At 36.7% G+C, this 46,784-nt stretch carries 45 protein-coding genes, 1 tRNA gene, 1 rRNA gene, 1 other RNA gene, 1 riboswitch and 1 other annotated feature; of the genes, 35 read left to right on the top strand and 13 right to left on the bottom strand.

The genetic code is table 11. The features are described from left to right. The first annotated feature begins 130 nt into the window (after positions 1–130). From BU038_RS04105 to BU038_RS04055, 10 genes are all read left to right on the top strand, one after another. Positions 131–748, top strand: a complete 618-nt coding sequence (locus BU038_RS04105) for a DUF5067 domain-containing protein (RefSeq protein WP_107604938.1) — start codon at positions 131–133, stop codon at positions 746–748. 123 nt (positions 749–871) lie between these two features. Further along, positions 872–971, top strand: a riboswitch (SAM riboswitch). A 75-nt stretch (positions 972–1,046) separates the two neighbouring features. Continuing rightward, the gene (locus BU038_RS04100; protein WP_107604937.1) at positions 1,047–1,229 is read left to right on the top strand and encodes a hypothetical protein; all 183 of its coding nucleotides are present in this window, start codon (positions 1,047–1,049) and stop codon (positions 1,227–1,229) included. A 16-nt stretch (positions 1,230–1,245) separates the two neighbouring features. Beyond that, positions 1,246–1,716, top strand: a complete 471-nt coding sequence (locus BU038_RS04095; protein WP_107604936.1) for a DUF523 domain-containing protein — start codon at positions 1,246–1,248, stop codon at positions 1,714–1,716. A gap of 70 nt (positions 1,717–1,786) precedes the next feature. Then, positions 1,787–2,021 (top strand) — a binding site (T-box leader). Between the two features lie 73 nt (positions 2,022–2,094). Continuing rightward, the gene (locus BU038_RS04090) at positions 2,095–3,219 is read left to right on the top strand and encodes a 5-methyltetrahydropteroyltriglutamate--homocysteine S-methyltransferase (RefSeq protein WP_107604935.1); all 1,125 of its coding nucleotides are present in this window, start codon (positions 2,095–2,097) and stop codon (positions 3,217–3,219) included. A gap of 216 nt (positions 3,220–3,435) precedes the next feature. Further along, positions 3,436–3,759 carry a PadR family transcriptional regulator gene (locus BU038_RS04085; RefSeq protein WP_107604934.1) on the top strand — a complete coding sequence of 108 codons (324 nt, stop codon included), beginning with the start codon at positions 3,436–3,438 and terminating at the stop codon, positions 3,757–3,759. Then, positions 3,752–4,312 (top strand): HAAS signaling domain-containing protein, encoded by a 561-nt coding sequence (locus BU038_RS04080; RefSeq protein WP_107604933.1) that lies wholly within the window; start codon positions 3,752–3,754, stop codon positions 4,310–4,312. The genes BU038_RS04085 and BU038_RS04080 overlap by 8 nt, the downstream gene beginning before the upstream one ends. Next, on the top strand, positions 4,309–5,112 hold the full coding sequence (locus BU038_RS04075; protein WP_107604932.1) for a DUF4097 family beta strand repeat-containing protein: 804 nt from the start codon (positions 4,309–4,311) through the stop codon (positions 5,110–5,112). The genes BU038_RS04080 and BU038_RS04075 overlap by 4 nt, the downstream gene beginning before the upstream one ends. A 170-nt stretch (positions 5,113–5,282) precedes the next feature. Then, on the top strand, positions 5,283–5,831 hold the full coding sequence (locus tag BU038_RS04065) for a hypothetical protein (RefSeq protein ID WP_107604930.1): 549 nt from the start codon (positions 5,283–5,285) through the stop codon (positions 5,829–5,831). A gap of 184 nt (positions 5,832–6,015) precedes the next feature. Then, positions 6,016–7,002 (top strand): ring-cleaving dioxygenase, encoded by a 987-nt coding sequence (locus BU038_RS04060; RefSeq protein ID WP_107604929.1) that lies wholly within the window; start codon positions 6,016–6,018, stop codon positions 7,000–7,002. 39 nt (positions 7,003–7,041) lie between these two features. Further along, the gene (locus tag BU038_RS04055; RefSeq protein WP_107604940.1) at positions 7,042–7,641 is read left to right on the top strand and encodes an alpha/beta hydrolase; all 600 of its coding nucleotides are present in this window, start codon (positions 7,042–7,044) and stop codon (positions 7,639–7,641) included. A gap of 185 nt (positions 7,642–7,826) precedes the next feature. Here BU038_RS04055 and BU038_RS04050 read toward each other — a convergent pair whose 3' ends face one another. After that, on the bottom strand, positions 7,827–8,444 hold the full coding sequence (locus tag BU038_RS04050; RefSeq protein ID WP_107604928.1) for a LysE/ArgO family amino acid transporter: 618 nt from the start codon (positions 8,442–8,444) through the stop codon (positions 7,827–7,829). 413 nt (positions 8,445–8,857) lie between these two features. On the opposite strand from BU038_RS04050, the gene BU038_RS04045 reads away from it, so the two are divergent. The 5 genes from BU038_RS04045 (at position 8,858) to BU038_RS04030 (ending at position 12,716) form a co-directional block, all read left to right on the top strand. After that, positions 8,858–9,358: an isoprenylcysteine carboxyl methyltransferase family protein gene (locus BU038_RS04045; protein WP_107604927.1), complete on the top strand. Its 501-nt coding sequence runs from the start codon at positions 8,858–8,860 to the stop codon at positions 9,356–9,358. Between the two features lie 158 nt (positions 9,359–9,516). Then, on the top strand, positions 9,517–10,242 hold the full coding sequence (locus BU038_RS04040; protein ID WP_107604926.1) for an alpha/beta hydrolase: 726 nt from the start codon (positions 9,517–9,519) through the stop codon (positions 10,240–10,242). 279 nt (positions 10,243–10,521) lie between these two features. Next, positions 10,522–10,710, top strand: coding sequence for a TetR family transcriptional regulator (locus BU038_RS12640; RefSeq protein WP_241963144.1), 189 nt, complete (start codon positions 10,522–10,524; stop codon positions 10,708–10,710). A gap of 14 nt (positions 10,711–10,724) precedes the next feature. Further along, positions 10,725–11,084, top strand: a complete 360-nt coding sequence (locus BU038_RS12635; protein WP_241963143.1) for a hypothetical protein — start codon at positions 10,725–10,727, stop codon at positions 11,082–11,084. Between the two features lie 300 nt (positions 11,085–11,384). After that, positions 11,385–12,716: a sodium-dependent transporter gene (locus tag BU038_RS04030; RefSeq protein ID WP_107604925.1), complete on the top strand. Its 1,332-nt coding sequence runs from the start codon at positions 11,385–11,387 to the stop codon at positions 12,714–12,716. Positions 12,717–12,825: 109 nt separating this feature from the next. Here the strand turns inward: BU038_RS04030 and BU038_RS04025 are convergent, their stop codons facing one another. Beyond that, entirely contained in the window at positions 12,826–13,710 is an 885-nt protein-coding gene (locus tag BU038_RS04025) for a CPBP family intramembrane glutamic endopeptidase (RefSeq protein ID WP_107604924.1), read from the bottom strand. A gap of 278 nt (positions 13,711–13,988) precedes the next feature. Here BU038_RS04025 and BU038_RS04020 point away from each other — a divergent pair, with 278 nt between their 5' ends. Continuing rightward, positions 13,989–14,894 carry a PLP-dependent cysteine synthase family protein gene (locus tag BU038_RS04020; RefSeq protein ID WP_107604923.1) on the top strand — a complete coding sequence of 302 codons (906 nt, stop codon included), beginning with the start codon at positions 13,989–13,991 and terminating at the stop codon, positions 14,892–14,894. A gap of 15 nt (positions 14,895–14,909) precedes the next feature. Beyond that, on the top strand, positions 14,910–16,058 hold the full coding sequence (locus tag BU038_RS04015) for a trans-sulfuration enzyme family protein (protein WP_107604922.1): 1,149 nt from the start codon (positions 14,910–14,912) through the stop codon (positions 16,056–16,058). A 73-nt stretch (positions 16,059–16,131) separates the two neighbouring features. Here the strand turns inward: BU038_RS04015 and merB are convergent, their stop codons facing one another. Beyond that, complete coding sequence (merB, locus tag BU038_RS04010) at positions 16,132–16,731, bottom strand: organomercurial lyase (protein ID WP_107604921.1); 600 nt, start codon at positions 16,729–16,731, stop codon at positions 16,132–16,134. A gap of 106 nt (positions 16,732–16,837) precedes the next feature. On the opposite strand from merB, the gene BU038_RS04005 reads away from it, so the two are divergent. Next, positions 16,838–17,617, top strand: coding sequence for an arylamine N-acetyltransferase family protein (locus BU038_RS04005; protein WP_107604920.1), 780 nt, complete (start codon positions 16,838–16,840; stop codon positions 17,615–17,617). A 96-nt stretch (positions 17,618–17,713) separates the two neighbouring features. On the opposite strand, the gene BU038_RS04000 is transcribed toward BU038_RS04005, so the two are convergent. Beyond that, the gene (locus BU038_RS04000; protein ID WP_107604919.1) at positions 17,714–20,185 is read right to left on the bottom strand and encodes a 5'-nucleotidase C-terminal domain-containing protein; all 2,472 of its coding nucleotides are present in this window, start codon (positions 20,183–20,185) and stop codon (positions 17,714–17,716) included. 518 nt (positions 20,186–20,703) lie between these two features. Between BU038_RS04000 and BU038_RS03995 the strand changes: the two genes are divergently transcribed. Continuing rightward, on the top strand, positions 20,704–21,711 hold the full coding sequence (locus BU038_RS03995; RefSeq protein ID WP_107604918.1) for a LysM peptidoglycan-binding domain-containing protein: 1,008 nt from the start codon (positions 20,704–20,706) through the stop codon (positions 21,709–21,711). Positions 21,712–21,800: 89 nt separating this feature from the next. Here BU038_RS03995 and BU038_RS03990 read toward each other — a convergent pair whose 3' ends face one another. The 6 genes from BU038_RS03990 to gltC all read right to left on the bottom strand — a co-directional run bounded on the left by BU038_RS03990 (position 21,801) and on the right by gltC (position 26,275). Beyond that, positions 21,801–22,097, bottom strand: a complete 297-nt coding sequence (locus BU038_RS03990; protein WP_107604917.1) for a HesB/YadR/YfhF family protein — start codon at positions 22,095–22,097, stop codon at positions 21,801–21,803. A gap of 357 nt (positions 22,098–22,454) precedes the next feature. Continuing rightward, positions 22,455–22,727, bottom strand: coding sequence for a hypothetical protein (locus BU038_RS03985; RefSeq protein WP_107604916.1), 273 nt, complete (start codon positions 22,725–22,727; stop codon positions 22,455–22,457). Positions 22,728–22,807: 80 nt separating this feature from the next. Further along, positions 22,808–23,590, bottom strand: coding sequence for a YibE/F family protein (locus BU038_RS03980; protein WP_107604915.1), 783 nt, complete (start codon positions 23,588–23,590; stop codon positions 22,808–22,810). Beyond that, complete coding sequence (locus BU038_RS03975) at positions 23,587–24,699, bottom strand: YibE/F family protein (RefSeq protein WP_107604914.1); 1,113 nt, start codon at positions 24,697–24,699, stop codon at positions 23,587–23,589. Before BU038_RS03975 ends, BU038_RS03980 begins: the two co-directional genes overlap by 4 nt. 95 nt (positions 24,700–24,794) lie before the next feature. Continuing rightward, positions 24,795–25,190 (bottom strand): hypothetical protein, encoded by a 396-nt coding sequence (locus BU038_RS03970; protein WP_107604913.1) that lies wholly within the window; start codon positions 25,188–25,190, stop codon positions 24,795–24,797. A gap of 200 nt (positions 25,191–25,390) precedes the next feature. Beyond that, positions 25,391–26,275 carry a glutamate biosynthesis transcriptional regulator GltC gene (gltC, locus tag BU038_RS03965; RefSeq protein WP_107604912.1) on the bottom strand — a complete coding sequence of 295 codons (885 nt, stop codon included), beginning with the start codon at positions 26,273–26,275 and terminating at the stop codon, positions 25,391–25,393. 147 nt (positions 26,276–26,422) lie between these two features. Here gltC and gltB point away from each other — a divergent pair, with 147 nt between their 5' ends. The 8 genes from gltB (at position 26,423) to ffs (ending at position 37,687) form a co-directional block, all read left to right on the top strand. Beyond that, positions 26,423–30,913 (top strand): glutamate synthase large subunit, encoded by a 4,491-nt coding sequence (gltB, locus tag BU038_RS03960; RefSeq protein WP_107604911.1) that lies wholly within the window; start codon positions 26,423–26,425, stop codon positions 30,911–30,913. A gap of 24 nt (positions 30,914–30,937) precedes the next feature. Beyond that, complete coding sequence (locus tag BU038_RS03955) at positions 30,938–32,410, top strand: glutamate synthase subunit beta (protein WP_107604910.1); 1,473 nt, start codon at positions 30,938–30,940, stop codon at positions 32,408–32,410. A gap of 136 nt (positions 32,411–32,546) precedes the next feature. Next, positions 32,547–32,639, top strand: a tRNA-Ser gene (locus BU038_RS03950). Positions 32,640–32,817: 178 nt separating this feature from the next. Further along, positions 32,818–33,207, top strand: a complete 390-nt coding sequence (locus BU038_RS03945; RefSeq protein WP_107604909.1) for a VOC family protein — start codon at positions 32,818–32,820, stop codon at positions 33,205–33,207. 137 nt (positions 33,208–33,344) lie between these two features. Continuing rightward, entirely contained in the window at positions 33,345–34,772 is a 1,428-nt protein-coding gene (gene treP, locus BU038_RS03940; protein WP_107604908.1) for a PTS system trehalose-specific EIIBC component, read from the top strand. 97 nt (positions 34,773–34,869) lie between these two features. After that, positions 34,870–36,516, top strand: coding sequence for an alpha,alpha-phosphotrehalase (treC, locus tag BU038_RS03935; RefSeq protein WP_107604907.1), 1,647 nt, complete (start codon positions 34,870–34,872; stop codon positions 36,514–36,516). Positions 36,517–36,558: 42 nt separating this feature from the next. Then, the gene (gene treR / locus BU038_RS03930) at positions 36,559–37,281 is read left to right on the top strand and encodes a trehalose operon repressor (protein WP_428843587.1); all 723 of its coding nucleotides are present in this window, start codon (positions 36,559–36,561) and stop codon (positions 37,279–37,281) included. A 138-nt stretch (positions 37,282–37,419) separates the two neighbouring features. Then, positions 37,420–37,687, top strand: an RNA gene (ffs, locus tag BU038_RS03925) — signal recognition particle sRNA large type. A gap of 97 nt (positions 37,688–37,784) precedes the next feature. On the opposite strand, the gene BU038_RS03920 is transcribed toward ffs, so the two are convergent. Further along, positions 37,785–38,693, bottom strand: a complete 909-nt coding sequence (locus BU038_RS03920; RefSeq protein ID WP_107604906.1) for a LysR family transcriptional regulator — start codon at positions 38,691–38,693, stop codon at positions 37,785–37,787. A gap of 126 nt (positions 38,694–38,819) precedes the next feature. Here BU038_RS03920 and BU038_RS03915 point away from each other — a divergent pair, with 126 nt between their 5' ends. Continuing rightward, positions 38,820–40,001: an MFS transporter gene (locus BU038_RS03915; RefSeq protein WP_107604905.1), complete on the top strand. Its 1,182-nt coding sequence runs from the start codon at positions 38,820–38,822 to the stop codon at positions 39,999–40,001. A gap of 88 nt (positions 40,002–40,089) precedes the next feature. Here BU038_RS03915 and BU038_RS03910 read toward each other — a convergent pair whose 3' ends face one another. Beyond that, a complete protein-coding gene (locus BU038_RS03910; RefSeq protein ID WP_107604904.1) occupies positions 40,090–40,491 on the bottom strand; it encodes a DUF1433 domain-containing protein in 402 nt (133 codons plus the stop codon). A 109-nt stretch (positions 40,492–40,600) separates the two neighbouring features. On the opposite strand from BU038_RS03910, the gene BU038_RS03905 reads away from it, so the two are divergent. Together BU038_RS03905 and BU038_RS03900 are read left to right on the top strand one after the other, a co-directional pair. Further along, on the top strand, positions 40,601–41,773 hold the full coding sequence (locus BU038_RS03905) for a hypothetical protein (RefSeq protein ID WP_107604903.1): 1,173 nt from the start codon (positions 40,601–40,603) through the stop codon (positions 41,771–41,773). Positions 41,774–41,784: 11 nt separating this feature from the next. Beyond that, the gene (locus BU038_RS03900; protein ID WP_107604902.1) at positions 41,785–42,150 is read left to right on the top strand and encodes a hypothetical protein; all 366 of its coding nucleotides are present in this window, start codon (positions 41,785–41,787) and stop codon (positions 42,148–42,150) included. Positions 42,151–42,191: 41 nt separating this feature from the next. Here the strand turns inward: BU038_RS03900 and BU038_RS03895 are convergent, their stop codons facing one another. Beyond that, entirely contained in the window at positions 42,192–42,383 is a 192-nt protein-coding gene (locus BU038_RS03895) for a hypothetical protein (RefSeq protein WP_023014937.1), read from the bottom strand. A 224-nt stretch (positions 42,384–42,607) separates the two neighbouring features. Between BU038_RS03895 and BU038_RS03890 the strand changes: the two genes are divergently transcribed. From BU038_RS03890 to BU038_RS03870, 5 genes are all read left to right on the top strand, one after another. Continuing rightward, on the top strand, positions 42,608–43,135 hold the full coding sequence (locus BU038_RS03890) for a GNAT family N-acetyltransferase (RefSeq protein ID WP_107604901.1): 528 nt from the start codon (positions 42,608–42,610) through the stop codon (positions 43,133–43,135). A 68-nt stretch (positions 43,136–43,203) separates the two neighbouring features. Continuing rightward, positions 43,204–44,934: a DNA polymerase III subunit gamma/tau gene (dnaX, locus tag BU038_RS03885; protein ID WP_107604900.1), complete on the top strand. Its 1,731-nt coding sequence runs from the start codon at positions 43,204–43,206 to the stop codon at positions 44,932–44,934. 209 nt (positions 44,935–45,143) lie between these two features. Continuing rightward, entirely contained in the window at positions 45,144–45,461 is a 318-nt protein-coding gene (locus BU038_RS03880) for a YbaB/EbfC family nucleoid-associated protein (protein ID WP_002480398.1), read from the top strand. A 6-nt stretch (positions 45,462–45,467) separates the two neighbouring features. Next, entirely contained in the window at positions 45,468–46,064 is a 597-nt protein-coding gene (recR, locus tag BU038_RS03875) for a recombination mediator RecR (protein WP_002480399.1), read from the top strand. Between the two features lie 518 nt (positions 46,065–46,582). Next, positions 46,583–46,784: ribosomal RNA gene (locus BU038_RS03870) — 16S ribosomal RNA — on the top strand; the annotation flags it as partial.

Here is a 46,784-nt window from a genome sequence, read left to right as displayed (position 1 = left end):
GTATAATATCAGGTAAACTTTTTATAAAAAATAGAATGAAAATAGTTTTGTGTGTAAAGTTAACAGTTTTATGGAATTTGTGTATAATGATTTATAATAATGCAATATATTAAACAAATGGGGGGATATCATGAAGAGGCTATTATGTTTATTAAGTGCAGCAACATTATTTTTAGCTGCTTGTGGTGAGAAAAAAGAGGAGACGGAAAAAGAGCATGCATCTAGCTTAGATGCGAAACAAGCAAAAACAAAAGAAAAACCTGAAATCAAAGATAACGCGGTTGAAATCAAAGGGGTAAAAGTGAAAATTTTAGGTACAGAAATTGTGCCTAAGGGGACAACCGAATATCAAGATGATGATGTTTTAGTTGTAAAATATGAAGTGACGAATAACAGTAAAGATGACAATGAAGTTAAACCAACTAGGTCTTATATGAAAGTGTTTGAAGCGTATCAAGATAGTAAAGACTCAGAAAAACGCTTAGATTATGGTCATGTAAGAGGGGAAACTTATGATAGTGAAAGAGATAAAGGTGAAGATAATATAAAAAAAGGAAGTACAATTTCATCTATTGAAACGTACAAGTTAAATGATTTAGAATCACCTGTTTTATTAAAAGCAAAAGATCAGGAGAACTACGAGGATCCAAACATCGGTTCAATCAAAGTTAATATTAAAGACAAGAAATCATCTGATAAGAAATCATCTGAAGACGATATTAAAAGTGAAGATATGACTGACTTATAAGAAATCAAAACACTGGGATAAGCGATATTTCAGTGTTTTGTTATGTCCATTTTGAGTCGCAAATTTTATCAAATAAGTTGAAAAATGATTTATTTAAGGTATGATGAGTAGTGAATAAAATAGTTCTTATTAAGAGTGAGTGGAGGGACTTGGCCCTGTGAAGCTCCAGCAACAACCGCAAGGTGACGTGCTAAATCCAACAAGGTAACTTGAAAGATAAGAAGACGTACGTGAAGCGCTTCTTCTTGCAAGGAGGGCTATTTTATTTATCCAAAATGAGAAAAAGGTGGTAAATAAAATGACAACATTCGCTAAACAACAAATCAGAGAGAAAATGGAAGAACTGGAACAATGGGAATATTATGAACCGATGAATATGGCCAGCAGTATGGGAAGAAAAGCGCAAATTCATGATATTGAGGCAACAATCAGACAGATGGTTCCATTGGAAGTAATTAAAGATTGGTTAGAAGAAAAATAAGAAAGAAGAGAAGTTCATGATCGCAATCAGTGCATGTTTAATTGGAGAGAATGTACGTTACGACGGCAGTCATAAATTGGATAATGCATTACGCCAACTGATTCAAGAAGGAAAGGCAGTGGCGTTATGTCCTGAAGTGTTAGGCGGTTTGGCTACACCGAGACCACCGGCTGAAATTGTCGGTGGGGATGGTTTTGATGTGTGGTCAGGTCGTGCTAAAGTCATTGCGACGACTGGTGAAGATGTCACGGAGGCATTTAAACAAGGTGCATTAAAGACATTGGAATTACTACAAAAACATCAATGTACTGCAATGATTTTAAAGTCGAAAAGTCCTTCTTGTGGAACCTCTGAGATTTATGATGGAACTTTCAGTGGTCATTTGAAGTCAGGTGAAGGTGTCTGTGCAGCGTTGTTAATACGCCACGGAATTACGATTATGAATGAATTGAACTGGAAAGAAAAATTAGATTTCACATCGATTTAATTTTTAATGTGAATTTTATTATTGACAGAATATTCTTTTAACTATAGACTAGGATTAATTCAAATAATATTAATTGATTATGATGAGTAAAGTACATATTGAAGAATTAACAGAGAGCTTTTGGTTGGTGTGAAAAAGCAATTCGACAATATCGAAAATGGACTCTGAATCTGTCAGCTGAATCATTAAGTTGGCACGTGTTAGCAAACGTTACCACTGCTCGAGTATGATAGTACTGTTGAGGAGAAGTATGGACTTCTTGAAACTGGGTGGTACCGCGCAGAATCGAATTCTACGCCCCTGTAAAGCTTTAGTATAGGCTTTATGGGGGCTTTTTTATTATTTGAAACAAGAACATAAACATAGGGGGAAGTTAAGATGAGTGAATTATTGCGTTATGATATTGTAGGAAGTTTCTTAAGACCAGAGGCATTAAAAGAGGCGCGCGCAGCATTCGAAAAAGGAGAAATTGATCAAGCTGCCTTAAGAGAAGTAGAAGACCGTGAGATTAAAACATTGATTGAGAAACAAGTTGAGAATGGTTTGAAATCTATTACAGACGGCGAATTCCGTAGAAGCTGGTGGCATTTAGATTTCTTCTGGGGATTGAATGGTGTAGAAGCGGTCAAAGATGAAGGCGGCTTTGAGTTCGATGCGGTTCAATCTCGTATTGAGACAGCACGTTTATCAGGACCGATTTCAGGAGAAAATCATCCATTTGTGGCAGACTTCAAATTCTTATTAGCTCATACACCAGAAGGTATCGAGGCACGTCAAACTGTACCAGCCCCTGCCAGACTTTTCTCAGAACTGACACGAAAAGAAAATATTGAAGAAACGCGCAAATATTACGAAACAGATGATGCATTAATTGATGCGATTGCGGATGCGTATCAAACGGTGATTGAAGATTTATATGAAGCGGGTCTCAAAACGATTCAATTTGACGATACAACATGGGGACGTTTAGTCGGCGACCAAACTGAAATCAATGGTAAAAACGGTGACCAAGAAGAAAAAGAACGTTTAAAACAGTTATTCAAAGACGTGAATAATCGCGTAATTGAACGTTTACCTAAAGGCTTACGTGTTCAAACTCATATTTGTCGTGGTAACTATCGTTCAACATGGTTCGCCTCAGGCGCTTATGACAGTGTCGCAACACCGTTATTCGACCAAGAAAACGTAGATGCCTATCTTTTAGAATATGACAGTGATCGTTCAGGCGGATTTGAACCGCTTAAACACGTATCAGGAGATAAACAAGTCGTGTTAGGCCTCATCACTTCTAAAGATGGTGAATTAGAAGATATAGACGAAGTCATTAAACGTATTAAAGAAGCATCACAATATATCCCGTTAGACCGTTTAGCTTTAAGTACACAATGTGGCTTCGCATCAACGGAAGAAGGTAATAACTTAACTGAAGCACAACAATGGGCTAAAATTCGTTTAGTTAAAAGTATTGCGGAAGAAGTATGGCCTGAAAAAGTAAAAGGTTAAATCATCAATACATTGATGAATGATAGAAGATGAATTTCACTATAGAAGGTGGAATTCATCTTTTTTTATTCAATTCTTTAAGTTAGCTTCACAAAAGTCACCAAGCTGACAAAGATATTTAATCACTACCTTGTATTATTTAATAGTAAGGGGTATATTATAAGTGAACTACTATTAAACATTAAACAGTACTGAATAATGTATTGGAGGTTTGCTATGAATATACAATTTAAGAAAGGTGCACTTGAATTTTTGGTCTTGTTGATTATTCAAGGTGAAGATCAGTATGGCTATTCACTCGTACAAAAAATTACACCGCGTATCAAAATCGCAGAAGGGACCGTCTATCCTTTAATGCGCCGCTTAGTCAAAGAAGGCTATTTAACAACTTACTTTAAACCGTCGACAGAAGGACCAGCACGCAAGTATTACCGTATTACCGAAGAAGGTCATGACCGTTTAGAAGCATTGCTTAAAGAATGGAAGGCCTTTACAGAAGCTGTAGATTTATTTATTGAGGAGAGTGAGAGAGATGAGTAAACAAGAATATTTACAGTTATTAAATCGTTATTTAACGCGCGTTTCACCAGAAGAACGCCAAGATATTTTAAACGAGTATGAAACACACTTTATCAGTGGTAAAGAAGCAGGCAAAACTGAAGAAGAAATTTCCCGGGAATTAGGCAACCCGAAAGATATCGGACGTGAAATGAGTGCGAATGCGGCAGTAGATAAAGCAGAATCTTCTCGTAATGCCGGGAATGTCACAAATGCGGTGTTAGCGGTGATGGGATTAAGTATTCTAAACTTTTTCGTTATTACCATTGTAATTGCGGCATGGTTTGGTGTGCTTTTATCTTTAGGTGTTGCGACGCTCACTTTTCTAGCTGCACCACTATTCTTGCTGGTCAAAGGCATGATAGATGGATTTGGAGAAATTATTCCTCTAGATATCTATGTTTCATTTACATGCTTCGGAATCGGATTGATGTTATTTACAGTAACGTACCTTGCATATAAATGGAGCTTCGTTCTCTTTGTGAAATATTTACGTTGGAATATTAAAGTTGTGAAAGGAAGTGCGCAATCATGAAAAAAGCATTGTTGATTATCTTTAGTATAGGCTTAGTGATTACAGTCGGTTTCGGAATTGCGGGCTATGTAGAAGGAAAAAAACAACTTAAAAAATCTGACAATCCAATTCATTACACAAAAGATTATAAGAATGAAGATGCGAAAATAAAGAATTTGAAAATCAATACGGATACGTCGAACGTCATCATTAAAAAAGGTGCTCACTTCCATGTTAAAGGGGAAGGTGGTATTAAAGGAAAGACAAAAATTAACAGTACTATCAAAGGTGACACATTAACAGTTGAATCAAAATTGCCAAATCCAACTATTAATTTTACATTCGGAAATATTACCAACACTACGCTCACAATTACTGTACCTGAACGTCAATTATCAGATGTGACAATCTACAATGATACAGGAGACATGACAATTGAAGGCTTGAAAGCGAATCATTTAGACGCGCAGTTGGATACAGGAGAGTTATTGTTAAAAGCAGCTGATATCAATAAAGTAGATTTGACAAGTGACACAGGAGATATTGAAATCGCGCAAACACTTTTCAAAAATATGAGAATCGGAAATGATACTGGCGATACTCAAGTCAAAGGTATCAAAGGGGATGTAAATCTCCAAGTCCAATCTGACACAGGAGATATTGAGGTAGATTATGCAGAACCACCTCAAAACACTAAAGTCATTCATAACGAAGATGTAGATATGGATATCCATCAACCTGCTTTAAAAGCGAAACGTTATGGCAATGCATCACACACGATTCATTTAGAATCAGATACAGGTACAGTGGAAATTAATTAAAGGTATCATTATGAGCACTTAAGCAGATGAAATTCTGTTTAAGTGCTTCTTTAATATAGTAGAAATTAATATTTTTACTTTTGATTTTGTCTATAAGTTTAATTACTTTTTTTGTGTTTATGTATACGTTAGAATGTCTCTTGCGAAAAAATAAATGAAAGGAGAAAGGGATGATTAATTTATTATCAGCCATTGGGTCTATCGGAACCTTTATTATGGCTTTATTCTATTTAGTGTCTGTATCAATTCAACTCTATCAATTGCGTATTTCTTTTACACCAGCGATTGGTTTTAATCAAATTTTATTGCAGACGAGTAAAAATGATCGATTGAAGTTATTTAATATCAGCACGGCGAGTCAAGATAGCAACCGTTTTTTAAAGTTGTATAACTTAGGCGGCGGTGCCGCAAAAGAAGTGATAGTCACAATCACACACATGGGTAAAGATGAAGTACTTCAAAAGAAATATGTCAGTATTTTACCAAGTAAAGAGTACTATCTTGTACCTATTAATGAAGGTGTCTTTCATGAATTAGAGGAAACAATTAAACAGAACGGTTATGAAGCTGCTTTAAAAGTAGATATAAACTTTAAACACAACTTAAGCCGTAAAACACAGCATATAGAGTTGTTCGGTAAAATTGATAGTTTCAATCAATTAGATGAAAATCCAATCTATGAATTGCAGTTTGTTCAAAAATCTGCGATTAACCAATAGTAATTTGGCTCCAAAACATCAAGTTTGGGGTCTTTTTTTATGTATGAGCATAAATACTTGCATTATCTTTAAAGTAGTATTATTATATTAAGTATAATAAGTATATCAGAAGAACAACGTCCTCAGTATAAGATAGAAAATAGTAGAAAAGGGAAGTTATTCAAAGATAAGGAGATGAAATTAAATGAACAACAACTTAAAAGGTATGCACCATGTCACTGCGATTACAAGTGATGCGATTAAAATATATGATTTCTTTACAGACGTATTAGGTCTAAGACTAGTGAAAAAAACAGTAAACCAAGATGATATCCAAACTTACCATTTATTCTTTGCGGATGATGAAGGAAATGCAGGAACAGATGTCACATTCTTCGATTTCCCTGGAATTCCTAAAGGTACACATGGAACAGATGAAATTGCGCGTATTACATTACGTGTACCATCAGATGCGGCGATTGATTTTTGGAATAATCGTTTAAGTGAGTTTGACGTGAAACATGAAGCACCAACTGAATTATTCGGTAAAAAAATCTTACGCTTTGAAGATTTTGATGGCCAACTTTACACATTGATTTCTGATGAAACAGATTCAGCAGATAGTGTAGAACCAGGTGTTGCTTGGAAAAATGCGCCAGTACCAGAAGAATATGCGATTGTCGGTTTAGGACCTATCGAATTAAACGTGAGCCGTTTCGATCCATTCAAACAAATCTTCGAAGAAGTTTACGGCTATAAAGAAGTTGAATCAGAAGGTGACTACCACTTATTCGAAACAGGAAAAGGCGGTAACGGCGGACAAGTCATCGTACGTAAACTTGGCGGCAACCCAGGTATGCAAGGCTATGGTACAATCCATCACACTGCGTTCCGTGTGGCAGATAAAGATGAATTAGATGTATGGATTGACCGTTTGAATAACTATCAAATCGGCAACTCTGGATTTGTAGAACGTTACTTCTTTAAATCACTTTATTCTAAATTCTATCCTGGTATCTTAATTGAAATTGCGACAGATGGTCCAGGTTTCATGGGAGACGAACCTTACGAAACAGTAGGCGAAATCTTATCATTACCACCATTCTTGGAACCAAAAAGAGAACAAATTGAAGCACAAGTACGTCATATTGAAACAACGCGCCACAATCAACCAGGCCGTACAAATCAATAATATATCACTAAGGAGGCAGGTATCATGGCTTTAGATACAATGAAGCACATTTTTAGAAAAGGGCAAAGCGCAGATCAACCTACATTCATCTTATTACACGGTACAGGTGGAGATGAATCGGATTTATTCCCACTCGCATTACGTTTGAACCCAAACTATAACATTTTGGGTGTGAAAGGAAATGTGGATGAAAATGGGATGACACGTTTCTTCAAACGTCATGGTGAAGGTCAATATGATTGGAAAGACTTAGAAGAACGCGGCACAGAATTATATGAGTTCTTACAAGCAGCCGCAAAAGAATATGACTTTGATTTAGAAAATGCGATTTTAGTCGGTTTCTCAAACGGTACGAACATTGCGATTAACTTACTATTACGTGAGGAAACTAAATTTGCGAAAGCATTATTATTCGCAGGGCTTTATCCGACACACATTGATCCTGTGAAAGATTTAAGTGGCACAGACATCTATCTTTCAATGGGTACGCATGACCCTATCGTACCTGTATCTGAAAGTGAACGTTTAATTGATTTATTCCAACGTTCAGGTGCGAATGTTACAACACATTGGACACAATCACATGGCATTACTGAAGAGTCACTTAATGAAGCAGTAAAAGTAGTAAACGAACAATAATTTTTAATAAATAGCTTAATAGACACGTGATTGAAGGACCTCCAGACAAATTCAATCAAACCCCCTTAATCAAGCACTCAGACTTTTGATCAAAAAGTACTGGGTGCTTTTTAATTTGTTAAAGCATAATAAAAAGCTTCTGCAGACACAGAAGCTAAACTAATACAGGATAGATCTTTTTAAACTCAGAGTATTAAATCGAGAATGTTTTTTAATATAATCAAGGCGACTACAAAAACGATGACACTGGACACTTTATTAAGGATTAAAATAAATTTACCAGACTTATCGACAGTGCCGACTATCCGCCCTAAAACTGCCAAGAAGATAAACCAAATCCAAGAAATGGAGATGGTGGCGATAGAAAAAGCCAGTTTGTCAGCACCTTCATAGATTGAAGCACTCGTCCCAATGACACCGACGGTATCCATAATAGCGTGCGGGTTGAGTAAGGAAACAGAGAGCGCAAATAGTATTTGTTTTTTAGGACTCATCGGTTCAATTTCTTCAATATTAGACGGCTTTTCTTTCCATAGTGACCAAGCCATATAGATTAAGAATACAAAACCGATGAGATAAATTACTAATTGTAACATCGGCATAGACATTAAAATCAAAGATACGCCGAGTATTGCGACTGCAATTAAAAACGTGTCACAAAACCCTGCAGTGAGGATGACGGGTAAAGCACGCGTCAATTTTTTCTGATTCGCACCTTGGTTAAACACAAAGACATTTTGTGCACCTAAAGGCAAAATCAGACCTAACGCTAACAAAACACCATGAAGTATCGCTTGTAACATCAATGACTGCCCGCTTTCTCTATACAATATCTCTTTGATTGTGTGATGGAGCTAAGCGTGTGCATAAAGAGGGATTGTATGTTTTTTAGTTAATTTGTAGTATATACAAAAACTAAAAAGTGTACAACGCATAACAAAATGACGGATAAGAGATGTATATCATTCAGTGTCTCGTTCGTTTATGATTTATTTTGTTAACTCGAATTAAGAATTTATTAAACTTTGGTTTATGGAGTGTGTAGACACAAAACGCTACACTGAAAATAGGAAATTAAGCAATTATTTTCTGTGGATTTTCATTAGTTGACCGCTATATCAAACCGATTATCCTTATTCGTTGGATATCCGAATTTTGGCTATCGTTCAAAATTCGGATTTTTTAATTCTTTTAGAAAAGGCAGGTTACGCTTTTTATGGTTTTAATAATCCTAGGTTTATTCTTTATTATTCGTTTATACTCTTTATCCATCTCTATTCATCATGAACGTCAATTGATTGCGCAAGGTGCAGTGCAATATGGCGCAAAGAATTCAAAATATCTTGCGTTATTACATATTTTAATTTATGTGGCCAGCTTTGTTTATGCGACAATCGCTCAACCTACATTTAATGGAGTATCACAAATCGGACTTGTATTGCTGATAGTCAGTTATATCATGTTATTTTGGGTGATTCGTACATTAGGGCCGATTTGGACATTGAAAGTCTACATACTTAAAGAACACCACATTGTAAAATCCGGGCTCTTTAAATTTGTTAAACATCCGAACTACTTCTTAAATATTATTCCTGAATTAATTGGTGTAATCTTATTGACGCAAGCTTATCCTGTAAGTGTACTGCTTATTCCATATGCGGTATCACTATATGTGCGTATTCGACAAGAAGAAAGCGCGATGGCACATCTTAAGTAAATAACATAACTGTGCAAGACTAAGAATGAATTTTAAACGTTCTTAGTCTTTTTTGTTAAGAGTTTTACAATATTTAATGGTGTTTAATTGAAGGTGGAAATAAAGAGGAAAGAGAACCTATAATAGAGTTGAGAAGAATGTGTTGGAGGTGAGTATGTATGTTGAAGGTGAAAGCACCTAAACATCTCTTTTTGGAAGGGGGAGATGAAGCGGTGCTGTTGTTGCATTCTTTTACTGGTACTGTACAAGATGTCAAAGAAGTAGCAGAAGCATTACATAAAGAGGGTTATACCTGTTATGCGCCTTGTTATAGAGGGCATGGTCTGCCTGTTTCTGAATTTGTACAATATGATATCAGAGATTGGTGGGAAGATGCAGAAGCGGCTTATGGTTTTCTGCATGCGAAAGGATACCGTCAAATCACTGTCCTTGGTGTGTCGCTAGGTGGTATTTTTGCGTTGAAAATAGCTGAACAGTTTGATGTAGATCGTGTGATTGGGATGTCAGTCCCTTATCATAAATCTGCAGAAGGCGTGTTAAGCAGATTGAACCATTATGGTACACGACTACAATATTATATTGGTTGTACTGAAGAAGAACAAGCAGAAGAAATGGCTTATGTACCTGCTTATCAAGAAGGTGCCAATCATTTCGAAGCGTTTGTGAATCAAACGATGAATGAGCTTGGCAGAATCAAAGCGCCAGCGCTGTTATTATACGGTGGCAAAGATGATGTTTCGTATAAAGAAAGTGTAGACAGCATCGCTAAAAAGTTGGTTCATGCATCGGATATTGAAACTGGATGTTTTGAGGATTCAGGTCATTTAATGACAAGAAGCACAGAGAAACAAAAAATCATAGAAAAAATCATTAATTTTATGTAAGTTTAAAATGAATTTTTCTGAAACCGTTTTACTTAACAACGAAAGTAGCGTAAAATCATACAAGATAATGTTTTTTTCAGAGTGTTCGTATATGATAAGATGGCCATAAGAGTACTTTTACTATTAAATTTCCTGCGAACACTCAAACGTGTGTTGACTGTGATAGTTAAAATAGAGTATTCGATTGTAAATCAACAAACAAAAACTAATTACCCTGAAAAATAGATATTTCCACCCAAGAAGAAGAGAAAGAGAAAGATGAATTGGAGGGATTTCGTTATGAAAAACGAAATAGTCAACAACGCGATTGAGCTATTTGCGCAAAAAGGTTACTACGGTTGTACCCTAGAAGAAATAGCCAACAGTGTATCTATAAAAAAGCGAGTTTATACTATTATTTCCCAAGCAAAGCTAATATTTATGAAGCATGTTCAAATAGAATTATCCAACACTTTAATAGAATACTAGATTTACAAGAAAATATGTCACAACGTACTTTAGAAAATTTACGACAATTTATCTTAGATATGATCTTTAAACCTAACATTAGTTATTTACGTATGTATATACAATTCAACCAAGCACCTGATGAGTTTAAGGAGCAACTGTATCAAGGTATTGCTACGCTGCATAGTAAATTGAGTCGTATTTTAGAACTTTATTATGAAGCTAATGATATTTCAATGCCAATCAGAGAGTTTAAAGATTTAATGTTAGGTATCATGGAAAGCGGCTTTATCAGGACAACTTTCGTTAATTACTTTGATGAATTAAGTTATCGCAGATATACTATGGAAAAAGATGTTGAATCAACATTGAACGCTTTGTTGGAACTCAAATAAGTTCATATCCATCATAACTTTAAAGCAAGATGAGATTATCCAAGAGGGTAATCTTTTTTTATGTCGTTTTCACTTAAAAGTGATTATATAAGCAATGTTAAGTAGCTTTGGTGATACGGGCTAGAAAAAATCAAAAATATACGAAAAAGCCTATAATGACAAGGTTACAGCGTGATGTTATATTTAATTGCTAGTTGAGGGATTGCTATATTTGTGTTATAGTATACTTACTTACATAAACGCTTTAACGCTTTAAAGTAAATTAGTTTAATCTGAAAATAACAGAAAAGGATGAGCAGCGTGTCCAAACAATCACAGTGGAAAACCTCAACCGGATTTATTTTAGCAAGCGCAGGTTCGGCCATCGGATTAGGAGCCATGTGGAAATTTCCATATATGGCCGGTATCTATGGCGGCGGTGCGTTTCTACTCATGTTTTTAATATTTACAATCTTTATAGGCTTACCGTTACTTATTATGGAATTTACAATCGGTAAGCTCGGAAGAACTTATACAACCGCTATTTTTGGTAAATTATCTAATAAAAAATGGACAAATGTTATCGGCTGGAGCGGTAACCTGGCTGTCTTTGTCTTATTTGGCTTCTATAGTGTAGTCGGCGGTTGGATTATGATTTATATCGCACAAGTTGCGATGCAGATGATAGGACTAAGAGACGGCACACTTGGCAGTATTCAATTTGAACAAGTCATCTCAAGTCCGCTTTATACTATGTTAGGACAAGGTTCTTTTATTTTAGTGACGATGATTATTGTTATGTTAGGTGTTGAACACGGACTTGAAAAAGCATCTAAAGTTATGATGCCTTTACTGTTCATCTTTTTAATTTTAATTGTGGTACGTTCACTCTCATTAGAAGGTGCTTCTGAAGGTGTACGTTTCTTATTAGAACCGCGTATGGAAGAGTTATCTATGGAAGGTATTCTCTTTGCACTTGGGCAATCATTTTTCGCCCTCTCATTAGGAACGACAGGAATGATTACGTACGCAAGTTACGCACCTAAAGAGATGACGATTAAAACTTCTGCGTTATCCATTGTTATTATGAATATTATTGTGGCTTTGCTTGCAGGTTTAGCGATCTTCCCAGCAATCAATGCATTTGGTTATAAACCAGAAGAAGGTCCTGGCTTATTATTTAAAGTCTTGCCGCATGTATTTGAGAAAATGACCTTTGGACCGGGATTCTATTTAATATTCTTGATTTTATTCTTGTTCGCAGCGTTAACATCATCCATTTCATTACTAGAATTGAATGTGTCTAACTTTACTAAAAACGATAACCGTAAACGTGGTAAAGTCGCGCTAATCGGCAGTATACTAGTCTTTATTATCAGTATCCCAGCAACTTTATCATTTAGTACATTAAGTCATGTACACTTTTTAGCGGGTACGATTTTCGACAATATGGACTTCTTAGTTTCTAATATTTTAATGCCTTTAGGCGCACTTGCGACGACTTTATTTGTCGGTCAATTATTGAAAAAAGAAGATCTTAAATCAGTATTTGGTAATGATCGTTTGAAAATCTTTATGCCTTGGTATTACTTAGTTAAATATGTCTTGCCTGTGGTAATACTCTTAGTTTTCGTCATCCAATTCTTTAATTAAAATAAAATGAATCACAAAAGAAAATTCCCGCTGCATCATGCATGCAGCGGGAATTTTTTGCTGTTTAGTCTTAATAGCTAATTGAATTTGAGAATATGTTCAGTAGGTTTTATGGAGTCTCTACTTTATTGAATTTACGTTTTAGCTTTATATATTGGTGATATTCCCACTTATGACGCAACTGTTTAAAGTCATCAGATTTAAAATAGATAAACAGACCTATAAGTGCAGTTAAAACTAACAAGATATTAATCACAACATTAATCTGTTCATAGCCATATTCATAGAGGTGAACGCTAGAATTATTAAGTATGTGCAGTAAGATAGTGACTTTGATATCTCTAGTTAATGCAAAAACGATACTATAAATGAATCCTGGAACTAAATAAGGGAAAACATGCTGGTAATCGCCTGAGACCACCACATGAAGAAAGCCGAAAATGATTGTAGAAAGTGTTACATAAATTGCCATTCTCAAAAACATGGATTTGCGGTTAGTTTCGTTAAACAGAAAAGAAGTGGCGGTTAAAATAATGATAAAAAGCATGCCTCTAAATATCACTTCTTCTATGATAGGTGCATTAAAACTAGTACCAAGAAATGAAGAAGGAAAATCAACAGCTTGCTCTTTTAAAATCTTTTGATTCTCTGACTCGCCTGTGTAAACAAGTCCACTCAGAATACTTGTGGCAAAATAGGAAACAGTAATCAAGGAAAATTTGATAGACCAACTTAATTTTGTCAATTGAACGTATTTGGGGCTGAATAAAGAAGGTATATGACATATTTTCAAATAATATTGATAAACGAATAAAACGAGTATCGGAATGATAATATAAAGTGCAATTAGTATTATTGGATCTTCAAAGTGATCAGTCGCAAATAATAAGCTATACATAAAAGCACTCATGAGTAGTATTGATATAGTTATCCATTTGATTGCTAGAAAAATAGTTTGTATGAAGTTTTTAAAAGTATTGTGCGTGTGAAGCACGTTGCATCCTCTCCTAATTTTTAATTTTCACTAATGTATCACATCTTTATATAAATTACATTACCTTCATTAAAAGTTCACTTTATTAATTTTATTTTGATTATTTGTGAATAGACACAATGAAGTTACATCAATATTTTTAAGTTACACTTTAAGAGAAAATTGCATTTACAACTGCAATGCGCTATAATTCATACCAGTACGATAGGAATAATGGGAATGAGTGGTGAAAAACAGGAGTCGGGCCTGTCATCATGCATTTCACGGGGAGGACATCTATGATTGGATTTGATTTAATCGGCAATACACCTTTGGTTAAATTGGAGTCGTTCAGTGATGATAAAGTATCAATTTATGCAAAACTAGAACAATTCAACCCTGGCGGCAGTGTAAAAGACCGTTTAGGCAAATATTTAATTGAACAAGCAATGGAACGTGGACAAATTAAGCGCGGTGACACAATAGTGGAAGCTTCAGCGGGCAATACGGGTATTGGCTTAGCGATTGCGGCGAACCACTATGGCTTACAATGTGTGATTTATGCGCCGATTGGTTTTGCGGCAGAAAAGATTTCGATTATGGAAGCATTAGGCGCAAAAGTGATTCGCACACCGCAAAATGGCGGTATGTTAGGTGCGCAACAAGCAGCGCGTGATTATGCGGCTGAACATGGTGCGTATTATACGAATCAGTTTGAGTCAGAAGATAATCCAGGTGCGTATCGCGATACGATGGCACAAGAAATCTTAAAAGCATTGCCTGAAGTAGATTACTTTGTGGCAGGTGTCGGTTCAGGCGGAACATTTACAGGGACTGCTGAAGTCTTAGCACAACACGGTGTTAAAAATGTCATTGTTGAACCTGTCGGGTCAGTGTTGAACGGTGGTAAAAAACGCCTGCATGACACAGAAGGTATCGGTTCTGAAAAATGGCCAGGCTTCTTAGATAAAGGTTTAGTAACGGATATTTTAACCATTACAGATGAAGATGCCTTTCATAATGTAAAACAACTTGCGCTACAAGAAGGACTGTTAGTAGGCAGTTCCTCAGGTGCTGCATTACAAGGTTCATTAGAAATTAAAGCGCGTATAGACAAAGGAACGATTGTCACAGTCTTCCCAGACGGCAGTGATCGTTATATGTCTAAATCAATTTTTAATTATTCGGGAAAAAATAAGGCGTAAAGGAGTTAAAGATTTATGAATAAGAAAACACAAATGGTACATGGCGGCCATACAACAGATGATTATACAGGTGCGGTAACAACACCGATTTATCAAACAAGCACTTATTTACAAGATGATATCGGGGACTTACGCGAAGGCTATGAATATTCACGTAGCGGTAATCCGACACGTGCTGCGTTAGAAAGTGCGATTGCGGATATTGAATATGGACGTTTTGGTTTCGCATTCGGCTCAGGTGTAGCCGCAATGTCTGCAGTTATCATGTTATTAGATAAAGGTGATCACATTGTGGTGAATTCTGATGTATACGGCGGAACATTCCGAGTGTTGACGAAAGTGTTCAATCGCTTCGGTATTGATGCGGATTTCGTAGATACAACAGAAGTTGAAAACATTGAAGCAGCAATTAAACCAGAAACAAAAATGTTAATGATTGAAACACCATCTAACCCATTATTACGTGTGACTGATATTAAAGCTTCAGCGGAAATTGCGAAAAAACATGATTTAATTTCTGTTGTGGATAATACATTCATGTCGCCTTACTTCCAAAACCCATTAAAATTAGGCGCAGACATTGTGTTACATTCTGCCTCTAAATATATTGGCGGTCATAGTGATGTTATCGGCGGTTTACTTGCAACAAGCGATGAAGATTTAGCTGAACGTCTTGGCTTTATTCAAAATTCAACAGGCGGTGTGCTTGGACCACAAGACAGTTATTTATTAATTCGTGGTATTAAAACATTAGGTTTGCGCATGGAACAAGTCAGCCGTAGTGCAGTGGCAGTTGCTAAAATGCTAGCGGAACATCCTAATGTTCAAAAAGTATACCATCCAAGCTTAGAAAGTCATCCAAATCACGATATACATGAAAGCCAAGCATCAGATCATACAGGCGTTGTTTCATTTGTAGTTTCTGATATTGATGCCGCAAAAGCAGTAATTCGTGAAACAGAATACTTCACATTAGCTGAAAGCTTAGGTGCAGTAGAAAGTTTAATTTCAGTACCCGCTTTAATGACACACGCTTCTATTCCAAAAGAAGTACGTGAAAAAGAAGGCATTGAAGACGGATTAATCCGCTTATCTGTTGGTATTGAAGATACAGATGATTTAGTCGCTGATTTAAAACAAGCTTTAGACCAATTACAAAAATAATTTCATAGTAAATATGTATAGAACAAAGGTGCCTTCCAAGTCGGAGAGGCACCTTTCTTATTTAAGCAATTTATTATTCATTGTTTTCGCGAATTTCGAAAATCTCTTTAGCAATCGTATTGGCTTTAGTAAGTGGTAAAGCGTGATAAGCTGTATGATTTTCGACCGCAATATTTTGGTTGATATGTGTGTGATAATATTGATCTAATGCGTTTTTATTGATGAAAAATTGAATTTCAGGACAACAACTGTCTGCACATTGTGTTTCTGAACATAGGTTTTTAAATAATACATAGATAGCTGGATTCTCAGTGTTAAGTTGACCGTCTTTAAGTGAGATTTGAATCGGTGCTTTCGTTTCTGCGCACTGGGCTTCTATATGAATCGGTTCATTCAAGGTATAGTGAATGCCTAATGCATCAATCGCACACATCGCATAGACAGTAGTATTATCTGAAAGTTGAACTTTAAATGAAGTTGGATGTGTCGCAAAAGGATAGAGACAAGTGATAAGGTGGTCTTGTACAACAATCACATGTTTATCAAGTAATGTTTGATAAGCGTCTATAAATGCAGGGGGAGTAGTCGGTTGTTTAACAATTTCTTGAATCAAAGATTGTCTTTGTTGATGTTCATGCAGTGTAAGTAACGCATCAAAATTAAAGTAATGCATCTAAAACGACTCCTTTCTCTTTAATCGTAATCATTTCGATTTAATTCTACGCTTATTAAACACATTAAACAAATAAAACAAAATATATAGAAAGGGAAGATAAAGTATGGTGGATTTTACAAGACTGGAACAATATTTAGAAATAGATACTGATCAATATCATGATACAAGCTTAGAAACGTTAAATGCCTATATCAGACAATATGCGCTGCATGTACCTTTTGAAAATATCAATGTACAAAATGGTTGGCCGCTTGCGTTAACAGACGAAGCAATGATGCATAAAGTTGTCGATGAACAGCGCGGGGGCTTCTGTTATGAAATGAATTATTTCTTTAAACATTATTTAGAGTATAAAGGATTTGAAGTTAAGGCTTTATCTGCGACTGTGTTAAGTCCAAAAGGTTGGGCGCGTGAAGGTTCGCATATGTCCCTTCAAGTCGTAATTGAAGGTGTACCGTATGTTGTAGATGTCGGTTTTGGGGATATGCCGAAGTTTGCGTTGCCGATGGATAAAACAAGTATGCAAGACGTGACAGGCAGTTATCGTGTACATCATGTCGATGAAACACATTATGATATTGAAAAATGGTCTGAAGATGATCATCAATGGCAGACTAGCTATCGTGTATTAAATGAACAAAAACAATTAGAAGATTTTAAAGACGGCATTGAGTTTAATCAATCCAGTCCTGATTCTATCTTTGTGCAAGGCCTATTAATCACAATAGCAACTGAAGTCGGACGTAATACGTTGACTGAAAATCATTTAACATTATTGGTCAATGGTGAGAAGAGTGTTCAAGATACAACGTCTGATAATTATCAAGCATTCTTAGAGAAGTACTTTGGAATCCCTGAAATGACCATTCAGACATTTGAATAGTCATATGATAATGAGATTAAAACAGTAAGATGTAAAATCATAAGTTAGAAAAAGAAACAGCACAACCTCTGAAAAACCAGAAGTTGTGCTGTGTTTTTATGCCGCATGATCTCGTTTGCGTGAAATATATGCCACACCTAAACCAGTCAGTACTAAACCGATAGGCCATACTGGAAGGTCATTGCTTCCTGTATTCGGTAGAGACTGCTCGGTGTTTGAGTCATTTTTCGTAGTTGAAGCTGTTTTAGCTTGTTGTTGTGCATGATTAGCATGCAATGGGTAAACATTTGAAGCTTGTGCTGTTTGATGAGACTGAAGTGTCTCTAGATTTGCCACAGCTGAGTTAACCTGTGCTGAAGTTGTTTGAGGCGCTTCAGTTGAAATGCTGTTTTGTGATGCATCAATTTGTGATGTACCTGCTTGTGCTGTTGTCTTAGCTGCAGGGAATGGTATCACATTTGAAGTTGAAGCTGTTGGTTGTGTTGTTTGTGTGCTTGCGACAGGTTGTAATGCTGGTTTTGTCGGTACTGCAGGTGTTGTTGTATTTGGTTCTGGTTGTGCAGTGTCGCCAGTTGTTGGTTGTGTTTCTGTTTCAGCTTGTTCCTCTGTTTGTGCAACAAGTGGTTGACCGTTGATAATACGGCTGATTTTGTCAGTGTCGTATTGTGATAAGTCTGCTTCTCTTAAGTAATCTGAGAAGACTTTATCTAAAGACCCGCCTTCTTCACGTAAACCGCCTAACATGTCGTAACCATCACCGCCTGAAGCGGTAAAGTCATTTGTAGTCATGTAGTACGTACGGTTAGGATCTAACGCTTCAAATTGTTGGGTCTTTTTGTTTAATACTTCGATTTTTAACACGCGTTCGCCGGGTGCTTTATTAATATCGTAATAAACACGAATTGATTTAGAGATATGCAAGAATGCACCGTTAGCGCCTAATTGTCCATTTTCAACAGGTGCGCTCAAACTATGTTCAAACATTTTTGCAACATCTGTTCCTTTGACTTGGATTTGTGAAATCGTGTTGCCGAAAGGTAAGACTGTAATGATATCGCCTAATGTAACATCTTGGTTTTTGTCGATAGAAGCACGAATACCGCCTCCATTTGTGACTGCGAAATCAGCAGGGTGAGAAAAGCCGTTTTGGCCATAAGCTTCCATACTATCCGCAATTGCATTACCTAAGTTTGTTTCGTGTCTGCGCACGTCATCACGTTCACCTTGGAATTGAATTGTATTATTAGGAATAATGACTTCTGAAACTTGTGCTTCAAATTTTGCTTTCGCTTCGTCAAGTTGTTGTTGTAAAGCAGGGTCTGGTGTAATATCTGCTGTATCTTTAACGTTGATTAATGAAGCATTTAAGTTAGAGATAGTACCATTTTGATAATTGAATTCAACTTTACCGATATTTGCGAGTGCTGTTCCTGTTTGTGCTAGTAAAGTATTACGATTGATTTCACCATTTTCAATAACTGAGTGAGAATGGCCATCTAATACGATGATTTCTTTGTCATAGAAACGACGATCACGTGCAAGTGTATCTGCAAGTGTGTCTCCGCGCCATTCTGCTTTAGTTGATGGATCAATACCTAAGTGAGACAAAATAACGAAGATATCTGTCTGTGCTTTAATTTGATCCATAATGTTTTGAACAGCAGGAATCGGTTCTGTAAACGTGACACCTTTAATGTTATCTGGGTGTGTTTTGACAGCTGTTTCTGGTGTCGTCACACCGATAATGCCGTAGTTAATCCCATTTTTGTTCACGATTGTGTAAGGGTCAAACATAAGCTTCCCATCTTTATATGTATTTGCGGAAAGAATAGGGAAGTTTAATTGTTCTTTGTACTTTTGCGCTTGTTCAACACCGAAATCAAATTCGTGGTTGCCGACTGCCATCGCGTCGTAACCTACTTCATTCATAGCGTTTGCCATGTCTGCACCTTTTGTATTGTTTGAAATTGGTAAGCCTTGGAAAGCATCACCAGAATCTAACATTAAATCAGGATTTTCTTGTTGTTTGACTGTTTTTAATTTAGCCATCCCGATGACACGTCCGTCTTCTTCTAAGATACGTCCATGCATATCGTTCGTGTGAAGAATTTTCGCATGTTGTGTCGTTGTAGGTGCTGGTTCAGCTGCTTTAGGTTCAGATACAGCTGGTGTGGTAACTGGTGTAGCTTCAGTTGAAGGTGCTGTCTGTTGTGCTGGTTCATTTGGTTGAACGGTTGCGTCTGTTTTAGGTTCAACCGTTTGTGTTGGTGTTTCCGGTGGTGTTGTTTTATCTGTGGGTGCCTGTTCTGTTGTCACTGTCGGTTCATTTGAATCAGTCTTTGACGCAACATCTTCTGCAGGTTGTTCTGGTGCAGCTGATGGTTGAACAGGTTCAGGTGTTGCTTGTGTTGCCTGCGTTGTTGTGTCAGATGCAGGTGCCGGTTGTTCGACTTTTACATCTGTTGTATTAGTTTCAGGTTGCGTTGTTTCTGCCGCGAAACTTGTGAAACTAAATACCATGAACAACATCGCAACTAAGAAGCAGGTTCTGATAAGTAGCTTGTGCATGAGGAGCCTCCTTTTCTCTATCTCGTATGAAGTTATATATGTATGACATGCATACAACACTATCTTATCAATGAAAGTTGTACAGGGGTATTGTCTTTTTGTTAATTTTGTAAATTATTTAATCAAATTGTGTGATTAATATGATGAAGCTTTGCATGGGATAATAAAAGATAGAAAGTCTTCTTGAAAAGTAGGTTTTTGAATACGTTATGAGGTTGTAACCTTTCAAAAATGAATTAAATAGAAGAGATGCGAATAGTAAGAGATTCAAGATTATTAGGTCTACGCAAAGCTATTATATCAATTAGTTAAGCGCTTACATTACTATTTAAAAAAGTTAAAAGAATCTTTTGTAATACAAATGTCATGTAATAATAATATTGGCTCGTTCAATGACGTGTATAATAATTAAGTGTATAGGTGGAAAAGAGAGAAAACGGTTTTTGAACTTCTGTTGGGGCAGAACAGAAGGTTCAAGGCTGAAAGAGAGAATATACTATTGTCAGGAGGCATTTCCATTGCAAAAGAAAATTATTGCTGCTGTTGTAGGAACAAGTGCGGTTTCCGCCATCGCAACAGCTGGAGCTGCAGATGCAGCCACGACTTATAGAGTCCAAGCTGGTGACTCTTTATGGTCAATTGCTCAACGTCATAATACGTCAATTGCGAACATTAAATCATTAAACAACTTAAGTTCAAACTTAATCTTCCCGAACCAGGTCTTAAAAGTAGCTGGTTCTGCTAATACAAGCAGTCAACGTACTTCAGGTGGATCATCTGTTTCAGGTGGTTCAACTTATACAGTACAACCGGGTGATTCATTATCATTAATCGCGTCTAAATATGGTACAACTTACCAAAATATTATGCGATTAAATGGATTAAATGGTTTCTTAATTCATCCAGGACAAGTATTGAAGGTGTCAGGTACAGCATCTAACAGTACGACAACTTCTAATACGACACGTGTTTCAGGTGGTTCAGTATATACGGTGCAACCAGGTGATTCATTATCATTGATCGCGTCTAAATACGGTACAACATACCAAAACATTATGAGTTTAAACGGCTTGAATAACTTCTTTATTTATCCAGGTCAAAAATTAAAAGTGACAGGTACAACTGCAGCGAATACAAATTCGCCATCACCAAGTGTATCAACATCAACAGGCGGATACTATTCACCAGTCTTCAATCACTCAAACTTATACGATTGGGGTCAATGTACATGGCATACATTTAACCGTCGTGCTCAAATCGGCAAACCAATCAGTACTTACTGGTGGCATGCATACAATTGGGACAACGCAGCACGTGCAGATGGTTATACAGTAGACCGTAACCCGACAGTAGGATCAATCTTACAATCAGATGCAGGTTACTTCGGCCACGTTGCTTTCGTAGAACGTATTAATGGTGACGGCAGTGTATTGGTGTCTGAAATGAACTTTACAGGCAACCCAGGTTACACAACTTACCGTACAATTCCAGCAAGCCAAGTTGGCTATTATAATTTCATTCATTAATTTGGATGTTAAACCCAGAGGTGGATAGGCCTCTGGGTTTTTAATATACAAAACGAGAGGAACTGGTCATCCCAATACCTCTCGTTATTTTATAGTTTTGTGCTTTTGTATTCAATTTCATCTGTTTCAGGATTGTAATCTACTAATAAGTCTAGTCCTTTGAAGAACCATTCATCAGAATCGTTGATATAGAATGTGATGCGGTCGACTGTAACTGATACAGATGCGTTTTTGTCATGCGGTTCAATCTTGAATGCAGTTGTAAAATGTTCATGTAATCCAGTGTGTACATAAGCTTGTACGTAGAAGTTGACCTTATCTCCTGGCTCTAAGTCTAATTCGTTTCTAAACCATTTCAATGCTTCGTCAGTGATTTGAAGTTTCATGTTGTTACCTCCTAGGTGTTGCTGCATACTAAACTGTGTCGATAGGCAGAAGTACTATTGAAATATATCTCTATTTACCACCGATTATAGCAGTCTTTTGAAGAAAAGTCTTGCACAATCTGTATTTAAAGCTATTAAAAAATGAATTGATAATCAGTTGTAATAGATTGGACAAATTAGTTGAAAGAAAGTGAAACTTTGTGTGTTAAATTGGATGAATAGGTTGTCATAACTACCAAAGAAAGCGATTTGATTTAGTGGAACTTCAAATAGAATAAGTGGAATAAGTTGTATCATCAAAAAATGAAGGCTCTATTTTATATCATAGTGACATAAAATAGAGCCTTCATTTTAAATTTATTTTGATTTTAATGATTTGAAGCGGTTATAAGAAGTGACAACAACTGTTGCCAAGTTAGCGAATGAGAACACTTTTGTAAGGAAACGTCCTGATTTTAATGCTGTATAGAAATCAAGAATGCCTCCTGTGACATTAATCGCTAAACCGATGCGTGATAATTTACGATTTTTAGAATCATAGGCATAAGCGTTGTAAGCTTCAATACCATAACCGATAATATTTAACGTATTAGATAAACGACGTAATTTTGATTTAGGTTGTTTTGCCATGAAATATAAACCTCCTATCCTGAATAGATACCCACACATTATAACATTGCGAAAAACGTATGACGATAGATTGACTCATCTTAGTTTTGCGTAGTTTGAGTGATCTTAACCTTTGTTTGGCGCTTGATTAACCAAGCAGTTATCCAAGCAGTAATCGGTATACTCATCGCAACCGCGATGCCTCCAAATAAAATAGAAACGAATTCTTGTGCGAATATTTTAGAGTTGATGATATGGCCGAAAGAGTAATTCAATTTAAAGAACCAAAAGAATAACGTTAATTGACCGCCAAAGTATGCTAAGTAAATGGTATTCGCTGAAGTCGCTAAAATTTCACGACCGATACGCATGCCTGACTTAAATAATTCTCGTCGATTCAATTCTGGATTTGTTTCACTTAATTCATACATCGGTGAACTAATTGTTATCGCAAGGTCTACCACTGCCGCAATGACCGCAAGCAAGGTGGTGAAAACCATAAACTGAACCATATTAATACCGATATTCATAGAGTAAACGTACGTTTCATCTTGTTGTTCAGCAGCAAACCCTTGTAAATGACCAAGTGCAACAGCTAGATATATTGCGCTTAATAAAATAAGTGTTGTAATACAAGTACTATAAAAGGCTGCTTGTGTTTTAACATTATTGCCATTTAAACCAAATAAGTTCAAACTAGCGACTACGATACAAAAGACTAAAGCGATAATCGGAATGGGTAACTGCAATACAATCGCAATCAAAGCAAGCAGGACACATACAAAATTCAGAAACAACATGCCATAAGAAACGGCACCTTTCTTACCGCCGAAGATGATCATTAAAATCAAAAGAATCAATGCTAGTATAATCACTGCATTCATGTCTGCTCACCTCTTACTTTCACCCAGAGTTCCATTAATAAAATCGTGACAGGTATTGTTAATACAATACCGATTCCGCCAATGAGGGCACGTGCAATTTCTAATGACCAGTTCATAGAAATAGTATAGGTAATCGTATTTGCGTTTCTTAAATAGATCACCATCATCGGCAAGCTTCCTGCTAAATAAGAGAAGAGTAAGATGTTAGTCATCGTACCCATAATATCTTGACCAATATGTCGGCCGGCTAACGCCCATCTTTTTAAATCAATCGCAGGCGTACGTTCTTTGATTTCATACATACCACTTGCGATAGTAATTGCTACATCCATCACGGCGCCTAATGTACCGACAATTACTGAAGCCATAAAGACCTCTTTAGGCGGTAATGTCAGTAAATCCATCGTTTCGTACTTAATACCAGAACCGCCTGTAGCTTGAATCACTAGTTCAGCAATACCGACACAAATAAATGTGCCGAACAAAGTGCTGATGACGGTAATGAGTGTCCGCCAATGCCAACCTGTGACTAATAATAATGTAATGACAGTTGCTAGAATGACTGCTAAACTCATTAACCAAAAGAGACTGACTGAGGGTATCGCATTGTGAATCGCAATGGCGCCTAAGACAGCACCGCTATTAATAATCAGCGATAAAATCGATTGTATGCCGACTTTACGGCCGACCCATAGTACTATCAATAAGAAGATACCAGTGATGGCTACCACTAATGTATCGCGTTTCTTTTCTATAATCGTTGCATCATTCGGATGCTTATTAATATGTAACAGCACCTTATTATGCACATGAAACTTTTCAGAGTCTACTTGTGATTGATAATAAGTGTGCTTAATCGTTCCAGTCTGACCTTCGAACTTTCCATTTAATACTTTAAAGTTAAGCTGTTCCGTATATTTTGTATCTTGATTATGATGTTCATCTGTTACATCGACCAACTTTTGGTGGTGGATTTTGGTAATTTCACCAATAGGCATATGGTAAAAACGTGCATTAAACAATGTGAATACCAGACTTGCGATAAAAATAACCGCAAAGCCGATCAACACCCAAGAAAACGGCTGATGCAGTCTTTGTTTGAATGACATAACCGTCACCCTTTCTAAGATTCTCAATCAAATATTAACAACGTGATTATAATCTTAATGGAAGTAGAATGCCAATGATTTCAAATATATTATTTTTACAAAAACTTCCCATCTTTATAAATAACGCGTTCTTTTTGTCCGTCAATGAATTTATTATAATGCGCTTGTTGAAAATCTGTGAGCAGTATTCGAGATGTACTATATTTTACGATTTCATCGCCGACCTTCACAAACATTTTTCTATATAGAAAACCGTCTTTCAAATAGATTTCATCAATACTTGTCTTGTCTACGAGTGCTATTTCAAGGAAATCGAAAGTGAAGAAATCAACCGTCACAACTGCGAAAAAATCTTCTTCTCCTAAATAATAAATTTCTAGGTTATTACGTTTGTTTTGACCGACGAGTAGGCGTCCTTCTTTGAATTCGTGTTCTGGATGATGAAGTTTCAAACATTCTAATAAATCTTTTTCTTTAAGTTTGTAGCGCATTGAAAAGTTCCTTTCTATCTTTTATTTGTATTATAACTTTAAACCTATAATAAAGTAGTCATTTTTGGAAGGGTTTGTTTAATAGAAGTTCAAATGATTTAAAGGTCAAAATTTAAGAAACAAAGAAACCTCTATGGTGCGCCGGATTATTTCGACGTTTCATAGAGGATTTAATAGTGTTAGAGTTTCGTTATTTACTTTTAATGATAAACCGAAGTATGAGAAAGCAAGGTAGTAATTTCTTTGAGTAAAGCAGTCAGTTCTGGTTTGTGGTTGTCTTTTCTAACGATTGCGCATAACGTTCGTTTAAGTTCTGTATGCGCTAGGCTTAAACGTACAAAGTGTTCGCTTTCTGGTAAAGGAATATATTGGGGTGTAATGACGTAACCGCGATTATGTTTCAATAAGTAATTCGCTAAACGTTCTGTTGAAATGCGATATGTAGTACATTTCGCTGTATTTTCAAGGAGATGTATCAGTTGCTGAGGTAAATCTGCCATTAAAAATATCGGTTGTGTATTTAGTTGTTTTAAAGGAGGATTGACTGTCACAGTTAATGGATCTTGTTTTGGTACATATAATTGATAGTTATCTTCGAATAACGGTATGATTTCAATTTCGTTATATTTCTTTAACGCAGAAGTTAAATCAACAAACGCAACATCTAAATCACGATTCAGTGTTGATTTTAATAATGCTTCATTTGATTGCCTCATAGGGAGCAGCGTTGTTGAATGTTCTTTTTCGAATTTCTGTATCAGTAAAGTTAAGAGCTGTGAGACATAACTTTCGACATAACCGATTTTGATACGTTTAGCTTCAGCTTCTTGTTCATGTCGGAACATATTTAAAGTTTGTTCGGTTTGTTCGACAATCTTCGTTGCTTGAGTCATAAAGCGTTGACCTGCTTCAGTTAAATAAATATTTCGGCCTTCTCTTCTGAATAACTTTGTATTTAATTCTTCTTCTAATTGTGAAATTTGGCGACTGATGGCTGATTGGGCAATGTTCAGTTCTAAAGCAGCTTCAGATAAATGTTCTCTTTTAGCTACTTCAATGAAGTATTTAAGTTGTTTAAATTCCATGATTTTCTGCACCACACTTATTGTTCTAATTATTAGAATGATATCATCTAATTTTTGAATTGAACAGAAGAATACCCTCCTATATTATAATAGTTATCGATAATAATCTGAAAATTCATACAACGCATATTTAAAGGAGGAGCAAGCATGGTAAATGAGCAGAATCAAGGTTTGTACGATGCAAGAAACGAACATGATGCTTGCGGCATAGGATTTTATGCAAACATGGACAATTTACGATCGCATGATATTGTCATTAAGTCACTAGAAATGCTGCGCCGTTTGGATCACCGTGGGGGGATCGGTGCTGACGGGATGACTGGTGATGGAGCAGGAATTATGACTGAAATTCCATTTAAATTTTTCAAAGAACAGACAGACTTAGACTTACCTGAAGAAGGTAACTACGCTGTCGGTTTCTTTTTCGCTAATGAACGCATTGCAGGTTCAAGACACGAAACAATCTTTAAAGCCTATTTTGAAACTGAAGGTCTTCGTGTGATCGGGTATCGCGATGTACCTGTGGATGTTTCAGCTGTTGCACCGCATGTCGCTGAAACAATGCCGGTCATTCAACAAGTCTTTATTGATTTAAATCATAGTGCAGACGCAGCGAAACGCTTATATCTTGCACGTAAACAAATTGAATTTTACGGTGATGAACAAGAGTTGGAATTATACTTCACAAGTTTATCTCCAAAAACGATTGTTTATAAAGGTTGGTTACGTTCTGACCAAATTAAAGGACTATATGAAGATTTAAATCATCCTGATTATGAATCTAAATTAGGTTTAGTTCACTCTCGTTTTAGTACGAATACGTTCCCTAGTTGGAAACGTGCACATCCTAACCGTTTATTAATGCATAATGGTGAAATCAATACCATCCGAGGTAATGTCAACTGGATGCGTGCACGTCAGAAACGTTTAGTTGAAACTATTTTTGATGAAAATGATCGACCAAAAGTACACGCTGTATTAGATGTGGACGGTAGTGACTCTGCAATTGTCGACAATGCGCTTGAATTTTTATCGCTTGCGATGGAACCTGAGAAAGCTGCGATGTTATTAGTGCCTGAACCATGGCAATACAGCAAAGCTAACCAAAGTGCTGTCCGTGCTTTTTATGAGTACTACAGCTATATGATGGAACCATGGGATGGCCCAACGATGATCGCTTTCTGTAATGGTGACAAAATCGGTGCTTTAACTGACCGTAATGGTTTACGTCCAGGTCGTTATACAGTTACGAAAGACAACTATATTATCTTCTCTTCTGAAGTCGGTGTAATCGATGTAGAGGAAAAAGACGTTGCGTTTAAAGGGCGCTTGAACCCAGGTCGTTTATTACTTGTTGATTTTGATAAACACGAAGTGGTACATAACCATATGTTGAAAGCAGAAATCGCAAGCGAGTTACCTTATGAAACATGGTTGAAAAAACATAAAGTTGATTTAGATTTAGAAGTGCCGTTTGAATCAAAAGGTTGGGATTTTGAAACGGTTGAACGTCTACAAAAACAATTCGGTTATACACGTGAAGAAATTCATAAATATATGGCTGAATTAGTACGCGGTAAGAAAGATCCAATCGGTGCGATGGGTTACGATGCTCCACTTGCGGTATTGAATGAACGTCCTGAATCATTATTCAACTACTTCAAACAATTATTCGCACAAGTTACGAACCCGCCAATTGATGCTTATCGTGAAAAAATCGTCACAAGTGAATTGTCATACTTAGGTAAAGAAGGCAATTTGCTTGTACCTGACACAGATGCGTTGAATCGTCTTCAATTGAAACATCCTGTTTTAACAGAAGCGCAATTAAAAGTAGCAGAGAACGGACCATTCCGTGCGAAACATTTATCAACCGTATATAGCGGCAGCTTAGAAGATGCGCTAGAAGTGTTGAGAGAGAAAGCGGTTGAAGCGGTTAAAGCAGGTTATGACATTTTAGTCTTAGATGACAGCAGCTTACGTGATGAACCAGGGTATGCAATTCCGATTTTACTTGCGGTCAGCTACTTGCATCAGGCGTTGATTACTGAAGATTTACGCCAAGAAACAAGTTTAGTGGCAAAAGGCGGAGAAATTCGTGAAGTCCACCATGTCGCATGTTTATTAGGCTATGGTGCTAATGCAGTTGTTCCTTATTTAGCACAAGAAACGATTGCGGCATTGGTAGAACAAGGTGAATTATCTGGTCCTGCTGAAGCACAAGTGAAAACTTATACAGACGTGTTGGCTGAAGGGGTTATTAAAGTCATGTCTAAAATGGGTATTTCAACGGTTCAAAGTTATCAAGGTGCACAAATCTTTGAAGCAGTCGGTTTATCACATGAGGTCATTGATAAATACTTCACAGGTACACAATCTAAGTTATCTGGTTTAACGATTGATTTGATTGATGAAGAGAATAAGAAACGCCAAGGACGTAAAGAAGAACATCTTGAATCAGGTAGTACGTTCCAATGGCGCCAACAAGGTCAATATCACGCTTTCAACCCAACTACCATTAGGTTGCTGCAACATGCATGTCGTGAAAATGACTATGACATGTTCAAAGAGTATTCGAAAACAGTGAATCATCAACGTACTGATCGTATTCGTCATTTAATGAAATTCAAATCACGTACACCGATCAGCATTGATGCGGTTGAACCGATAGAAGACATTGTTCACCGATTCAATACAGGTGCCATGAGTTATGGTTCAATCTCTGCCGAAGCACATAAAACTTTAGCAGAAGCGATGAACTTAATTGGCGGTAAGAGTAATAGCGGTGAAGGTGGAGAGGACCCTGAACGTTACGTGAAAGGTCCAGAAGGTGAAGATTATACAAGTACAATTAAACAAGTTGCATCAGGTCGTTTCGGTGTAACAAGTGATTATTTACAACATGCGACTGAAATTCAAATTAAAGTCGCACAAGGTGCTAAACCAGGGGAAGGCGGACAGTTGCCAGGTACGAAAGTTTATCCATGGATTGCTGAGGTACGTGGTTCAACGCCAGGTATCGGCTTGATTTCACCACCACCTCATCATGATATTTATTCAATTGAAGACTTAGCGCAGTTGATTCATGACTTGAAGAATGCGAATCCACAAGCGAATATCGCTGTGAAATTAGTATCTAAGAGTGGTGTCGGAACAATTGCGGCAGGTGTTGCGAAAGCCTTTGCTGACAAAATCGTTATCAGCGGTTATGACGGCGGTACAGGTGCTTCACCTAAAACAAGTATTCAACATGCTGGACTGCCTTGGGAAATCGGTCTAGCAGAAACGCATCAAACATTAATGATGAACGATTTACGTTCTCGTATTCGTTTAGAAACAGACGGTAAGTTATTAACTGGACATGACGTGGCTTATGCTTGTGCATTAGGTGCGGAAGAGTTTGGTTTTGCGACAGCACCGTTAGTTGTTCTAGGTTGTGTCATGATGCGTGTGTGCCATAAAGATACATGTCCTGTCGGCGTGGCTACACAAAACGAAGATTTACGTCAACTCTTTAACGGTCGTGCACATCACATGGTTAACTTTATGCACTTTATTGCACAAGAATTACGTGAAGTGTTAGCTGAACTGGGTCTACGTTCTGTTGAAGAATTGATCGGCCGAACTGATTTATTAGAAGCAAATCATTCGGTAGCTAACGAAAAAGCACGTTCACTTGATGTGGCACCGTTGCTTTATCAAAATGAAGGACCGACATTCAAACAAATTGAGCAACAGCATCATTTAGAAAAAGGTTTTGATCAAACGGAATTGATTCCAGATGCTGAAGCGGCAATTCAAGACGGTACTTTATTTAGAGGGACATATAAGTTGTGCAATGAGCAACGTGATGTAGGTGTAACTGCCGGCAGCTTGATTACTCGCGCACATGGAGCGGAAGGTTTACCTGAAGATACAATCTATGTTGAAACTACAGGCCATGCAGGCCAAAGTGTCGGTGCATTTTCACCTTCAGGATTAACAATTCACCATACAGGTGATGCCAATGACTATGTTGGTAAAGGTTTATCCGGAGGTAAGATTATCATTAATGCACCAAATGAAGAACGTGAAGAAAATATTATTGTCGGTAATGTATGCTTCTACGGCGCTACAAGCGGTAAAGCCTTTATTAATGGTTATGCCGGTGAACGTTTCTGTATCAGAAACAGTGGTGTTCATGCAGTCGTAGAAGGTATCGGAAACCATGGTTTAGAGTATATGACTGGTGGACGTGTCATTGTATTAGGTAATGTCGGTGACAACTTCGGTCAAGGTATGAGCGGCGGTGTCGCTTACATCTTCCCTGATGATGTGGAACACTTCAAATCGTACAATGCATTGCCAACACTTGATTTCGATACTATTACTGAACCAGAAGAATTTGCGGTTATTAAAGACATGTTAGAAGAACATGTTCGATACACAGACAGTAAAAAAGCTAAAGCAGTATTAGCTGATTTTGACAATGTGGCTCAAAAAGTCGTTAAAGTCATACCAAAAGACTATAAATTAATGATGCATAAAATTGAAGATCAAGAACGTAAAGCAGACAATTCTAAAACAGCAATTTTGAATGCCTTCTACGATACACGTAAAGCAGCAGATTTAGAAGGACCATTCTCAGTTGTTTATTAACGAAATAAGAAGGAGTGTTTAGATATGGGTGAATTCAAAGGTTTTATGAAATATGACAAACAAGCACTGCCGGAACTTTCGTTAGCAGAGCGTTTAACGAACCATCTTCAATTCCAGCAGCGTTTCACTAAAGAAGATGCACAGCGTCAAGGTGCGCGTTGTATGGATTGTGGTACACCGTTTTGTCAAACAGGTCAAAGTTTAGGACGACAAACAATCGGTTGTCCAATTGGAAACTATATTCCGGAATGGAACGATTTAGTTTACCACGGTGATTTCAGAGAGGCATATGAACGTCTCTCTGAAACTAATAACTTCCCTGACTTTACAGGGCGTGTTTGTCCAGCACCTTGTGAACAAGCATGTGTGATGAAAATTAACCGAGAGTCGATCGCAATCAAGGGGATCGAGAGAACGATTATTGATGAAGCATTCGAAAATGGATGGGTACAACCCCGTGTACCAGAGAAACGTTTAGGACAATCTGTGGCGATTGTCGGAAGCGGACCTGCTGGTTTAACAGCTGCGGATGAATTAAATGCAAAAGGGTATGATGTGACGGTTTATGAACGTGCACATGAACCAGGCGGCTTATTAATGTATGGTATTCCAAATATGAAATTGGATAAAGCAGTCGTTCGTCGAAGAGTCCATTTGATGGAAGAAGCGGGTGTGAAATTTGTCACTGATACAGAAGTCGGCGTCGATATTTCCCGGGAAACGTTAGATGAACAATTTGATGCGATTATCGTTTGTACTGGCTCACATCAAGCGAGAGATTTACCGCTTGAAGGCCGTATGGGACAAGGTATCCATTTTGCTTTAGATTATTTGACAGAACAAACACAAATCTTAAATGGTGAACTGAAATCAGAAGATGCGACAATCAGTGCAGAAGGTAAAAATGTGATTGTGATCGGTGCTGGTGATACAGGTGCCGACTGTGTCGCAACAGCTTTACGTGAAAATTGTAAATCTATTGTACAGTTTAACCAGTTCACAAGATTACCAGAACGTTATGAAATTGAAGGTAATCCATATTGGCCGATGTCTATGCCAGTCTTTAAAATGGATTATGCGCATAGTGAATACGAAGAAAAATTCGGTTTTGAACCACGTGCATATGGTGAAAACTCTATGCGCTATGATGTTGATAAACTTGGTAATGTACGTGGTGTGTATACACAAACGTTACGCCAATTACCAGATGGTTCGACAGAAATGAATGATACTTTACGTCATTGGCCAGCTGACTTAGTCTTGTTAGCGATTGGCTTTATCGGTACTGAAAATACTGTGCCAAATGATTTCAATTTAAAAACAGAGCGCAACAGTATCGTTGCGAATGATAAAGATTATGCGACAAGCCAACCGCATATCTTTGCGGCAGGTGACGCGAGACGTGGCCAAAGTTTAGTCGTTTGGGCGATTAAAGAAGGACGCGGTGTTGCGAAAGCTGTACACAAATATTTACAAAAACAAACGGTATTTAGTTAATAATTCAACACACAGCTGTAAAGTTATGGCTGTGTGTTTTAATTTTGCGTCATTCTCACAAAACTTAACATTAAATTTTTTGAGAAATGTTGACTTCTTTTTATAAATATCATATAATAGTTCTTGTGCTTATTTTGGAGGAATACCCAAGTCCGGCTGAAGGGATCGGTCTTGAAAACCGACAGGGGCTTAACGGCCCGCGGGGGTTCGAATCCCTCTTCCTCCGCCATTATTTTTAAATCCAAGACTAATAGATATAAAAAGGCAATCACTCAACTGTTACGTTGAATGATTGCCTTTTTAGTTTCTATCGTAACTTTCACATTAAAGGGTTCGATTCAATTATAAGTTTATATGATGTAAATTTAAGGAATGAAAGAGTGACGCAACAACGGAGGTAAACTCATATGGAAATCAAAGTTTCAAGTATTTTTGTGGAAGATCAAGAGCACGCATTAAAATTTTATACTGAAGTATTAGGGTTTCAAAAACATGCGGATGAACCTGCAGGTGAATACAGATGGTTGACAGTTGTATCACCAGAGAATCCTGAAGGCACTGAATTATTATTAGAACCTAATCAACATCCTGTCGCAAAGACTTATCAAGAGGGTCTGAAACAAGAAGGGATTCCTTGTACAATGTTCGATGTAGAAGACGTACAAGCGACTTACCAAACTTTAAAAGAACATGGTGTAGGGTTCACCATGGCACCTATGGATATGGGGAATGGTGTAAAGTTCGCGGTGTTTGATGATACTTGCGGTAATTTAATTCAAATTATAGAACGTCCATAGTGATGTATTTAATTGAAGAAGCGGTAATCTTTTTTTGTAAGATTATCGCTTTTTTAAAATATTTGAATGAAAGCCTTTACATAACTTGTCTAGACAAGTACAATGGATTCAAAGATAAAATAAAGGGAGTGAGTCAGATGGCTGTAAAAGATAAAGATGTTAAACAGATTGTGGAAGCAATCGGTGGTGCTGAAAACTTAGAGGCAGCGACGCACTGTGTCACGAGATTACGTTTAGTATTAAAAGATGATAATAAAGTAAATAAGGACGAATTAAGTGAGAATCCGCTCGTTAAAGGACAATTTAAAGCGGATAATCAATATCAAATTGTCATCGGCCCGGGGACAGTCGATGAAGTATATAAACGTTTTATGAATGAAGTCGGTAAAGAAGGGGCTTCTAAAGATGAAGTAAAAGCAGCGGCTGCGAAAAAAGGTAATCCGTTGCAGAGACTCGTAAAACTATTAGGGGATATCTTCATTCCAATCTTACCAGCTATCGTCACTGCCGGTTTATTAATGGGGATTTATAACCTTTTAACAATGGAGGACTTATTCGGTCCGCAACCATTAGTGAAACAGTTCCCGCAAATTCATGACTTCGCAGATATTGTGAACGTGATTGCGACAACCGCGTTTATCTTCTTGCCGGCGTTGATTGGTTGGAGTAGTATGCGTGTATTCGGCGGTAACCCAGTACTTGGTTTAGTATTAGGACTTGTCTTAATGCATCCGCAATTGGTATCACAATATGCTTTAAATGAAGGATCTAAGATTCCTGTTTGGCATATCTTCGGATTAGATGTAAAACAGTTAAACTATCAAGGACAAGTGTTACCAGTATTATTAGCTTCTTATGTTTTAGCGCAAATTGAAAAAGGCTTAAACAAAGTTGTTCATGATTCAATTAAGATGTTAGTTGTAGGACCTATCGCATTATTAGTAACAGGTTTCCTTGCATTCTTAGTTATTGGACCGATTGCTTTATGGATCGGTACAGGTATTACAGATATCGTTACATTCTTATTCAACCGTGCTGGTTGGTTAGGCGGCGCAATCTACGGTTTATTCTATGCACCGCTTGTAATTACAGGTTTACACCACATGTTCTTAGCTGTGGACTTCCAATTAATGGGAAGCTCATTAAAAGGGACATACTTATGGCCGATTCTTGCGATTTCAAATATCTGTCAAGGTTCAGCAGCTCTTGGCGCTTGGTACGTCTACAAACGTCGTAAGATGGTAAAAGAACAAGGTTTAGCGATTACATCAAGTGTGTCTGGTTTGCTAGGTGTCACAGAACCTGCAATGTTCGGGGTAAACATTCCATTAAAATATCCATTTGTTGCGGCAATTTTAACATCAGGTGTGCTTGGTGCTTTCATCGGTGCCAGCAAAGTATTAGGTAACGTGGGTGTCGGCGGTGTACCCGCAATCATTTCTATCCAAAAAGAATATTGGGTAGTCTATGCGATTTGTACAGTCATTGCGGTGATTGTACCTGCAATCTTAACAGTTATCTTCTCAAAATTTGCGAAAACAAAAGCAAAAGAAATGGTAGATTAAGTGATTATAGATATATAAAACGTACGTTTAAAAAACAGAACATCATACAAAAGGTGTTCTGTTTTTTTATAAAGAGAGAGGAAAAGGTGATCATATTATGAAACATAACGATTGGAGAAAGTCTGTTGTTTATCAAATTTATCCAAAATCATTTAACGACACGACAGGAAATGGTGTAGGAGATTTAAACGGGATTATTGAAAAAATGGATTATCTAGAGTATTTAGGTGTCGATTATCTTTGGTTAACGCCAGTGTATCAATCACCGATGAATGACAATGGTTATGATATCAGTGATTACTATAACATTAATGAAGATTTTGGGACGAAAGAAGAATTAAGACGTTTACTAGATGAAGCGCATGCGCATAATTTGAAAGTGATGATGGATATCGTCATCAATCACACGTCAACAGAACATGAATGGTTTAAATCGGCGATTTCATCAAAAGATAATCCGTATCGTGATTATTACTTCTTCCGCAAAGCCGCGAAAGATGGTGTACCTCCGACAAATTGGGAATCAAAATTCGGGGGTAATGCATGGAAATATGATGAAAAAAGCGATGAATATTACTTACATCTTTTTGACGTGACGCAAGCAGACTTGAACTGGGAGAATCCTGAAGTAAGAGCGGCATTATACGACATGATTAATTACTGGATTGATTTCGGTGTAGATGGTTTCCGCTTTGACGTTATTAATTTAATTTCTAAAGATGAATTCAAAGATTCTGAAGCGATTGGAAAAGAATTCTATACAGATGGCCCACGTGTCCATGAGTTCATTCACGAAATGAACCGTGAAACATTCGGAGGCAAAGACTTAATGACAGTCGGAGAAATGTCTTCAACTACGATTGAAAATTGTATTAAGTATACGAAACCAGAGCGTGAAGAATTAAATAGTGTATTTAACTTCCACCATTTAAAAGTAGATTATGAGAATGGTGAAAAATGGACGTATGCAGATTATGATTTCTTAGCGCTTAAACGTATTTTAATGGAATGGCAATTGGGCATTCATCAAGGCGGCGGTTGGAACGCAATCTTCTGGTGCAACCATGATCAGCCACGTGTGGTTTCTCGTTTTGGAGATGATTCAACTGAGGAATTACGTCAAAAGAGTGCGAAAATGTTAGCTGTAGCACTGCATATGCTGCAAGGAACACCATATATTTATCAAGGTGAAGAAATTGGGATGACCAATCCGCATTTCACAAGTATTGATCAATATCGAGATGTTGAATCGTTGAATGCGTATCGTAATTTAAAAGAACAAGGTGTAGAAGAGACGCGTATTATGCAGATTCTAGCGCAAAAATCTCGTGATAATTCACGTACACCAATGCAGTGGACACCAGCTGAAAATGCTGGATTTACAAGTGGTACACCGTGGATTGATATTCCAGACGACGCAAGTTATATTAATGTTGAAGATGAAATCGAAAACGAACATTCTGTCTTACAAACGTATCGTGAATTAATCCGTTTACGTCATGAACATGATATTATAACGTATGGAGATATTACGCCATTATACATGGATAATAAGCAATTAATGATTTATCGACGTACGTATCAAGATCAACAATGGTTAGTAATCGCTAACTTTAGTAAAGAAGCGGCTTTATTACCAGAAGATCTGGAAACAACAGGAGAGGTTGTTCTAGAACGCGGTACGATTGTGGATGGAGAGATTGACGGTTATGGTGCAATTGTTATTGCACAAGAGGATAACTAGGCACTATAACGATTAAGACGAATGAAGAATAGAGTGAGAACGATGATGACGAAACCAAAGAAATTCACGAAAATCTACGATGATTTAAGAACACAAATTATGAATGAAAAGTTAGTATATGGCGCACAGCTGCCTTCTGAACATGATTTGGTTACCATGTATCATGCTTCACGCGAAACAGTGCGTCGTGCACTGAACTTATTGGTCAGTGAAGGCATGATTCAAAAAATCAGAGGCAAGGGCTCGATTGTGATTTATCAAGGTGTTAAGGAGTTCCCGTTTTCTAAGCTGACAAGTTTCAAAGAGGTCCAACAAAACTTAGGCATTGCTTTAGAAACAGAAGTGAAAATACTAGAAACCGTCCGAGCACAAGAAGTCCCTGCCGTTCAAGAAGCGCTAGATTTAACTGACAATGCCAAGTTGTGGCATCTTGTGCGTTATCGTAAAATGGACGGCAGAGTCAAAATTATAGATGAAGATTACTTGGTGGCAAGTGTCGTTCCAGGTTTAACAGAAACGATTGTGAAGAATTCGCTGTATGAATATATTGAGCAACAACTTAAACAAGAGATTAGTTATTCTAGTAAGGCTATTACGTTTGAGGCGTTTGGAGAAGCGGAGTATGAAGCTTTCGGACAAGTAAATCCACCTTACACTGCCACAGTCAGAGGTGTGGTGCATTTAAAAGACACTACGAAATTTCAATACAATATCGCAAAGCATATTGCGACTGAATTCAGATTTGTGGATTTCTCAAGAAGATAAGATAAAAGCCAGCTAATATAGTGTTAGCTGGTTTTCTTCTTAAATAATAAGAAAGAAAATGAAGCACTTATTAAGAGGAAGATTTACAAATCATTAATACTTGCATTACCTGCTTAATATATAGTAAGATATAACTTGCCGTGCTAGGTGGGGAGGTAGCGGTTCCCTATTCTCGAAATCCGCTTATGCGAGACTGAATACTTTGCCTAGGGTGTGTACTTGTGAAGTCTGCCCAAAGCACGAGGTGTTTGAAGATTTCGGTCCTATGCAATATGAACCCATGAATCATGTCAGGTCCTGACGGAAGCAGCATTAAGTGGATTATCATATGTGCCGTAGGGTAGCCGAGATTTAGCTGTCGACTTTGGTAACGTTCATGATACACATTCAAAGCAAAGTTGCGCGGTTTTTTTATGTCTATAATGTACGAATATATATAAAGAAGTGCTTTCATAAGGTAGGTTGAAACTTATCTTATGAAAGCACTTTTTAATTTGGATTATTTAATGATTGTTATGGGCGGCTTTAACTAAATACTTCGTGAACTCTGAAATCTGTTTTTGTTTCTCAGAATCTTCCATATAAAGCACGCCGTATTCAATCATTTGATTAAATGGTGCTCCTACAGAAACAGTGGTAATCATATTACGTTGATAATAAGGGGTACTTTCTACCATTAAATCTGACAGAATACTGATACCTAAGCCTTCTGCAACGGAATTGAATAGTACACCGACGTTTTCAGTAGAAAATAATAGGTTGATTGAACCATTCTTTTCTTCGAAATTTTGGATGTTCTTTTTATAGAAGTTGCGATCATATAGAATGAACGGGAAGCCTTTGATATCTTCTAGTGAAAGTTGATTATAGTAAGCGAGTTTAGAGTCGCTTGGGACAATAGCGGTAAAACCGCTAGAGAACAATGGGGCATAACGCGCACCACGAACGTCTAAGTCTTCTTCTTTTAAGATAGTATATAAACCAATGTCAGCTTCTCCGCTGACAACTAAACGTTGAACTTCATCATTTTCAGCTTCAGTAATTTGTACATCGATATTGGGGTTGTCTCTTTTAAATGTAGACATTACACTTGGAACGATAGTCATAAATAAACTTGGAACTGTAGCAATAGAAAGGGTGCCTTTCATTTCTGAATTCAAAGTTTCAATTTTATCGTAAAGTGTGGATTCTTGTTCTAACAGATCTAAGATGAAGGGATATATTTCTTTGCCTTGCGGTGTTAAAGTCGTACCGCTTTTTTGACGTTGAAACAGCTTTAAATTTAACTCGTCTTCTAAATGAGAGATAGACTGACTTAACGCAGATTGCGTGATGTGTAATAAGGTTGCTGCTTTCGTAATTGAACCTGTTTCAGTGATTGTTTTAACATAATATAACTGTGTAAAATTCATAACTATACCTCTTATTCATTAGTTCTGCTTATGAAAACATTAACAAATTCCATTATACATTAGTGTTATTTATGATTATAATAGTTTCGTTGAAATTTTTGTGACGTAAAGAGGGAGTGTACAAATATGTATCGTCATTTGTGGACGAAGGACTTTATATTTATTACATTGATTAACTTCTTAATGTATATCATTCATTACGCCTTAATCGTAACTGTGACTTCTTTTACAATAGATACTTTTCATGCGGGTGAGGGCATGGGCGGTTTAGCTGCCGGTATCTTTATTATTGGGATGTTATTTGGGCGTTTATTTACTGGGAAATATATTGATCAGCTTAATTTGAAAAAGACGCTTTTAGCAAGTTTGGTCTTTTCATTTGTGGCCATAGCGTTGTATTTCCTTATTCATAGCTTATTAGTTTTAATCATTGTGCGTTTAATCCATGGTATCGCATTTGGGATGGCTTCTACAACAACAGGAACGTATTCATCTACGATTGTGCCAGAAGATCGAAAAGGTGAAGGTATCGGCTATTACGCATTAAGCACTACAGTAGCGTCAGCGATTGGTCCTTTCTTAGGTATTTTAATCAATCAACGCTTCAGTTTTGAAAGTAACTTCATTGTATGTTTAATCTGTATCTTACTTGCTGGGGTTTTATCACTCTTCATCTCTAATATCAGACAACCTATGGTAGATGCTGAGAATAAAGAAGTGAATCCAGCTAAAGGCCTCGGCCAATTTCTACAAAAACAAGCTATACCGATTTCTATTGTTATTGTCTTTGTAGGGATTGCTTATTCAAGTGTACTCGCATTCTTAGATTCGTATGCCAGCCATATTGGGTTAGCGGCTGCCGCAAGTTTCTTCTTTGTGGTCTACGCATTTAGTACGTTTGTAGTCAGACCGATTACAGGTAAAGTATTCGATAACTATGGTGCGAATAAAGTTGTTTATCCTGTATTGGTTTTATTTGTCATTGGCTTAGTATTATTAAGTATGACACATAGTAGTTGGATGTTATTATTCTCAGCTATATTCATCGGTATTGGTTATGGTACGTCGATTCCATCTTTCCAAACGATTGCGATTCAAGCGTCACCACCTGAAAAAATTGGACTTGCGACTTCAACATTCTATATCTTTGCGGATTTAGGTGCGGGTGCTGGTCCAACATTACTCGGTATTTTAATTGGTAGTGTAGGCTATCGAAACCTTTATATGTTAATGGCACTATTACTTGTGTTTGTCATTGCACTGTACTATTTCATGCATGGTCGCAAACATCAAACAATGGAATATTAATCAAGATAATACAAAAAACGTCTTATAAAGCAGCCACTAGATTGAATGCTTTATAAGACGTTTTTCAATTATTTACTCTAATGTTTAATTATTGGAGTCCTTTGTTTTTGGAATTGCGAATTTCTTTTTCAATTTCAGGAATGGATTTTCTGTCTTTTTTTAATAGCTTCATGAATGTTTCACTACCGCCTATGTTACCTTCATAATATTGAGAATTAGTACCATCTTTACTAGCGGAAAATCTCATGCCTTTATTATTATTCACATAACCTTCAACAACGTAAAAACCGAGAGGGTCAACATCTGTTTCAGTGAACTTAACACTTTTGAAGCTATTTAAATTATATTTCAAATATAGAGTGATTTCATTTTTAAGTTTATCAAATCTTTCTTGTTCAATATCATGTTGCATTTTCCATTCATATCCTTTCCAAACTATAAACATTAAAATAATAATGATGGAGATATAGAATAATAGTTTTTGTTTCATATTGTACCTTTCGTAGATTAATTTTATTTATACATAAAAAATATAATAGCGTATTGTAATATCAAGATGTATAATACTTATTAATAAGTATACCTAAAGAGGTGGGATAATGAAACTATACCAAAAGGATAAAACCTATCATGAATTATCTTCAAAAGTCTATAATATAAAAGGGTTCGAAAAAGACTTCACAGTTTCAATTAGTCATAAAGAACAAACGTTTAAAGTAATGTCTTCACGTATTGATCATGAGAATGGTTTTAAAGCAATGGCTGTTGCGCCAGTGAGAAGTGATGGTTCAGTAGATAAAGATGAAATGTACTTTGCTTTTGCTGGAACGAACTTATTTGAAGATAAGGGTGCGGATATTAAAGCTGATGCACAAATTTTAGTGGTGAATGCGCTTCCGTTACAGATAAATTACTCAACCCCAAAAATAAAAAAGTATAGTGATTTAGAAAATATGGAAATTAAAAGTCCTAAAACTGAAATAGGTAAAGTAAATTCATTTAAAATTAATCAATTTGATGAAGGTGCAATTTGGGTCAAATCAGTGATTGAAAAGTATAATCCTAAGCACAAATATGGTACCGGACACAGTTTAGGTGGTGCTGGTATTGTGCCTGTGGGTGTAATGTTCGATTTTGATCAGGTCAGAACTTTTTCAGCTCCTAATAGTTTTAGTCTATTACCACCAGAAATCAAAAAGAATTTCAATAATTCTAAATATGCTAGTCGTATTATTGATTACTCTCATAATACAGATTTAATCGGAACGATTGAATTTTTACATCCCATTATTGGTAAAGAATTTGCGATACAGGACAAACACACGCACTACAAGACGATTAAAGGTCATGGATTGGATACCTATCTATTCGATGGAGACCATATTGTTATAAAAATGGATTATGAGATGTTATATAATATATCCAAAAAATTACCGAGTAAGGTTGAATTTATTGGAGTTGCTTTAAAAGAATTAGAAAACTATATCGATGAAACTAAAATACAAGCTAAAGCAATAGAAAGTAAATATGCAGAAAAAATTTCTAATGGCGGATTTGAGTATATTAGTAGAAGTGATATTGAAAATTATATGCAAGAGCTTTCTAAAACAGAACACTATGACTTTTATGATGGCTTAGAGTTCGAGGAAAGTGCAGACAGTTTGAAAAAAATTAAAAGTTTAATTGTACAATTTGCCAATCACTTAGAAACCAATACAAAAGAAATGCATACATTAGAAATGGATTTAAGTGAAAAGTTTGGTTTGAACTAGAGGAGATAAGTATGTATATTAGAAAAGAATTAATAGAAACAGTTGAAGATGTGACTGGAAAAACAGGAGAAACTATAGAAGAAGGGGTTCAATTTGCAAAAGAACAAGCTTACTTGATGTCATTAAAAATGCAAATGAAAAAAGAGACTGATCAGATGATCCGTGATGAAAGAGAAAAATTAAGCGATATAGAAGAGAAATTGCATTTATTATTTCAAGATATTAATGCTTTTAGTGGTGAAATTAATGAAGCAGCAGAGGGTAAAATGGCGGATAAAGCAATAGGTGAATTAGAGAAAATTAAATCGAAGATATGTATAGGACAAGTATTAGTAAAAAGAGCGCTTGATAGTTGTAAAACCTATTCTTGGTTATAAAACATGCGATATATCTCTATATTTGAGACATATCGCATGTTTTATATTTCTTTGCTTTTAGTTTTTAAAATTTCTTCTGCACTTTTGAATTGAATACCGTAGCGTAAAAAGACGATGCCACAAATCAGGCCTGGCAGAACTGCCCATATATTATATAAAACAACAAAATTGGCTAGACACAATACAATAAACACGATGCCTAAAAGGGTATAAGCTTTATTTTTCATTACCATGTGTGTCGCCCCCTTAATGGATTTTGACAATGCTGACTTAGTTAACTCATATCTTATCACATAATTTACATTAATTTTACAAATATTATATAATTTCTTCAAAAATGAGCATCATGGGTTCTTTAGTGATTGTCGAAAATGTATAAACCCATATTAATAAGAGAAAAAAGCAAGTTACGTTATAATGTACCTAATACATTTTACTGAATAACGGAGGGGAACGTATGCAGATATTTCTAGGTACAGTAACAGAAAACGATTATCCAGTGATTGCACACTTAAAAGACAAAAAAGATAGTGAAGGACTCTTCGAAGGGGAGTATTACGAAGATAGTTTGCGTGAATTAAGACGCTTGCCTAATTATAATTATGATTTTGAAATGATTGCGCGTACTGATGATAATGAAATCGTTGGTCATATTTTAATGATGCAAGAGTTGATTCGAAATGAAGAAGATATACAGCGTCCTTTAATGATACGTTCGTTATCTGTGAAAGAGGATTATAGAGAATATGGTATCGGCAAGGCTTTGGTAGAAGCAATAGAAAGCCGAGCAAAAGAGGCTGGCTATAATGAAATTATTGTAGAGGGTGAGCCGGATTATTTCAGATCGCTTGGATTTATCCCTTTAAGTGATTTCAGTGTAGAAGTTCCAGAAGGTGAAGACATAGATCAATATAGTGTTTATTTATTGTGGGATACTTTAGATGCACATCCTCAAGGACAGTTAATCTTAGAAAATGAAGTTTGATTTCTATCATCGCATTGCATCCTGTCTGCGTGCTATAATAATGTTGATTTGTATTCGGAGGTGCGAAAGTGAATTATCAAGCTTTATATAGAATGTATCGACCACAAAGTTTCAGTGATGTGGTCGGACAAGAGCATGTAACTAAGACGCTCCGTAACGCGATTGCTAAGGGTAAACAATCGCATGCTTATATTTTCAGCGGTCCTAGAGGGACTGGGAAAACGAGTATTGCGAAAGTATTTGCGAAAGCAATCAACTGTCCTAACAGCGTTGACGGAGAACCCTGTAATGAATGCGACATTTGTAAGAGTATTACGCAAGGCTCTAATTCAGATGTCATTGAAATTGACGCAGCAAGTAATAATGGTGTCGATGAAATCAGAAACATACGAGATAAAGTGAAATACGCACCATCACAATCAAAATATAAAGTTTATATTATCGATGAAGTGCATATGCTGACGACGGGTGCATTTAATGCATTGTTAAAAACGTTAGAAGAACCGCCAGCACATGCTATTTTTATTCTGGCGACAACTGAACCGCATAAAATTCCGCCTACTATAATTTCGCGTGCGCAACGCTTTGATTTCAAAGCAATTAGTTTAGATCAAATTATTGATCGTTTACGCTATGTTGCGGAATCTCAACATATTGAATTCGATGAAGAAGCAATTGCGTTTATTGCGAAAGCTTCTGAAGGCGGTATGCGTGATGCGTTGAGTATCATGGACCAAGCAATTGCATTCGGTGATGAACACTTAACATTGCAAGATGCGTTGAATGTAACTGGTAGTGTAGATGAAGCTTCTCTGAATGCTTTATTAAATGATGTGGCAAATGGAGAAGTAAAAGCAGCTTTTGCACGCTATCATCAATTTATAGAAGACGGTAAAGAAGTCAATCGTTTAATTAATGATCTGATTTACTTTGTACGTGATACGATTATGAATAAAACAGCCCAAAATCAAACAGAATATGATGCTTTGATGGGCTTTGACTTTGATACCTTGTATAAAATGATTGATTTAATCAATGATACATTAGTATCTGTGCGTTTCAGTGTAAATCAAAACGTACACTTTGAAGTATTATTGGTTAAAATGGCAGAATTGATTAAAGCAGGTGGGGCTTCTAAAACATCAGAGCCTCAAACTTCAATGAACGAATCGCAAGCAACGCAAACAACAGGTACCAATGATGTTAATAGCGCCTTGTTGCAACGTTTAGAACATCTTGAGCAAGAATTGCACGCATTAAAACAACAAGGTGTTCCACAAGTAAATACACCACCTAAGCAACATACAGCATCTAGAGGACGTCGTAAGAGTAAGAACAGTTACTCTATGACACAAATTGCGAAGGTATTAGATAATGCGAATAAAGAAGATATTCAATTATTGAAAGAACATTGGCAAGAAGTAATTGACCATGCGAAGAATCATAATCAAAAAGCATTGGTGAGTTTATTGCAAAACTCTATTCCAGTCGCGGCGAGTGAAAAAAGTGTTTTGGTTCAATTTGAAGCAGAGATTCATTGTGAAATCGTAAATGACGATGATGAGAAACGTAAAAACTTAGAAGAAGTTGTACGTAGTATTATCAATAAAGATGTTGCAGTTGTCGGTGTACCTGCAGATCAATGGATGCAAGTACGCTCTGAATATCTTCAAAATCGAAAACGTAATCAACAAGCAAACCAAACAGAAACGAAACAAGAAGCACCTCAAGATGATATTGTTCAAAAAGCCAAAGATATGTTTGGTGAAGACACTGTTCATGTCATGGATGAAGAATAAAGTAAATACAGCACACAGCCTTTCAGATACCATCATTGTCGAAAGACCTGTGTGCTTTGTGTTATAATTTGCATATCAATAGAAGAGATAGGAGAGTAAATAATGGGTTTCTTCCATTATAAGTAAAAAAATCGATTGAATACGATTGAACTCTTGTATCTTAGACTTATGTTGAATAATAAAGCTAGAATCTAAGGAGGAACTATATTATGCGCGGTGGCGGAAATATGCAACAAATGATGAAACAAATGCAGAAAATGCAAAAGAAAATGGCTGAAGAGCAAGAAAAATTAAAAGACGAAAGAGTTAAAGGTACAGCAGGCGGCGGTATGGTAACTGTAACTGTAACAGGTCATAAAGAAGTCGTAGATGTTGAAATCAATGAAGAAGCAGTCGACCCAGATGATGTTGAAATGCTTCAAGATTTAGTGTTAGCTGCTACAAATGAAGCGATGAATAAAGCAGATGAATTAACATCAGAACGCTTAGGCAAACACACTAAAGGCTTGAACATTCCTGGAATGTGATAAGCCATGCATTATCCAGAACCAATTTCGAAACTTATTGATAGTTTCATGAAATTGCCAGGCATTGGGCCGAAAACGGCACAACGTCTGGCATTTCATGTCTTAGATATGAAAGAAGATGACGTCGTTCAATTCGCAAAAGCGCTTGTAGATGTCAAACGTGAATTAACATATTGCAGTACATGTGGACATATTACTGAAGAAGATCCTTGTTATATCTGCCAAGATAAACAGAGAGATCGTTCTGTTATTTGTGTAGTTGAAGATGACAAAGATGTTATTGCAATGGAAAAAATGAGGGAGTATAAAGGTTTATATCATGTATTGCATGGTGCAATCTCTCCGATGGATGGTATCGGGCCAGAGGATATTAATATTCCTTCATTAATAGAACGATTAAAAGATGAAGAAGTAAAAGAATTGATTCTTGCGATGAATCCTAACTTAGAGGGTGAATCGACAGCAATGTATATTTCTCGACTTGTGAAACCAATCGGTATTAAAGTAACAAGATTGGCGCAAGGTCTTTCTGTAGGCGGAGACTTAGAATATGCAGATGAAGTGACTTTGTCACGTGCAATTGCTGGCAGAACAGAAATGTAAAATCAGTGCAGAAGTGTCATAATACTAGAGGCTCAACCTCTTATTATGCCCGTCTGCACTTTTTTAAACTTTTTTAGAAAAAATTAAAGTTTGGTTTTTGTGAGGAATATTAAGAGATTGTGAAGAGATATAGAAATGTAAGGGGATATTTAACGAACATTACAGGTTTCATTGGAATAAAAGTACGGAAAATAGCGTCGTTGAGCAGTTTGAGGGCGAAAAAAGATGGATTTTAAGGGTTGCAAAAAAGCGCAGAAGCTAGTATAGTTAATACCTGTTGAACGAACGAAACAAATAACTTCAACAATCACACAGAAAAAACTTCTCAAAAAACTTTTGAAAAAGTGTTGACTTTAAAGTTTTAAGAGAGTATAATTGATTCTTGTGAGTCGGAAAAATAAACCGAATGAACATTGAAAACTGAATGACAATATGTCAACGTTAATTCCAAATTAACAAACGTCTTAAGGACGTTTTAAAACAATTAGTTTTTATGAGCTAGTCAAACATCATAAATTATTATGGAGAGTTTGATCCTGGCTCAGGATGAACGCTGGCGGCGTGCCTAATACATGCAAGTCGAGCGAACAGACGAGGAGCTTGCTCCTCTGACGTTAGCGGCGGACGGGTGAGTAACACGTGGGTAACCTACCTATAAGACTGGGATAACTCCGGGAAACCGGGGCTAATACCGGATAATACATGAAACCGCATGGTTTC

The organism is Staphylococcus simulans, from assembly GCF_003043455.1.
Taxonomy (GTDB): domain Bacteria; phylum Bacillota; class Bacilli; order Staphylococcales; family Staphylococcaceae; genus Staphylococcus; species Staphylococcus simulans_A.
Note: the sequence above shows the minus strand (reverse complement) of the source record. Positions and strands in the feature narration are given on the sequence as shown.

Coding starts and splice junctions, on each gene's coding strand:
- BU038_RS04105 (WP_107604938.1), top strand. CDS start 131: ATGAAGAGGCTATTATGTTTATTAAGTGCAGCAACATTATTTTTAGCT.
- BU038_RS04100 (WP_107604937.1), top strand. CDS start 1,047: ATGACAACATTCGCTAAACAACAAATCAGAGAGAAAATGGAAGAACTG.
- BU038_RS04095 (WP_107604936.1), top strand. CDS start 1,246: ATGATCGCAATCAGTGCATGTTTAATTGGAGAGAATGTACGTTACGAC.
- BU038_RS04090 (WP_107604935.1), top strand. CDS start 2,095: ATGAGTGAATTATTGCGTTATGATATTGTAGGAAGTTTCTTAAGACCA.
- BU038_RS04085 (WP_107604934.1), top strand. CDS start 3,436: ATGAATATACAATTTAAGAAAGGTGCACTTGAATTTTTGGTCTTGTTG.
- BU038_RS04080 (WP_107604933.1), top strand. CDS start 3,752: ATGAGTAAACAAGAATATTTACAGTTATTAAATCGTTATTTAACGCGC.
- BU038_RS04075 (WP_107604932.1), top strand. CDS start 4,309: ATGAAAAAAGCATTGTTGATTATCTTTAGTATAGGCTTAGTGATTACA.
- BU038_RS04065 (WP_107604930.1), top strand. CDS start 5,283: ATGATTAATTTATTATCAGCCATTGGGTCTATCGGAACCTTTATTATG.
- BU038_RS04060 (WP_107604929.1), top strand. CDS start 6,016: ATGAACAACAACTTAAAAGGTATGCACCATGTCACTGCGATTACAAGT.
- BU038_RS04055 (WP_107604940.1), top strand. CDS start 7,042: ATGAAGCACATTTTTAGAAAAGGGCAAAGCGCAGATCAACCTACATTC.
- BU038_RS04050 (WP_107604928.1), bottom strand. CDS start 8,444: ATGTTACAAGCGATACTTCATGGTGTTTTGTTAGCGTTAGGTCTGATT.
- BU038_RS04045 (WP_107604927.1), top strand. CDS start 8,858: ATGGTTTTAATAATCCTAGGTTTATTCTTTATTATTCGTTTATACTCT.
- BU038_RS04040 (WP_107604926.1), top strand. CDS start 9,517: ATGTTGAAGGTGAAAGCACCTAAACATCTCTTTTTGGAAGGGGGAGAT.
- BU038_RS12640 (WP_241963144.1), top strand. CDS start 10,522: ATGAAAAACGAAATAGTCAACAACGCGATTGAGCTATTTGCGCAAAAA.
- BU038_RS12635 (WP_241963143.1), top strand. CDS start 10,725: ATGTCACAACGTACTTTAGAAAATTTACGACAATTTATCTTAGATATG.
- BU038_RS04020 (WP_107604923.1), top strand. CDS start 13,989: ATGATTGGATTTGATTTAATCGGCAATACACCTTTGGTTAAATTGGAG.
- BU038_RS04015 (WP_107604922.1), top strand. CDS start 14,910: ATGAATAAGAAAACACAAATGGTACATGGCGGCCATACAACAGATGAT.
- merB (WP_107604921.1), bottom strand. CDS start 16,731: ATGCATTACTTTAATTTTGATGCGTTACTTACACTGCATGAACATCAA.
- BU038_RS04005 (WP_107604920.1), top strand. CDS start 16,838: ATGGTGGATTTTACAAGACTGGAACAATATTTAGAAATAGATACTGAT.
- BU038_RS04000 (WP_107604919.1), bottom strand. CDS start 20,185: ATGCACAAGCTACTTATCAGAACCTGCTTCTTAGTTGCGATGTTGTTC.
- BU038_RS03990 (WP_107604917.1), bottom strand. CDS start 22,097: ATGAAACTTCAAATCACTGACGAAGCATTGAAATGGTTTAGAAACGAA.
- BU038_RS03985 (WP_107604916.1), bottom strand. CDS start 22,727: ATGGCAAAACAACCTAAATCAAAATTACGTCGTTTATCTAATACGTTA.
- BU038_RS03980 (WP_107604915.1), bottom strand. CDS start 23,590: ATGAATGCAGTGATTATACTAGCATTGATTCTTTTGATTTTAATGATC.
- BU038_RS03975 (WP_107604914.1), bottom strand. CDS start 24,699: ATGTCATTCAAACAAAGACTGCATCAGCCGTTTTCTTGGGTGTTGATC.
- BU038_RS03970 (WP_107604913.1), bottom strand. CDS start 25,190: ATGCGCTACAAACTTAAAGAAAAAGATTTATTAGAATGTTTGAAACTT.
- gltC (WP_107604912.1), bottom strand. CDS start 26,275: ATGGAATTTAAACAACTTAAATACTTCATTGAAGTAGCTAAAAGAGAA.
- gltB (WP_107604911.1), top strand. CDS start 26,423: ATGGTAAATGAGCAGAATCAAGGTTTGTACGATGCAAGAAACGAACAT.
- BU038_RS03955 (WP_107604910.1), top strand. CDS start 30,938: ATGGGTGAATTCAAAGGTTTTATGAAATATGACAAACAAGCACTGCCG.
- BU038_RS03945 (WP_107604909.1), top strand. CDS start 32,818: ATGGAAATCAAAGTTTCAAGTATTTTTGTGGAAGATCAAGAGCACGCA.
- treP (WP_107604908.1), top strand. CDS start 33,345: ATGGCTGTAAAAGATAAAGATGTTAAACAGATTGTGGAAGCAATCGGT.
- treC (WP_107604907.1), top strand. CDS start 34,870: ATGAAACATAACGATTGGAGAAAGTCTGTTGTTTATCAAATTTATCCA.
- treR (WP_428843587.1), top strand. CDS start 36,559: ATGATGACGAAACCAAAGAAATTCACGAAAATCTACGATGATTTAAGA.
- BU038_RS03920 (WP_107604906.1), bottom strand. CDS start 38,693: ATGAATTTTACACAGTTATATTATGTTAAAACAATCACTGAAACAGGT.
- BU038_RS03915 (WP_107604905.1), top strand. CDS start 38,820: ATGTATCGTCATTTGTGGACGAAGGACTTTATATTTATTACATTGATT.
- BU038_RS03910 (WP_107604904.1), bottom strand. CDS start 40,491: ATGAAACAAAAACTATTATTCTATATCTCCATCATTATTATTTTAATG.
- BU038_RS03905 (WP_107604903.1), top strand. CDS start 40,601: ATGAAACTATACCAAAAGGATAAAACCTATCATGAATTATCTTCAAAA.
- BU038_RS03900 (WP_107604902.1), top strand. CDS start 41,785: ATGTATATTAGAAAAGAATTAATAGAAACAGTTGAAGATGTGACTGGA.
- BU038_RS03895 (WP_023014937.1), bottom strand. CDS start 42,383: ATGGTAATGAAAAATAAAGCTTATACCCTTTTAGGCATCGTGTTTATT.
- BU038_RS03890 (WP_107604901.1), top strand. CDS start 42,608: ATGCAGATATTTCTAGGTACAGTAACAGAAAACGATTATCCAGTGATT.
- BU038_RS03880 (WP_002480398.1), top strand. CDS start 45,144: ATGCGCGGTGGCGGAAATATGCAACAAATGATGAAACAAATGCAGAAA.
- recR (WP_002480399.1), top strand. CDS start 45,468: ATGCATTATCCAGAACCAATTTCGAAACTTATTGATAGTTTCATGAAA.